Origin of the sequence: Prevotella ihumii, assembly GCF_900155655.1 — a bacterium.
Lineage (GTDB): Bacteria > Bacteroidota > Bacteroidia > Bacteroidales > Bacteroidaceae > Prevotella > Prevotella ihumii.
Genome location: NZ_LT706987.1, coordinates 1,460,236 through 1,517,906 on the forward strand (window position 1 = coordinate 1,460,236; position 57,671 = coordinate 1,517,906).

The window sequence follows — 57,671 nt, forward strand, 5'->3', positions numbered from 1 at the left end:
ACCCAAGTTTAACGGGCATAATTATTTTTCATAAATTTTCAGTGTGTTTTGAGGGTTTCAGGTTTGCTAAGTACTTAATAATCAGCCGTAGCGTTTTCTGAATACGGGCTAAATCTGATTTGTAGGACACCAGCATATCAATTTTTTTTTGTTACTTTGCACCTATGCACGCAAATGTACAGACACGTTTTAATCCGGCAACTGGTGAAAAGGATCTTTATTATAGACTAAAAGAGTCGTATCGTGACGTGGCTGGACACGTACATTCGCTCATCCTGCTCAATATTGGTTTTGAACCTTCTCTCACAGCCTTGCAGGTGAGAAGAATTGCTTTTGCACTTACAGAGCGTTTTAACCCAAATCGGTCGTTAGACTTCTTCGAGATTTGCGAGCTTATTTTGAGCTATTTTTGGTTGTTTTTGAAGACGTTTAGCGAGCTAAACAACTGAAAAAACAAACGAAAAGAGCCAAAATAAGGTGCAAAGACAAAGAAAAGCATAACAGCTAAACGCTTTAAAAAGCCTTTGCGGGCTAATAACCGATTTGGGTTTAAGAACAGAGGAACTAATTCTTTATTTGGCAAGCATTTGGAGGGGCTTACTGAACTGGAACAGGCTAAGGCGGATGAGTGGTGGCAACGGATGAAAGAGGAAGGTGGAATTGATAGATTCGATAAGAAGGAACAGAAGGCAAGAAAGGAGTCTGAACGTTATATCGATCTTGCTACGGCAGAACATACTGACGCAAGGAATGTTGGTGCAGAATGGCTCTGTAAGCAGACCATTGATAAGCTGGGGCTGGAAGAGTTCCTGCGTGACCAAGGATGGAGCAACCATTCTATCCACACCGCACTCTCTGCGCTCATCATCCGGACTGTGTATGCCGTATCTGAACGTTCCTCGTATTATTATCTCAGGGATAATTCGGCTGCCGCCGAACTTTACACTGGGTCGCAAGACTGGACTCCGGGTATCAATGCCCTGTACAAGGTAACGGACAAACTCTATGAACTCAAAGAGAAGATAGAACGTCACTTGTGCAATGTAACAGATAACCTTTTTAATATAGATAACAAGCTGATGCTCTTTGACTTGACAAACTTCTACTTTGAGGGTAGTAAGCGTGAAAGCAAGAAGGCACAGTTTGGTAGGTCAAAAGAGAAGCGATCAGATTGTAAACTTCTCGTCCTGGCCCTGTGTATCAATAAGGAGGGCTTCATACGCTATTCTTCTATCCTGGAAGGCAATACGGCTGACCCTAAATCACTGCCTGATATGATAGATACGCTGGCAGACAGGAATCCTGTACAAAAAGAAAAATCGCTTATTGTGATGGATGCAGGTATTGCAACCGAAGAGAATCTAAATCTTATTAAGGCAAAGGGTTACAACTATCTCTGCGTATCCCGCACCAAGCTGAAAGATTACACGCTCAGTGAGGACCATAAGAGTGTGATGGTAAAAGACGCCCGAAAGCAAACGATAACGCTCAACAAGGTACACACCGAAGGTGAGGACTACTATCTTGAGATAACCTCTCCATCTAAGGCTATGACCGAATCGTCAATGAACAAACTTTGGCGTGAAAGATTTGAGACAGAGCTGAAGAAGATAAATGATGGTATTGCAAAGAAAGGTGGAACGAAACTCTACGAGAAGGTTGTAGAGCGTACGGGACGAGCCATACAGAAATATCCTTCTATCGCAAGATACTATGCGATAGACTACATTAGAAACGAAGAAAAACCAAAGGAAATGCTACGCGTAGACTGGAAGCTCAAAGACCTCTCAGCCATCGAGTCCGGACACGGCGTATACTTCCTACGGACCAATGTAGAAACACTCGACGAGCGTACCACATGGGACTATTACAACCTCATACGAGAAATCGAATGTACCAACAGACAGTTGAAGACCGACCTGAACCTCCGTCCTATATATCATCAGACCGATGACCGGAGCGATGCACATCTTTTCTTCGGTCTGCTTGCCTACTGGGTGGTAAATACCATCCGCTGCCAGTTGAAGCGAGAAGGCGAATCCTGCTATTGGACCGAAATCGTGCGGAGGATGAGCACCCAGAAACTTGTAACCACGGAAGGTAGGAACCCGTTAGGAGACATCGTACAGATGCGACAATGCAGCAATCCCTCAAAGCAGGCAACTGCTATATACGATAAATTAAAACTGAAATATGCACCATTCAGAAAAATAAAAATTTGTAGGACACAGAGTCCATAGCCAAAACTGAAAAAGTATAATAATAGCAAGATTCTACGATGNAGACTCCGGGTATCAATGCCCTGTACAAGGTAACGGACAAACTCTATGAACTCAAAGAGAAGATAGAACGTCACTTGTGCAATGTAACAGATAACCTTTTTAATATAGATAACAAGCTGATGCTCTTTGACTTGACAAACTTCTACTTTGAGGGTAGTAAGCGTGAAAGCAAGAANGAAATTGTTGTCTCTCCAACAGGAATGATTCGAGAAATTTTTGTGCGCCCCAAACCCTCTTGGGTATAAAGACGAATTACTTCATCGTAATACTTGTTACGTTTCTCACAATTGTACTTCGTAAGCATCCAATATTAGCCGACTTTCACACCAACAAATAACCCTTATATGTCTGGCAGCATATAAGGGTTATTTGTTATTTGAAGTTTGAAGGTAGCATTTTCGTGAGTTCCTCCTCCGTCATATCTGGCAGGGGCCTTGAAAGAACTTCCTTCATCCATTTGTATGGCTCTATGCCTGCTTCCCTGCAACACGCCATGAAGGTATAGAAGATGGCGTTGTTCTCCGCTCCCTCATTGTTACCACAGAACAGGTAGTTCTTTCTTCCAAGCGTGATGGGTCTGATGGCCTGTTCCATGAGGTTGTTGTCTATGTTGAATCGTCCGTCCTGCACATACCTACCAATGCGTATCCATACGGCGAAGGCATAACGCAGTGCCTTCTCCATAGCTTCGCCTGGGGTGTACTGTTTGTGTACATCCAACATATAGGTCTCCAAATACTTAAGAATGGGGTAAGCTTTAGTCTTTCGTTCTGTCTCCACTTCCTCGGGTGGTGCTTTCTTGTGTTTGAGGTTTTCCTCCAACTCATAAAGCGTGGCTATCGTTTCGATGATATGGGCGGCGTTTTTATCGTCAGCCGCCAGATGTTCGAACTTACGTCTCACGTGTGCCATACATCCTAACAGCACGATGCCCTGAACGTTCTCAAACCTGCTGTAGACCTCATACCCATCAGACTGTATGGCACCCTGGTAGCCCTTGAAGAGTTCATCTGCCACAGCGCCCGACCGCGACCCGTCCTTCCAATGGAAGAACACACCCTGGGAGTGTATGGCGTCACGCACACCCCACAGGTATCCCTTGCGCGTCTTTCCCTTGCGGTCGGCAACCTGTACGCTGGTCTCGTCAACTTGAAGATAAGGACTTTGCAGGATCTGTCTTACTTGAAGTTTGTAAAGTGGATAAAGTGCATCGGCGGCATCGTGAACCCAACTGTTGACGGTTGAGGTGGGGATGTTCACGCCCAGTTCCTTCCATCTTTCACATTGCCTATACTCGGGCTGGTGATAGGCGAACTTGGCGGTGATGATTTCGGCGAGCAGGGAAGCGTCGGCAAAACAATCCACCGCTTGCTTTTTCAAGGGGGCTTCCAGGATGTCGACCTTCGCATCCGTTGACCGGGCTTCCTTCAGGCGGCAGATGACACGATCTTCTACCCTGACATAAAAGGATGAGGGACGCAGACACAGATGCTCACTTCTGTCATGTCCGATGATGACCATGCGCTCAGCGTCATAACCCTCTGGATATATCTCCGTCACCTGTCGCTCTATATTCTCGGGAACATAGGAGGCGTAGGTCCTACCCTTTCTGGAAGGACGGCTCACACGGCGTGATGACCTGCGTTGTCCGGCCTGCTGTTTTATCTCCTTGATGATGGGAAGGGCTTCCACCTGAGCCAGGGAGCCCTCTTTGGCCCACTGCTCGTCAAAAAGCGTACCCGCCCAGCCGCTTGCACTCTCAGGCAGGCGTTTCTCGCTGCGCCTGCCAAATACCATGCGCTCAAGTTCAAGAATGCGACGGGACTTTCGTTCCAGCTCAGCATCCTTAATCTTAAGCTCAGCATCCCTTTGCTCAAGAAGTTTAACAACAGCTTCCCGAGTGAGAGAATGGTAGTCAGATGTCATTGTACTATAAGGCATATCCATCACATTATCAGTTCTTTATACGATGTAAAGTTACGAAAAATATCTGACACTGGCAAGAAAATACTAAGATTTATTGTATCTTTTTCTTCGGTAGCAATTAGGATTTATACCTTCAATATAGAGTACCAATTCGTCCCAGCGAAGTTCATAAAATCCAACTCTCGCCCGTATGATTTTAGGACTCAGGCAACCCTGTGCCATCTGTTTATGATACACGACAAAACCACAGCGTTCCCAGTGCAGCAATTTAATTCGGTTACGGGATCGATTGTAGAAAACGTAGACAACACCATCAGAAGGATTGAAGTCATTGCTGCGTACCAATTGGGACAGGCGAAGAATACCCTGACGCATGTCCACAGGAGTGCAACAAACCCGAAAAACATTTGTTTCGTTGAGTACAAACATAAGTTTTTAGGGCAAAGGTAGTAAAGCAAGAATGTTACACAAAGGCGGCTAATATTGGATGCTTACTGTACTTCCACATAATTGTTGATTTTGCGAGTCAACTTTTTCTAGGGAAAGACACTAACGACCGATTTGGGTTAAAACGGAGAAATAACCTTATTTCCGCTTCATAAACATACGCACCAGAAGGAAGTTTACAGGTACGCAGACGCAGAAAACAGGTATCATTGCCACACGCTTCTCGAAGCCTAAATAAAGGAAAAGGGATAGCATTGCTGTTTGTAAAAGGAAATTTACAATGTGGGAAAGGGCAAATCCTGCACCTCGTTTGGCAGTAGATTTCACTTTAAATGTAAACTTTGTAGAGGCTACATAGTTGAAACAAAAGCTTAAAGCATAACCTATCGTATTAGAAATTCGGGGTTCAAGATAGTTTAATAGAAATACATAAATACAAAATTGCAGCGCTGTTGCAGCTACACCAACAATACCAAAACGGACGATTTCACCGAGTTTTTCGCGCTTTCCATTCCTAAACGGACGGTAATGTGCCTCGTCTGCTTCAGCCAACAAAGCTTTATCGCCATTACTATCACCAAAGACAATGAGCTGATAGGAAAAACGATTAGGGAACACCTTTTTAAGTCGGTCAACCTTTTCTTCGCCATAACAGTTCTTGCTGATAAATTTTCCTGTTACAACATCGTTTCTTACATCTATCTGTGTGCCTTCGATGGGAAGTAAATCGCCAAACTCTGCAAAGAACGGACGCACCCAATTCTCTATGCTCGCTGAAATTATCACAGCTTTATCGCCATCTTTGAAAGCTTTTCGAAGGGTTTCTATGCCGTCAGGACGCAGTATCCTACATCTTGCTTGTGCAAACTTTACGCATTTTTCATCGAACTCATCGATATTCATTCCCTTAAAAAACCAAGAGAATACGCGTTGTTTCGCCTTCCAATTGGGATACATTTTCAACTTCATCAATACCAATAATGGCGAGAATAACAGAAATCCCCAAAAGGCTTTTTTGTAGCCAAAGTTGAACTCAATGAACTCTACAAAGGTGTCTTTGGTTGTTAATGTGCCATCAAAATCGAATGCGTAAACTTTCATAGCTATACCTAAAGAAAATAAATAATAACTAAAAACGTGAGACCAAATCCAAGAACAATGGTTTGAATAAAGCGGTCGTGGAGAATAACCTTCGTAGGGTCGCCACTTTTCTTGTCAACCACAGCTATTTGAATGTAGCGCAAAAGCCCTAACAATACAAAAATAGAGGTGAGATAAAGATTATCTGTATTAAACTTTGCAATGATTTCTGGGCTTACCGTGTACATAATGTAGCACACCAGCGTTACTGCTGCTGTTATCGTAATGGCTTGATTGATGAACGTTAGGTTGTAACTACTGGTGTTCTTGCGTGGGGCTTCTCCTGTTTCATTCATACGCAACACATCGTCACGACGCTTAGCAAACGAAAGAAAAAGCATTAATAAGAAAGTCATTAGCACAATCCATTTACTGAGCAAGATAGATGTTGCCACGCCACCAGCTATAAGTCTCAACACAAAACCAAAAGCTACAATACATACATCAATGATAGCGTGTTGCTTTAACCACAAACAATAAGCAATATTCATTAGCCAATAGAGCGACAAGATACCTATCGTTTCTATTCGGTTATTCGACAAAAGATACAGTGTTGCAATAGCCAAGCCAAACATCAAGCCCATCAACACCATTCCTTGTGGAATACTTATAGCACCCGAAGCGAATGGGCGTTTGCATTTCTCTGGGTGTTTTCGGTCGTCTTCTACATCAATTATATCGTTCAAGCAGTAGATAGATGAAGCCACAAAGCAGAATGCAAGGGCTGTAACGCCTCCAGCATAAAGTGCCTCAAGGCGCAATAATGCTCCGCTAAAAAAGATGGGAAGCAATACCACAAGATTTTTTATCCACTGCTTGGGTCGAATTAATCGTATTAAATCTTTCATTTCAGTTTTCTCTCTATGGGTTTTACAACTGCGTTCATACACTTTTGGAACACCCACGCCAATGGCAACACAATAGAAATAGTTGTCAAGAAGGTGAACCAATAGTTCCACTCCAACCGCTCCACATATATCAAAACAAACTGATGATGTAGCAGATAGGTCTCTAAGCTCAATCCGCCGACCCACGCACACGTCTTGTTAAACCACACAGGTGTACAGCGGAACACACGATTGAGCAATAATATCGTTGTTATCGTGAGTGGAATGTAAAGCATACGTTCTAAAAACAAGGGGAATTGTCCGTGTTTCACTTGTTCAAGAAAGATGCTTGACGCCAATGCCATTACAAAGATAATAATAATCATCCAAATAGAAGCACCATCCATCGTATCTTTTCGCTTTACGGCTGCTCCAATGTTGATACCTATAAAATAAATGGGTACACGACTCCAAAATATCTCTAAATGTCCAACAAGATGATTGATAGGTGTTACCAATGCCACCAAAATGCACCACATCACCATTACGACAGGACTCCAACGATAGATGGGGTGCTTAATAATGAGCTGCATATAAGCAGGCGTAACCAAGTATAACATCATTGTAGCTGGAATGTACCAGAATGTGAGTTCATCGTGCAGCCAAAAATCCCAATTGATACTTATATCTCCGATTAAATCGATGATATTTGTACTATGCCCGTGGTGCATCACAAGGTCAGGACAAAGATAATCGGGTACATAAAACAGAAGAGCTATAACAAGCCACGTAGGATAAATTCTCACCATACGATGCAGATAAAAGGAACGTGTATCAGGGTTCTTTGTCCACGAAAACCACAACCCAATACCACTCAAGAAAAGAAACATGTCTACACCAATATTTCCCATTCTCCGCAATCCAAAGAAGAGGTCTTCGCGTGGCAAACCTACGTGAAACAGCACTACAAAGAGCATTGCCATTCCCATTAGTTCGCTACGATAGCGACTTATATTAGCGAGTTCTATATCCTTTATCTGCATTTCTGTATCTTCTTTTTTCTATATGATGTCTTCTTTTACTTCAACTTTGGCGATGGTACACGCTTAATAAGTTCGTTGAACAGCCAAGCTACACCAATAGCACAAATAACATAAAGCAACAAGCCTGTCCAATAGTTGCCCTCACGTGATATGGGGATAAGTATTTTGCGCACAATAGGGTGTGATACAAACATCGCTGCCGATATTGTACCAATCCAATTCAACGCCTTCATTATCCACTGATGTGGGATAAAATGCTTTTGCGTGCGTGAAATGAATACTACAAAACTGATGGATGCTGCACAAATAAACATTGGAACAAACAACCAAGTATAGAAATAAAAACTGCCCAAATAAACGCACACACACGAAGCAATAAACACTGACAAATAAGGTTGCCAATTCTTAATATTAAGGTATCGTGCTGAAAGCAATCCTAAACAGAAAGGCAACATTCCACCGATAAAATTATAGCGCACACGATTTAATGTTTCGCCCTCTGGTTCACACAATGCTTGAATAAGCGTACAAACAACTATCATTGCCACAGCATAACTCCAATGTTTACGAAACAGCAACAAGCGATACACAATATAACATTGGAACATCAAACCAAAGTACCAATAAGGTCCTGGCCATATCACCTTATCAGGGTGTTCCATAAGATTATTGAACAAGCCCATCTGTCCAAAAATGGCCATTACATCGTATTTATGTGCTCCTGCGGTAATGTTATCAATAAGCACGAAAGCCACAAAGCCCACAATCATCATACGAAAGAGCTTTAGCCAATGGTAGCGAACAAAACGAAAAGCTGAAGGTACAATCGCCTCCGCTTGTCCTTTTAAAGGCAATTCGTACTTTAAATAAAGTCCATAACCCGACAAAAATAGGAAGACGGGCACACCATAATGTCCAAAGAACGAAACAATATGGAAAAATTCTAAAGGTGTTTCGCCTATTGGTGCAGACATAACATCATCAAACCAATCTATGTGTTGCTGTATGAATTGATACTCATTTTCTTTAACGATGGGCGAAAGCCAATGACAAAAATTATGAAGCATAATGCCCATAATAGCCAATCCGCGCAAGGCATTACATTCCACACGCAATAATTTGGCATCTGCTGCGCCTTTTATATTTTGCTCTTTATCTTTTATCTCCATACTCATAGCTTTATCCTACAAAAATAAGCCTTTTCATCGCTTCTTTTCTTGTTTATGCTTCAGCACCAACTTATCATAGTCGGTTTTATTTTTCAATATTCTTGGGCGCATTTCGTTATATTTTGTGCTCAATATATCGTACTCTGACTTATATTGCTTTGTGCTGATACCTGCAAGGTTGAGCAGCAAATGAGGCAATGCATCTGTCATCAATCGTTTATCTTTCACCTTTTTTATTTGTTGGAATACATCGCTGTGTTTATCCACAAACTTTGGCGAACAATAAATCCAAAAAGGTACTTCAAACTCGTAATGTGCTAAATCGTAATCTATTTCTGCCGAATGATTGCGACACACAAATCCACGATTACCTTCATAACATTCTTCACCGTGGTCGGGCATATATATCACCACCGCTTCATCGTCCGAGAAACGCTTCACAATTTGGTCTACAATCGAATCGTTGTACAACACCGTATTGTCATAATGTGCCAACATTTCACGTTGTTCTTTCGACAAGTCTTTGCGTTTTTCTGCGTAATCATCGGCTTTGAAGTGGCGTTGATTGATAGGATAACGCATCTTGTACGACACGTGCGACCCGATGAGATGGAAGATTATAAGGTTATGCACCTTGTTTTCTTGTTTCAAATTCCTGTCATAATCTTGCAACAGTTCTTCATCAAAACGGTGCAAACGTGTGTTACGAGTATCAAACATTGAGGCTGAAAGTTCGGTATGATTTAAGAAGAACCCTCCGCTAAAATCATAAACAGCTTCTTTGGCTTGAGGTAAGAACTGATTGGTAACGAACGAAACGTGATAACCTGCCTTGCGGAAAAGTTGTGGGAATAACGGATAGTCGCACCACTCACCTTGCTGCCCTACAACGTGAAGCGAAAATACATTCTTAAATACAAAACTTGTCAAGTTCCAAGGTGCTACGACATCGGTGAAAGGCGTTAATAGTCCCGAACGTTCCAACGCTACTTGTCGGGGGGTGGTGTTCATAAAATAGCCATACTGCTGTGAATGGTGACGCCCCATACTTTCGCCAATGATAAGTACAATATTGGGCGATTTAAACGAGCAACTGTCTACTTGGGCATCATCTTTAGCCGCAATTAGGCGGTCTATCTGCTGTGCGGCAAGTTGGTTAGCAAAGACACTAAATATCAATCGGTAGCAAGGCAAATAGAATTGCGCACAATCTCTGTTGGTCAGTTCGTGCTCTACATCGCCTATCGAATGTTTAGAAAACATTTCTACCATTTCGCTTTTGTTATGTGCCGAACTTATCGTTGCCCACACCAACAATCCTGTAAGCAGAACACCAAATATGGGTTGCAATCGTTCTAAAATAGCGTTGAAACCGCCAATTATTGCTTTTACAGAAGGTGAAAACTTCTTATAGAAGAATGGCGTACAAGCTGTGAAAATATGGAAAAGCACAATAAGAAGCAGCAATCCCACACTTGAGGTGAGCAACTCCGCATTGAGATAATTGTTTAAGAACTCTCCTGCTTCTCTACCATCAGTTTCAGCTGCCAACAACAGCATAGATGGATTGAGCGTAGAACGAAACTTGATCCAACAAAACAAGTCTGCAATACTCGTAGCATACGCCACAACGTAGAAAAATCCACGTATCCATCGGCGAATTTTCAGTGGTATCACCGATAGGACAGCACAGATAATGTATAAATCCAAGAACAATTCAAGCCACAAGTTGGCATATACCTCCACTTCGGGCTTGTTGGCTGGTAGTTCCTCATACGATACCACAATCCCAATGAGATACATAAAGCAAAAGAAAGAAAAGTTGCTCCGAATGGGATAACACATCTTCTTAAACAATCGTTCTAAAAAACGTAGGCTTTTCATATTGTGAAATTTGGAGCAAAGGTACAGCAAAATTTATGATATATCAAGGTTTTAGGGGTATTTTTACAGAACAAGGGGGAACTCGGTGAATATCTTATTTCCAATGGGTTGAAAATTTGTTTTCCTTAATTTGTAGTTTGGTCTAAATTACAGCCTGCGAACTACTGCCTTTCCCGATCCCTTAGTTGGGAAGGGAGCGCATTTCTGCTGTGGTTTTGTCGGATAGGTCGGACAGGTCGGACGAGTCAGACAAGTCGGACAGGTCGGATCAAAGTACAGATAGCAATGTACAGCAAAATTGTACTCCCCTTCCAACGGAGGGGGTGGGAGAGGCTACTTATCCCTAAAAATAAAACTTTTACAAGTGGAGAGGTGAAGAAATCGTATTTTTTTGAGTACATTTGCAAAACAATAATAAGAAACAATGGGCAAAACAAAAAAGACGGTGGCAGTGGTGGTATGCACGTATAATGGAGAGAAATATCTGAAAGAACAGATAGACTCTATTATCAACCAAACCTACCCTGTCCAAGAAATCATTATACAGGACGATGGGTCGACCGACAACACGGTAATGATTGCGGAGGAATATGCTCAGAAATATGAAAATGTAAGCATATTTAAGAACGAAAGGAACGTAGGGTTTAATGCCAACTTTGAATCGGCTGCTATGCGTGCCACTGCCGACTTTGTAGCTATTGCCGACCAAGACGATGTGTGGTATCCTGAAAAGATAGCCAAACAGGTGGAAGCCATTGGCGAGAAAGACATTTGTTTTTGCTGTCACGACAGAGGACGAACAAGAGAACAGACGGTGTACGTTACCCCACAATACAGTTTGGAGGCATTGTTGTTCACAGGATTTGCAGGTCATACGATGTTGTTGCGCAGAGATTTTGTGCAAAATCACAACAATTGGATAAGTTATATCCATTACGATTGGTCGTTGGCTATCAATGCACAATTGCAAAGAGGAATAGTGCGCATAGACGAACCGCTAAACTGGCATCGCACACACGACGCATCGGCTATTGCACAAGAGAATAAAACGCACGGCATAGACCATAGCAAGAACTCGAAAACTGCTCCTTACACACAAGGGTATGCTAATTATAGCAGACTGCAAAAGAAGGAGAATTGGCAACGGCTCTACCAAATGATATACGAACGGAGCAAGGGGCATAACCCATTGGCGCATCGTATGGCAGGACTAATGCGCCGTCAAGGAGTGTTTGCCTTGCTGCAACTCTGCACTATTTGTGCTAAACACCGCAAAACAATATATTACAACGAGGGAGCAAAGGGCATTATGGGCATTGTGCGTGGCTTCTTTTATCCCTTTATCTTTACATACAATAACGTTCAATACGACCTTTAAAAAAGAATTATTATGAACATCGCATTACTTACCGCTGGAGGCGTAGGCAACAGAATGGGGCAAGATATTCCCAAGCAGTTTATGACCATTGATAACATTCCCGTTATCATTTATACGCTCAAAGCATTTCAAGAACATTCGCAAATAGATGCCATAGGTGTGGTTTGCCTACAAGGTTGGGAAGTGGTGCTGCAGGCATACGCTAACCAATTTAACATCACCAAGTTGAAATGGATTTTTGAAGGGGGCGACAGCAATCAAGCGTCTATCCGAAACGGATTGGAAGGACTAAGGGCAAAGGGTTGTAAAGGCGAAGATATAGTGCTGGTACACGATGGTGTACGACCATTGGTGTCGGAACGTATCATAGCCGAAAACATTGCAAAGTGTAAGGAGTTTGGCTATGCCGTAACAGGTCTTGTGTGCAAGGAAGCCATTATGGAAGTGAAAGGTGATTGTCTTTCTAACATAGAGATACCTCGTGAGCGACTTATTCGCACCCAAACACCGCATACCTACCGCCTTAAAACCTTGCTTGACGCACACGCCGAGGCAGAGCACCGAGGGGTAGAGAATACTGTGGCTTCGTGTACGCTTTTAGGAGCATTGGGCGTGAACGACCAGCACTTGGTATTAGGTTCGGAACGCAATGGGCTGAAACTAACACAAACAGAAGATGTGGAACTTTTCAAGGCATTGAAAAATACGGATAAAGATTACTGGTTGAAATGACAGAAGCATACCGAATAGCCTTACAACAGGCAGCGCATACCGACCTTCCGTGGCACTTGTTAGAGGGGAAAAACATTCTTATAACAGGGGCAACAGGACTGATAGGTGGTTGCTTAGTAGACGTATTGATGCAACGAAGCGAGGGTGCGTTTACCATTTATGCAGCTGGGCGAAACAAAGAAAGGGCAAGACGACGATTTGCAGCTTATTGGGAAGCAGACAACTTTTGTTTCTTACAGTTTGATGTAACCAAGGAACTGACAGCCGATATTGACTTTCATTACATCATAGATGCAGCAAGTGGGGCTTCGCCAAGTGCATACGCCACCGACCCTGTGGGTGTGATGAAAGCTAATATATATGGTGTGGACAATCTGTTGAGTTATGGCAAAAGTCATCAGCTGCAACGATTTGTTTATGTGTCATCGGGCGAAGCATACGGCGAAGGCAAAGGACAGGCCTTCACCGAAGACTTTAGTGGTTATGTAAATCCCGCTACCGTGCGTGCGTGCTACCCTTCGTCTAAACGTGCTGCCGAAACGATGTGTGTATGCTATGCGCAGCAGTATGGTCTTGATGTGTCGATAGCTCGCCCTTCGCACATTTATGGACCTTATTTTAGCGAGAGTGACAACCGTGTGTATGCACAATTCATTCGTAACGTAATGAGAAACGAGGATATTGTAATGAAAAGCACAGGCGAACAATTTCGGTCGTGGTGCTTTGTTGTAGATTGTGCTTCGGCTTTGCTCCATATCCTCTTGAAAGGCGAGAATATGACGCCTTATAACGTTGCCGACCCAGATTCGAACATCACTATTCGTGAATTGGCTGAGACCATTGCAGAAATTGGGGGAAGAAAAGTGGTGATAGATGTTCCGAGTAACGAGGAAAAAGCAGGTTTTTCGGTTATCAAAAAGGCCGTTTTTGATACCTCACGCATCGAAATATTAGGTTGGAAAAGCATAGGAAATATAAAAGAAAAACTAAAACTTACGATTGAGGAAGTAGCTTTAAATTGTCTCTAAGAAGTTATCCGACTTGTCCGACTTGTCCGACTTGTCCGACTCGTCTGACCAATTCTCCCAAATAGTGCCCACAACACATTTGGCTCTAACTCCTAAGCGAGGAACGAGCGGTAACTCCCTTTAACTCCTTGCAATTCCTAAAAATAACTCTCTTTAATCTTTAGAATTTCTTAAAACAAATGTTTAGTTTGCAGTTGTTTATAGAAAATCTTGTATCTTTGTGGGCAATTCTATTTTTTATAATGCGAGTACTCATTGTAAATACAAGCGAGAATACGGGGGGAGCAGCAGTTGCGACCAATCGACTAAAAGATGCGCTCAATGCTAATGGAGTGCAGGCTAAGATGTTGGTACGCGATAGGCTAAGTGCCGACCCTATGGTGGAAACAATTAAGAAAGGATGGCGCACCGAATGGAACAGACTATGGGAACGATGGTGCGTGTTTTGGCATTTGCGCTTCCAACGACCTAACCTGTTTGCGGTAGACCTTGCCAATGCTGGTATGGATATTACGAAGTTGGACGCCTTTCAGCAAGCAGACATAATCCATCTTTCGTGGATAAATCAAGGTATGCTTTCGCTGAATAGTATTCGCAAGATATTGCAATCGGGTAAGCCCATTGTGTGGTCGATGCACGATATGTGGCAACTCACAGGCATCTGTCATTATGCCTATACTTGCAATCGCTATACAGAGTCGTGTGGTAAATGCAGCTTCTTGGGTTCTGAAAATGCAGACGATGTATCGCACAGGGTGTTTATGAAAAAGTTGGAGGTCTACTCCCACGCTCCGATTCATTTTGTGGCAGTAAGCAATTGGTTGGCTGATATAGCACGTTCGAGTCGACTGATGAAGGGACACGCTGTAACTACCATTCCCAATGTGCTCTCCCTGCAAAAGTTTATTCCTTGCGATAAAGCCACTTCACGCACCGACTTGGGTATTCCCAATGTTAAGGTTATTGCCTTTGGAGCTGCTCGCATAGATGCCGAAATCAAGGGTTTGCGCTATCTTATAGCAGCTTTGCGCCACTTGGTAGATACGCAGCGAGTAAAGAAAGACGAGGTGTGTTTGGTGCTCTTTGGAGGGGCAAAGTCTACAGCTTTGCTTGATGATATTCCTGTGGGTTACAAGTGGTTGGGCAAGGTTTCGGGCGAAAACAATCTTTCTAAGATTTATAGTGCTGCCGATGTGGTGGTGTCGTCGTCAATGTACGAAACCTTTGGGCAGACCCTTATCGAGGCTTTAGCGTGTGGGTGTGTGCCTGTGTCGTTTAACAATAGCGGACAGAGAGACATTATTCTGCACAAGCAAAATGGCTATTTGGCACAATACGGTTCGGCAGAAGATTTGGCAGAAGGCATTGTTTGGGCAATGAACAACCCTATCTCGTGTGGCGAACTGCGCAATTCGGTAGTAACACGCTATTCGGAGAGTGTGGTGGCACAACAATATATAGAACTTTACAACAGCATTTTGGCTGACAAAACAACATAAAACAGATGATTACATTCTCGGTAGTGACCATAACTTACAACGCTGCGTCGGTAATGCAACCTACGTTAGACTCGGTTTCGAGGCAAACTTATCCGCACGTAGAGCATCTCATTGTAGATGGCGACTCGTCAGACCATACTGTGGAATTGGCGAAAGAGTACAAGCAGATGTCGGACAATGCTGAAAATGGGCACGTTATTCGTATCAAGAGCGAACCCGATAAGGGGCTGTATGATGCGATGAACAAGGGACTGAAACTTGCCACGGGCGACTATGTGGTGTTCTTGAATGCAGGCGACTGTCTCCCAGAGGCTGACACCTTGCAGAAGGTGGCACTAACGGCAGAAGCTGGCGATGGCGAGGAACGACCTGCTGTATTGTTTGGCAATACCGATATTGTGGACGAGCGGGGCAATTTCTTGTATCATCGTCGCTTGCAACCTCCCGAAGTGCTTTCGTGGCGTTCGTTCGAAAATGGTATGTTGGTGTGTCATCAAGCCTTTTATGCTCGATTAGACATTGCTAAGAAATTGCCTTACAACACGCATTATCGCTTTTCGGCAGATGTAGACTGGTGTATTCGTGTGATGAAAGAAGGCGAACGCCGAGGCTTATTGTTGCGCAATGTGCACGCTGTAGTGGCAAACTACTTAGAAGAAGGACAAACCACTCGCAATCACAGAGCTTCGCTTCGTGAGCGTTTCCGTGTAATGTGTGTGCATTATGGTTTCTTCAAGACGGTGTTTAAGCACGTAGGTTTCGTGTTTAGGAATATGAGAAAGTAAAAGGGGATCAGCGTTGTCCGACTCGTCCGACCTGTCCGACCTGTCCGACCCGTCCGACTTGTCTGACTTGTCCGACTTGTCTGACCCGTCCGACTTGTCCGACTAATCCCTACTATAGACTAATAATAAAACAACAATCACTTATGAAAAAATTAATGATGATGGCGGTATTTGCGCTCTTGGCAGTAGCATATACCACAGAGGTTTCGGCACAGACCAATGCTGTGCTTGAAGATGCAAAGTATCAGGCTTGGCGCAGAAAACCTGTAGATAAGCGCAAAGCAGACAATGCTAAAAAGGCAGAAAAAGCCAAAGAAGTGAAGCGAACAGTTAAGGTAACACACACCAAAGGGGAAGAAATCTACACGAAAGAAACAAAGATAAGCCGTAAACAAACTACTAAGAAGAAGGCAAAGACGACCGACTATGTGGGCGAGAATAAGCCTTCGACCGAACAAAAGAAAAAGAAGAACGGCAAAAACTTCTTCCAACGCTTAACAGATGCAGGCAACAAGTTGGGCGAAAAGATAGGCAAGGTACTCAATGATGCGAGTGATGCGGTATCAAGTAGACAAATAAAGAACAAAGAAAAAGCTGAGGAAGAACAGTAAAAAAGGCTGAGAATAATCAATAAAGTAGGCTTTTTGAAAGCTATAAAAACAAAGTAGCACACCCATTAGAGGCTTGCTACTTTGTAGTTTATGTACGTTTCAATAAATATATATATAACGTTTGTTCCTTTAAAGCGAAATGTTTTTAAGGTTAAAATAATTCTTTAAATAATTTATATTATAATTCTTGTCTTTAAAGTTTGGATTGAAATGAATTAACAATGTCTTTTTGTCCTTCACTGGTCTACCGTTCTTTTCGGCTGGTTTCCATTTAGGCATCTTGCTGACCAATCTTACCGCCTCAGCACGGAAGTGTTGGTCGGCATCGGTCATTATTTGCTGTTGCTTTTCGGTCTTGAGCTTGTTGAATTTAGGGTTTGTCGGTTTTAAATTCTTTATTTCCATAGCACGTGCCCCCGTAACGGCACCGTCCATCTCTACGGTGAACGAAACAAGAACATCTGCTTCAAACATCATCTTACGTGTAGAGGCGGTGTAGAGCTGGTTGGTCAACAGGTAAGCATTGATAGCCGAGTCGCCACCGATATATTGAGCTGTGATGTCCGCTTGCGACATTTTCATTTGAGGTTTGAGTGCCTCAAGGGTTTCACGGAGCTTCTCTATTTGTACCGTACCCAAAACTATTTTGCCGTTAGGGTCGATAAGATACATTGTTGGAATCCAATTTACCTTATATAAACGGTCGATAACGGTTTCCTTTTTCCACTTCTTCAGTTCGCTTACCTGTGTCCAGTTCATCTGATACTTCTCCCAATAGGTTTTCACCCACACATCTTTATTGGTATCGAACGATACGCCTATGATGCGCACGTTGTAATCCATAAATTCGCGCCATAGCTCTTTCATTGCAGGAATATCCTTTCGGCAGTCAGGACACCACGAAGCCCAGAAGTCTAACACTACATAGTTGCCGCGGTAGGTGTTCAGTTTTATGTCCTTGCCATCGGCTGTGCGAAGCGTAAAGTCGGGGGCTGAGGTGCCCGCTTTCAATAAATCTTTTGCATATTGTGCATCTAAATCTTGCGCTTGAATATTTACGATAGCTGCAAGAATGAGCAATGCAGATAAAATAATTCGTTTCATATTGTTTATAATTTTTGAATTGTCAATGTCTGGTCGCAGTAGTCTATCACCGCAGGGCGATGTGTGATGAAGATTACAGTCTTGTCGTTGGTTGCTAAAATGTTTTTTAGCAATTGTCGTTCTGTATCGGGGTCGAGTGCTGATGTGGCTTCATCGAAGAGCAAGATAGAGCGATTGCGTAATAAAGCACGAGCTATGGCAATGCGTTGTGCCTGTCCTTCGCTTAGTCCACCTCCTTGTTCGGTACACTCGGTATCAAGTCCGTTGGGCAATTCGAATACAAAATCGGCACAGCTACGTCGAAGTGCTTCTTCCATTTCTTCATCGGTTGCGGTGAGTTTTCCCATTCTCAGATTGTCACGAATAGTACCACTCATCAGCGTATTGCCTTGCGGAACATATACAAAGTTGTTGCGGAGGCGTGGCGAAAGTGGGTGTTGTTCCTTGTTGTTATAGATTTCTACCGTGCCACTCTTGGGTTGCAGCAAGGCAAGAATTATACGTACAAGGGTAGTTTTACCCGCTCCTGTTTCGCCTAAGATGGCTGTACACGAGCCTGGATAGAAGTCGAAGTTGAGATTTTCTATAACGTTCTCATCGCTATCCTCGTATGCAAACGCCACATTCTTGAACCGAATACCGCAAGGCGATGCAAGTTGGATAGGTGTGCCTTGCTCTTCCAAAGGGTCTTCCTCCAACTCCATTAGGCGTTCGGCTGCTGTAAAGACCATCACAAACGAAGGTATAAGGCGTGTGAGCTGTCGTGCAGGACTTTGTATCTTATTGACCAATTGCAAGAAAGCTGTCATTCCACCAAATGTGAGTGTACCTGCTGAGAGGCGAATGGCTGCCCAAGTAAAAGCGATAAGATAACCCACGGAGAAGCCTAAACTCAATGTGAGATTGGAAAAGACCGAGAATTTGGTACGGCGAACTACCTTATGGCGCAATACACTTTGCTGCTCTTCCAAGCGATCTACGGCAGCACTGTCGCCCTCCAATGTCTTTATCAACATTCGGTTTTGGATAGTTTCTTGCAATACGCTTTGCACTTTGGAGTCAGAACTTCGCACTTCGCTGGTTAAGTTTCTCATCTGTCGGATGTACAACTTGCTGAAAATAACGAAGACAGGTATCATAAACGTAATGATAAAAGCCAATCGCCAATCCATAGAGAGCAAGTAACCAAATGCGCCTAAGAAAAGTGCAAGGGTTGAAAGTGAGTTGGGAATAACCTCTGTTAGGAAGTTTACCACGTTAGACACATCAAACTCTAATCTGTTGAGTACATCTCCCGAATGGTGAGTTTCCTTTCCTTTCCATTGAGAGCGCAATATGCGGTCGAGCAATTGTTGTTGCATACGATTTTGCGCCTTGATGCCTAAGATGTTGCGTATCCATACCGAAGCCACATTGAGTGCAAAGTCGCACAATATCAATAAGCCCATTACGATGACAGCGACATAGATATTGCCTTCCAAATCGTGAGAAGCTACGTCTATGGCACGTTGCACAGCCCACACCGAAGCCAATGAAACACCTACACCGAGTAGTCCGATGGCAGCATTGAGGCAGGCTTGTAGGCGGTTGCCTTTCCAAGCTTTCCACAGCCAACGGAGTATCTCTTTGGTAGAGTATTTCGTTTTTGGAAGTTTTAAATAATCTATTAAACTCATCGTTATTTCAATTATAGTGTGCGTGTGATGCGCCTATTGTCCACTTTGTTTCTATTTTTTGCAAATTATGGATATAGCCTTTGCAAACAGTATATCTATCTGTTATTAATTGTTCATCTATCCTTTATTCATAAGGCATCTATCCTTTATAAAAATTGCCTCTGTCTTTTGCAAATGGTGCATCATTCTTTTTTAATCGAAACACCTCAACTTTTGTTATTCGTGTTCACGTATATCCGCTCCCCACATTAGTTTTGTGCGTAGTGTAGAGAAGTATCTGTGCGTCTTAGGCTTCACTATACGTATTTTATAAGGAGCTTTACGAATGGTTATGCTTGACCCTTCGGATAGCTTTTCCGAACGTCCGTCTACTGCAACAAGGAAGTTGTGGCTGCGACTTTCCACCTCTAAGCGTATTTCCACATCGTCTGTCAGTACTATCGGACGAATGTTGAGGCTGTGAGGAGCTACTGGTGTGAGACAAATGCTCCTACTTTGCGGCACAAGAATAGGCCCTCCATTCGACAAAGAGTAGGCTGTTGACCCCGTTGGAGTGCTGATAATGAGTCCGTCAGCAAGATAACTTACTAAGTATTCACCATTCACACTTGCGTGAATGGTAATCATCGAAGCGTGGTCGCGTTTAAGTATGGCTATATCATTCAAAGCGTATGGACGAATATGAAGCAATTGTGTTTTGGTTTCCATTATCAATACAGCCCGTTCGTCAATGCCATAATTGGCAGTGTAAATATCATCAAGTGTCTGGTGCAACTCCTCTGGCAACACCTCGGCAAGGAAACCTAAACGCCCAAGATTTACACCTATGATGGGTATATTCTTCGCACCCACTTTGCTTGCAGCTTTAAGTAACGTACCGTCACCACCCATCGAAATGGCGCAATCGGCTTTAAATCTGTCTCCTTTAAATATAGCTTTTACGGCTGTGTTGGGTATGTTTCGCTTGTCCAAAGCATTATAGAATGTTTCTTCCACATACACATCTGCATTGCGTTGCGACAAGTATTCAAGCACTTCGCACATACTTTGTGCGGCTAATGCTCGATAAGGGTTTCCAAAAATGGCGAAACTTAGTTTCTTTTCAGCCATACTTTTCTTTGTTTTTATATTCTTTTATTCTTTTCAAGCACCTGTTATAATGAATATTTTAGTATATTTGCAAGTGCTATGAATTGCTGTTAAGCCCACTGCGCAATCTATATAAGAAAGCGAAGTCTTCGGCTTAGTAGACACTTTAATATGCAAAAATAAGGAAATAAGTTGGATATATAAAATATAAAATCAAAAATATTATGGCTAAGGTATATGAATTTCTTGCTAATGGCTTTGAAGATATAGAGGCTTTAGCACCTGTTGACATTCTCCGTAGAGGTGGAGTTGAGGTGAAAACTGTGAGTATTATGGACACATTAGACGTAGAGTCGGCTAACGGTATTACGATAAAAGCCGATTTAATGTTCGATGAAATCGAGAATTTTGACGATGCTGATACGCTTCTAATGCCAGGTGGAATGCCAGGGGCAGCCAACTTAAACCTGCACGAAGGTGTACGCAAAGCCCTAACAGCTCATAACGAAAAAGGCAAACGATTGGCAGCTATCTGTGCCGCACCTATGGTTTTAGGCTCTGTTGGCGTATTGGAAGGCAAGAAAGCCACTTGTTACCCAGGGTTTGAAAAGCGACTTAAAGGAGCTGAATACACAGCAGAACTTTGCACCATAGATGGCAATATCACAACCGCAAAAGGACCTGCGGCAGCCTTTATGTTTGGTTTCTGTCTTTTGGCACAGCTCACTTCGACTGAACAAGCTGAAGAAGTGAAGTCGGCAATGCTCATTCCCGAACTTATAGCCTTGCATAAATAAGGTTTGCCCCATTATCTCATCGGTATAAACACATCAACTTAATAGGATGAAATACATTATTATTGTTGCAGGAGGGAAAGGACTTAGAATGGGCAACGACATACCCAAGCAGTTTCTTCCCATAGGTGGAAAACCTATTTTGATGCACACCATAGAACGTTTTTGCGCTTACGATAAAGACATAAAGGTGATACTCGTTCTTCCCAAAGCCCAACAAGACTATTGGAAAACGTTGTGCGAGCAGCATCAATTCACCGAACCGCACGAGATAGCCGATGGAGGTGAAACACGTTTCGAGTCGTCTAAAAACGGCTTGGCACTCATTCCTGAAGGCGAAGACGGCTTGGTTGGCATACACGACGGTGTGCGTCCTTTCGTATCGATTGATACCATTACACGCTGTTACGATGAGGCACAGCGCACGTGTGCAGCCCTTCCCGTAATGCCCGTGAACGAAACACTGCGCCAAGTAGCACAAAACGGAACTTCAAAAACCGTACAACGAAGCGAATTCCGTAGCGTTCAGACACCACAGGTATTCAATATAATGATGTTGAAGATGGCATACGCACAGCCTTTCAACGAAGGTTTTACCGACGATGCAAGTGTGATGGAAAGTTTTGGCTGTAAGATTTCGATGGTAGAAGGCAACGCCGAAAACATCAAGATAACATCACCTTTCGATCTCAAAATAGCAGAAATGCTTATCGGTTAATTAATAATGGATATACTCGACCAAGACATAATGTTCCTTACGGGTGTAGGTCCGAAGAAGAAAGAAATACTGAGCAAAGAACTTGGTATTCAGTCTTATCGTGACCTATTAGAGTATTATCCATACAAATACGTCGACCGTACAAAGCTGTACCTTATTTCCGAACTCGTTCAAGATATGCCCTTTGTGCAAATAAAGGGGCATATCCTTAGTTTTGAAGAGTATGATATGGGCAAACGAAAGAAACGTGTGGTGGCTCACTTTGCCGATGGACACGGTGTTTGCGATCTTGTTTGGTTCAACGGCATACAATATGTATATAAGAATTACCTCATCGGAAAAGAGTATATCGTCTTCGGTAAGCCCACGTTCTATGGTGGGAGGTTTCAGTTTACTCACCCCGATATAGACGATGCCAACGACTTGCAACTCAACGATATGGGTATGCAGCCTTTCTATTCTACAACCGAGAAGATGAAGAAAGTAGGCCTTACCTCACGAGCGATGGAACGCCTTACCAAAACACTTGTAGCTAAGATTTCCTCACCACTCAAAGAAACCTTACCCGACTTCATTATGCAGCGGCTTCACCTCATATCGAGAGACGAGGCGATGCGAAAGATACATTACCCCAAATCGGTTGACGACACCAAACGAGCCCAACTTCGCCTAAAGTTTGAAGAACTTTTCTACGTACAACTTAATATATTAAGGTATGCGAGCGACCACCGCCGCAAGTACAGAGGTTACAATTTCAAGACCGTAGGTGCACAATTCAATTGGTTCTACACCCACAATCTGCCCTTCCAGCTTACCAATGCACAGAAGCGAGTGATGAAGGAAATAAGGGCAGATGTGGCCAACGGGCAACAAATGAACCGCTTGTTGCAAGGCGACGTGGGGTCTGGCAAAACCCTTGTAGCCCTAATGTCGATGCTCATTGCTATCGATAACAACTTTCAAGCCTGCCTGATGGCACCAACAGAAATCCTTGCCGAGCAACATTTGCAGACCATTAAGGAGTTTCTCAAAGGTATGAACCTACGCATCGAACTCCTTACGGGCATCGTAAAGGGAAAGAAGCGCAAGGAGGTGTTAGACGGATTGATAGACGGCTCTATACATATCGTTGTAGGCACACACGCCATTATAGAAGACAAGGTACAATTCAACAACCTCGGACTTGCCGTAATAGACGAACAACACCGCTTTGGTGTGGCGCAACGTGCCAAACTTTGGAGCAAGAGCACCAATCCTCCGCACGTGTTGGTAATGACTGCTACCCCCATTCCGCGCACCCTTGCAATGACCATCTATGGCGACTTAGATGTGAGTGTTATAGACGAATTGCCCCCTGGACGCAAACCCATAGAAACGGTACACAAGTACGACAGCCAGACCACAAGTCTTTATAACGGAATTCGTCAACAAATCGATTTAGGCAGACAGGTCTACATCGTCTTTCCACTCATTAAGGAAAGCGAGAAGATGGACTTAAAGAACCTTGAGACAGGCTACGAAACCTTGCTCGAAGTATTCCCCCAATACAAGTTGAGCAAGATACACGGCAAGATGAAAGACAAGGAGAAAGAAGAAGAAATGCGCCGCTTTGCCGAAGGCGAAACCCATATTTTGGTGGCAACCACCGTGATAGAAGTGGGCGTAAACGTACCCAATGCCAGCGTAATGATTATTTTTGATGCCCAGCGTTTCGGACTTTCTCAGCTTCATCAGTTACGTGGACGAGTAGGGCGAGGAGCAGAACAAAGTTATTGCATACTTGTTACACCCTATCAGTTGTCTACCGAAACCCGAAAGCGCATAGACATAATGTGTAACACAAACGATGGTTTTGAGATAGCTGAAGCCGACTTAAAACTCCGTGGGCCTGGCGATTTGGAAGGTACACAACAGAGCGGAATAGCCTTCGACCTCAAAATAGCCGACATTGCGCACGATGGTCAAATAGTACAAATGGCACGCGATGAGGCTCAAAAAATTATTGATGCCGACCCTACTTGTACAAAAAGTGAATATAATTTATTGTGGGAACGCCTGAAAGAGTTAAGAAAAACTAATATCAATTGGGCTGCCATATCCTAATATAAGTACCCCTAAATATAGGCTTAACGCCTATGTTTAGGGGATTTTATATCTATAAATGAAAAGGAAAATCACGAAAAAGCAAGGTTTTAAAAGTAAATAAAAACTGTTAATAGACCAATCATTTCTCAATTATTTTGCTATCTTTGCAAAGCTTTGAATAAAAATAGTAGGGTTTTTGTATTGTTCTACTATATTTATAATAAGCATTTATCAGGAACAAGCGTTTGTTCTGATTTAGTTTATCACCAAATCAAAAAATATTGAGAATGACTTTCGAGAAGATAATAAAAACATTTGCGTTATCGGCTGTAATGACTTTTGCGTCAATACCAGTATGTGCGCAAGACCTTATCGCAAAGCAGGCACCAGTAGACAGGCGCGCTAACAGTTTGGATACAATCGTTATAAATCGTCTACATCACGAAGAAGAAATAGAAAATCCTGCTTCGATGCTTTACAACGATTGGAATACTTCAAGAACACATAGCAGCGGAACTCTACCTGATGTGTACAAAATAGACCTTCGTGGCTTTTGTATGCCAACGCCAAGCCGAGTGGTAACAAGTAATTTTGGTCGTCGTTGGGGCCGTGCTCACAAGGGCTTAGACATCAAAGTGTACATAGGTGACACCATTCGCTCTGCATTTGCAGGCAAAGTAAGAATAGTGGGATACGATGGCAGAGGATATGGAAAGTACGTAGTAATACGCCATAACAATGGTCTTGAAACCTATTACGGACACCTTTCTAAACAAATGGTAAGCAAAAACCAAAACGTTAAAGCAGGCGAGCCTATTGCGTTAGGCGGTAATACAGGTCGTTCTACAGGTTCGCATCTCCACTTCGAAACACGTCTTTGTGGTGTAGCTATCAACCCTGCATTGTTGTTCGACTTTGCCAATCAAGACGTAACAGGCGACTTCTACACCTATCGTCGCAATACAGTAGATGCAGAGTCGGCTCGTGCAAATGCACTTCGTGGCAAGGCGTCAAGTCCTGGCTACTCACGTGAGAATATACAGGGTGTAGGTCGTAGTCGATCGTTTGGACGTCCGAAGAACCCTACAACCGACTACTCGTCACGACAGCAAGCTAACGCAACTCCACAAAGCAGTGCTCAGATGCTTTACCATAAGGTGTCTAATGGCGATACGTTAGAGTCGATAGCCGAACAGCACGGCGTCACTATTGAGCAACTTTGTAAGCTCAACCATTTGGGTAGATACTCAAAGGTTGTAGTAGGCCAAATTATAAGATATAGTTAGTCGAGATGAATAACAATCCATAACGAACTTAAAGGTCGGATAAGAGCTATTCTTGTCCGACCTTTTTTTGTGCCTATTTGCATACTTCAGCAGCCTATAAAATATAGCTTGCAAGCAATTAAGAATATTCTTACTTGAGGAAAAATAGAACAATATGCTCTAAGCGTTTTGCTTAAAAATGTGAGCTTGTAACACATTGATTATTAATGATTTATTTGCTGTTTGTAAAACATATATGTTTGACCACCCAAAACATATATGTTTTAGCCTCCCAAAGTTTAACTTTGGCGATGCCAAACATATATGTTTTGCTTTCCAAAGATTGATGTATTATTTTTAGAAGATGAAATGAGGAAGAATAGGAGAGTGGCTTGTTTACTTTTCCTAAATAATTGTTGTACCTTTGCGAGCGATAAACCCACGAGGTGAAAAATGAACAAAACCGATATGAGCAAAGAAACATTAAAGGAAAAAACTGCAAAAGGACTGTTTTGGAGTGCACTCAACAATGGGTCGATGCAGGTGTTGAACATCGTGATAGGCATATTTTTAGCACGATTGTTGAGCACTGCCGATTATGGTTTGGTGGGAATGATAGCAGTTTTTACTGCTGTTGCTACTGCCTTGCAAGAGAGTGGTTTCACCTCGGCATTGGCAAATTTGGAACGCCCTACTGATAACGATTACAACTCGGTATTTTGGTTCAGCACCATTGTGAGCTGCATATCTTACACGGTACTTTTCTTCTGTGCGCCCTTGATAGCCAACTTCTACAACCACCCTGAACTGGTTGCACTCTCTCGTTTTATCTTTGTTTCGCTCCTTTTCTCTGCCATTGGTACAGCTCCTTTGGCATATATGTTTAAGAATATGATTATCAAGGAGACTACCATTTTGCGTTCTACCTCGCTCCTTATTTCGGGCATCGTGAGCATCACTTTGGCACTGAATGGTTATGGCTATTGGAGTTTGGCATGGCAACAGATTACTTACATTACATTAGTAAGTCTTGGGCGTTTCTTTATCATTCCTTGGCGCCCCTCGCTAAAGATAGATTTCACGCCTGTAAGGCAGATGTTCGGCTTCAGTTATAAAATTCTTATCACCTCGATAGTGAATACCGTGAGCCAAAATGTATTGACCCTTATTTTTGGACGCTTGTATTCTGCCAATGCTGTGGGCAATTTCACGCAGGCACTGAAGTGGGACAATATGGCGAGTATGTTGGTTTCGGGAACGATAGGGCAGGTGGCGCAACCTATCTTAGTGGAACTGAAAAGCGAACAAGACAGACAGGTACAGGCTTTCCGCAAAATGTTGCGTTTCACAGCCTTTTTGGCTTTTCCAGCTATGTTTGGTTTGGCGATGGTTTCGCACGAATTTATTGTCGTTACTATCTCCGAAAAGTGGAACGATAGTATCGAAATGTTGCGTGTATTGTGTATTAGTGGTGCGTTTTTACCCTTCTATACGCTGTATCAAAACTTGATTATCAGTCGTGGGAAATCTAATATTTATCTTTGGTGTACGGTGAGCCTCATCGTTGCACAAATATTGCTTGTGGTGGTTTGTCACACGCACGGAATGATATTTATGGTTTATGTTTACACCCTTATTACCATTCTTTGGCTTTTGGTGTGGCAGTACTTTGCGCATCGTGAGATTGGGGTGAAATTGCATCACGTTTTGATGGACATTTTGCCTTATATGGGTGCATCGGCAGCGGTAATGTTGGCGGTTTATTGCTCAACCCTCTTTATTCAAAACCTCTATGTATTGCTATTGGTGCGCATAGTTTTTGCTGCTGTGCTTTATTTTGTGTTGATGAAAGTTTTAGGGGCAAAGATGTTGGAAGAGTGTTTGCGATTTGTAAAGAAGAAAAGAGGGTAGGCTGTCAGGCTTTGTCGGACGGGTCGGACGGGTCGGACTTGTCAGACGGGTCGGACTGGTCGGACTGGTCGGACTGGTCTGACGGGTCGGACGAGTCGGACAGGTCTGATAAGGCAATAATACCTTACTCCCAAATCCTTGTTTCCACTTGATGGCGATTGCGCTTATCCTTTGGAGGCAGCCCCATAAAGTTGCCATAGATGATGCGACAGAACGCTTCGGGCTGTGCAGGACCGTTATATGCCTTGCCTTCAAACACAATAGGGCGATAAGGGCGTACCACATCTTCGGGGAAACGCTCGTAAAACCACGCACCATAGGTGTGCATAAACTCTCCTTTTTTGCCAAATAGATGTCCGCAAAGGCGGAATAAGGGGAAGATACAACCTTCTAAAACGTGATAGCCTAAGGAGGCAAGGCGAGGGTGTCGACCGCCAAGATTGAAGTTTACAACGCACGCCAACTTACCCGCTAAACGTTGTAGAGAGGGGAGTATATGGTCTTCGTATGGGAAAATATCAATGTGAAGTCCACGATATTTCATTGCTTCTAAGGCCATTCTGTCCTTTGCCCCTTCGGGCTCTATGCTCACGTGTTCGCTTTTAGTATCGCGCAAAGCCGCCCACGACTTGTAATATCCGTGGTCGGTGTCGTGGTCTTGCAGCACAAATTGAGGGTGGGGATGAGCTTTGAGATAATTGCAAAGTAGCTTATAATCTTTTCTACTTACAACGATGTCCACATCATCGTCCCACGGAATAAAACCTCCGTGTCGTAAAGCTCCCAACACATTACCACCGTCAAGTCGCCAGTTTACCCCTGCTTGTTGGGCAGCATCTACCAAGTAGTCGAGCATTTCTAACATTCGCAGTTGCGCACGGCGTAGGGTAGAGCCATCGGGATTGTATGCTTGTCGCAAACTCGCTTGTGTTTCGCCTGTGTTGAAAGTTTCTATCATCTTTGTAAGGTATGTATAAGCAAAACGGGAACTTAAAAAGCACCGTGTGTCTTTTTAAGCTCCCATTTTTTGAGGGTTGTATTATATAATGTGGAAGAAGCGCAATACGTCGTTCAGATTGGCAACTATCATCAACAAAATGAGGATGGTGATGCCTACATATTCTGCACGTATCATAAACTTCTCTGATGGTTTGCGGCGTGTTATCATCTCGTAAAGAAGGAACATAACGTGTCCGCCATCGAGTGCAGGGATAGGGAGAATGTTCATAAAAGCAAGGATAATGCTAAGGAAGGCTGTCATATTCCAGAACACATACCAATCCCAATAAGGAGGGAACATCTTGCCAATAGAACCAAAACCGCCTAAACTCTTTGCGCCATCTGCTGATGCAAGATACTTAAAGTTGCCTACATAGCCACGAAGTACGTTTACGCCATACTTCACACCTGCAGGGAAACTTGCTAAGAATGAATAGCTTTCCTGTGTTGGCTTGTAATAAGAGAGCAAAGAACTTTGAGCTACACCCATCTTGAGTTCAGGGTTGAGCTGCAATTTCAGTGTGTCTATCTGGTTTGTACCATTGCGCTGCACGGTAAGTACGATGTTGCGGAGTGCCAAAGAATCTTTGTGGGTGTTCTTCACTGCAGCAATGTCGCTCAAAACACCCATTTGGAAGTTGAAGTCTGCCCAAGTTTCTACCTTTTTACCATTGATAGACTTTAGCTCATCGCCTGCCTTTATGCCAGCCTTCATTGCAGGAGTATCGTTCATAACGCTGTCAATGCGAGCTGGGATATAAGGTTCGGCAAAGAGTGGACGGTCTTTTATCATCGAAAGCATATCCATATCGCCAGGCATAGAGATACGTATTTTCTTGCCATTGCGCAATACATCAACGTATTTAGACTGAGCTATCTGACGGAAGAAGTCGCCGTTTACATTGGCATATTCACGGAATGCGCCTTTGTCTGTACCAAGCATAACGTCCTTGTCTTGAAAGCCCATAGCCTTAGCTTGCTCGTTGAACTGCATACCCATCGACATATCAGACACCTTAAAGTAGCTTTCGCCCCACGTAAACATAATCATGGAATAGATAAAGAGGGCTAACACGAAGTTGACCATCACACCACCAACCATAATCAATAGTCTTTGCCACGCAGGCTTTACACGAAATTCCCACGGTTCTGGGTCTTTTGCCATCTGTTCGGTATCAAAACTTTCGTCTATCATACCCGAAATCTTGCAATAACCTCCTAACGGAAGCCACCCGATGCCGTATGTGGTGTCGTCATTCTTGGGTTTCCACTTGAACAACATACCATTCCATTTGCCGATAGCCATATCGAAGAATACAAAAAACTTCTCTACTCTTACACCAAAGAGCTTTGCGAAGAACATATGGCCTCCTTCGTGAAGAAGAACCAATAGGGAGATTGCTAAAATAAATTGGAGCAATCTGATTAAAAATGTTTCCATCTAATATTATCTAATCTTATTTATTGTAACTGTTTTTTCATCAATTCGCTTGCAACTCTTCGTGCTTCTGCGTCTGTTTGTAGATAGACGTCAAGGTTGGGATTGCCATCGAACGCCACAGATTGCATTGTTTTGTCTATGATTTCTCCCATTTCAAGGAACGAACATTGACCTTTGCGGAAGCCTTCGTTGACAATTTCGTTGGCTGCGTTGAGGATACAAGGCATATTTCCGCCTTTTTCAATTGCAGAATATGCCATTGCAAGACACTTGAATTTGTTTGTGTCGGGCTCAAAGAACTCTAATGGCTGACGAAACATATCCAATCGGTCGCCACCTAACGATAGTCGCTTAGGGAAAGAGAAAGCGTACTGAATTGGGAGACGCATATCGGGTACGCCTAACTGGGCTTTTACTCCGCCATCAACAAACTGTACTGCGCTATGGACAATGGATTGTGGGTGAATGAGTACTTGTATCTTTTCGGCAGGTACACCAAAGAGCCATTTAGCCTCAATCACTTCAAAGCCTTTGTTCATCAATGAAGCCGAATCGATGGTGATTTTGGCTCCCATATCCCAAGTTGGGTGTTTCAAAGCATCAGCTGCCGTTACTGTTTTCAGACGTTCTGCATCGTAAAGACGGAACGGACCGCCCGAACAGGTTAAGAGTATCTTCTCAATCTCGTTATCGTCTTCGCCTACAAGACTTTGGAATATGGCACTATGCTCGCTGTCAACGGGCAGAATAGGTACGTGGTATTCCATTGCGAGTTGGCATATTAGCTCGCCTGCCACGACCAATGTCTCCTTATTTGCCAAGCAAATCTTTTTACGAGCTTTGATGGCGTGGATTGTGGGTTCGAGTCCAGAGAAGCCAACCATAGCCGTAAGTACCATTGTGATGGGTTCGGCTTCTACAATCTGTTTGAGTGCATCAGCACCAGCATAAACTTTTATATCTGATAAGTCCTCTAACTCCTTTGTAAGGTCGGCATAATGCGCCTCATTGGCTATCACTACGGCTGCAGGACGATACTTTCGAGCCTGTGCAGCAAGTTCTTTCCATCGGTTATTAGCCGTGAGTGCGTATGCTTCGTATAGGTCGGAATGTTGCTCTATTACGTCTAAAGCCTGTGTTCCGATGCTTCCTGTAGAGCCGAGAATACATATTTGTTGTTTCATATTTGTATGTCTAAAGGTCTAAAAGCCCTGTCAACGATTTCTGTTTTATTACTTTTCGCAAACTAAACTTGTATCAATGATTTCTGTTTATTACTTTTTAGAGGTCTAAAAGTCCATCGGGAATTTCTATTTCAATGCTTCTTTGTTTGGCATCAAGCCTTTTTATAAGGTCTTCATTTGCAGGAATGAGCAGTTCAACATCGCTTTCTGTCTTTACTTCAAAGAGTAGATTGATGGTTGTTTCGTCTACGGAAGTAATCTCTCCCACCACTTTTCCCGATGTGCTATCTATCAATGAGAAACCTATGATTTGCGCCCAAGAAAGGTCATCGCTGCTCTCTTCTGCCATAGCACGTGGGAAATAAACCTCTGTACCTGTAAGTTCGCGAGCTCGCTCTTCGGTGTCTATGTCGCAAAACTTCATCAATGCCACTTCATCGCTGCGGAAACGATACTCTTCCATAAAGAATGGAACGAGAATACCTTCCATGTCGAGTACCAAATATTCAGCTTCACAGCGGTCGAACACATCGTCTGTAAAGCGAAACTGCAACTCTCCTCGCACGCCGTGGGGCTTTCCGATTACGCCTATTTTATATACGCTTTCTCTTTTTATCATCTTTTGGGAAGGAAGTTTGGGTGTTTTGCTTACCAAATATCTGTTTGATATTGAGTTTAAGATAGGCTCTTACTTGTCGAACCTCTACTTTTATTTAAACAAACCTCTACTTGTGTCTAACAAATCTCTACACGTTGTATCTTTGCACCCAAAGCATTCAGACGACCTTCTATGTTCTCATAGCCACGGTCTATCTGTGTGATGTTGTCAATACGACTTGTTCCTGTAGCTGTGAGGGCAGCAATGAGCAACGCAATACCAGCTCTGATGTCTGGACTCGACATCCGTCCGCCACGTAAGGTCTTGTTATTGTCGTGTCCGATTACAACGGCACGATGCGGATCACAAAGTATGATTTGCGCACCCATATCAATGAGTTTGTCAACGAAGAAGAGACGGCTCTCAAACATCTTTTGATGGAACAACACACTGCCTTGTGCTTGGGTTGCTACAACGAGCAATACCGAGATAAGGTCGGGAGTTACGCCCGGCCAAGGTGCATCGGCAATGGTCATTATCGTGCCATCGATGAACGAATCGATGACATAATGGTCTTGACGAGGGATAACTAAATCGTCTCCCTCTTCAAATATCTGAACGCCAAGACGGCGGAACGTGTCGGGAATGATGCCCAAATGCTTTATAGCTACGTCTTTTATACGAATACCATCACCAATCATTGCAGCCACACCGATGAACGATCCCACCTCAATCATATCAGGAAGAATTTTGTGCGTTGCGCCGTGAAGGGCTGTTACACCCTCTATGGTAAGCAAGTTGCTGCCAATTCCAGTGATGTTAGCTCCCATTTGGTTGAGCAAATGGCAAAGTTGCTGCACGTAAGGTTCACAAGCTGCATTATAGATGGTAGTCGTTCCCTCAGCAAGTGCTGCTGCCATAACGATGTTGGCTGTACCCGTTACTGATGCTTCGTCCAATAACATATAAGTTCCAACGAGCTTTTCAGCCTTGATTTCATATATATTGTTATCAATATTGCGAACGAACTGCGCCCCAAGGTTCTTAAAGCCAAGGAAATGGGTGTCCATTCGACGACGACCTATCTTGTCTCCACCAGGCTTAGAGATAGCTGCTTTGCCAAAGCGACCCAGCAATGGACCTAACAAGAGTACACTACCACGGAGCGAAGAACACTTCTTTACAAATTCGGCACTCTCTAAGAAGCCGAGATTTACCTTGTCTGCTTGAAAAGAATACTCATTGTCGGCAAGCTTTTTCACCTTTACGCCAATATCTTCCAACAACTTTATAAGGTTGTTGACGTCCAATATGTTAGGCACATTGCTTATTCTTACTTCCTCATCGGTTAGCAATGTGGCACTAATCACTTGCAAAGCCTCGTTCTTAGCTCCTTGTGGAGTGATTGTTCCGCTAAGGCGATGACCGCCTTCAATGATGAATGACTCCATATATCTATCTCTTCTTTTTATTGTTTTTTACAGGGGCGAAATCACGTTGATTTATTTTTTCAAACTTGAAGGTCGATAGATCTAATTGTATTACCCCATCTGTGAAGCGTGCAAGGTCTGAAGCCACCTTCTCATCGTCTGACGAACCGTGTCCCCACTGCATCAAACAACGTTTCATTTGGTTAGCCACCAAGCGCACCAACTCTTCCTTTTCCTCGCCATCTTCCATTGTTTTAAGTTGGTCGAACAGCTCGAACATCATTTTGCCATAGTGGCGCACAGGTATTCGCTCCATAGGATAACTCATAGGTTCGGGCTTTGCAGCTATCTTGAGTGCATCCGAAATATCGTAAGGATAGTCAATATCCAACTTAAAGTCTGCCATCAATGCCAGGTGATCCCATAGTTTCTGAATATGGTCAGCGTTTTCACGGTTTTGTGGGTTCATTCTGTCCATTATCGAAACGATGGTTTCAGCACACTTCTGTCGTTCTTCCTTTGTTGGGAGGTTCACACAGTAAGTTACCATATCTTGTATTTCGCGACCATATTCTGGCAATATCAGTTTTTCGCGTTGGGTGTTATAATCTAATCCTTCAATATCCATTCGGTTAAAATGTTTATGCTGTTATTCTCTACGTTCTTATTTCTTTCTCTCTCAACCACCTGCTTACAATAGCGGTTTGGCTTGTTTTGCTACAAAGTCCTTTAAGTACATAGGCACAAAGTATGCCACATCTTCAAACTGTTCGGTAACAAAACGCTTTTCTGCCAATGGCAACATATTCTTTGCCAATGGTTCTATGCCTTTTATGAGGTGTGCATTGGGGTGGTTGATAACCTCCATACACTTCTCTGCGCCATTGCCAAAGAAGTAGACAGGGTGTTCGTTCAAGTATGCTTTATAAGTGTTTTCGTCCACTACGTCGGCTTGAATGTCTCTCACCGTTTTCAATGCACGTGTGAAAACCTGCGAATACACCTCCATACGGCGAGCATCTATCATCGGAACGATAAGCGCATCGTCCTCTATCTCTTCGTGATGAAGCAGCACGGGTACACTCATTACCTCCAATGTTGGCACAGCAATGAGCTTAATGTCCGACCCATAGCAAATGCCCTTTGCCATAGATGTACCTATGCGCAAGCCCGTGTACGACCCTGGACCGCTACTTACTGCCACTGCGTCTACGGGTATAGCGTGACTATCGGCAAACGAGAGTGCTTCGTCTACGAATGTTCCGAGTTTTTCGGCGTGGTTTCCGCCATTTCTATCTGCCTGCTCAAAGATGCAAGCTCCGTTTTCTGAAACTGCTACCGAACAAACATTTGTACTTGTTTCTATATTTAATATGCAAGCCATATTCTATTTTTCTATTGTCCGAAATCCATCAGACCTTTTTATCCTATACTATTAATGTGCAAAGATAATGTTAATTTTTGAATTATCCCACCTTATATAAAACAATTAAAACTCGTTATGTTTATTTTTAGTACACAAACTATCTTATTTAGAACCATCTTATTTGCTTTGCAGAATGGTCTATAGGCAAAAGTTGAGGAGGTTGCAGAAGAGTAGGGGGAAAATAGAACAATATAAGAAAAGGGTTAAAACAGAATATGGGGGGATTATCCCGAGTTCAGGTATATATGTTTTGGAAACAATAGATGGGTTTCATATCTGTTGTTGATGGGTAAAGGAAAAACAGAACAAGTAGTGAACTATGGAAATACATAAAACGACAATCGCCGAAACTCAGTGAGAGCTTCGGCGATTGTTATGTTACTATATTTTGCCTATTGTGTTAGAACACCACCTTACGTGATATGGTTTGACCATTAACTTGTGCGGTAACAATGTACAACCCCTTGTTGAGCGTGCTTGCGTCAAGCATTTCGCCATTGGTTGCTGCCACTCTACTACCGTCAATATTATAAATGATGATGTGTGAAGCTCCTTTACAGCTTACTACGCCGTTGCTGTTGGTAAGTTCGGCATTGCTCTTTGCTACCTCATTGATAGTTGCAGGCACATTCATAATAAACTTGCCCGAAGTGAGTGTTAGCATTGGAGCAATGTTGTTTTTAACCTTGCACGTGTACACCTTTCCGTGTGCCGATGTGGTATTTGGGATAACGTATGTTTCACTTGTAGCTCCTGCTATCGGTGCATCGTTTACATACCATTGGTATTGGTTTGCAATAACCTGATTAGACGCAAATCGGCCGCCTACATTTTCAGGGCTTGGGCAGTTAGCGTTGAGTGTTATCGCCTCGCTACCTTCGGTCGTGATAACTGCATCTTCAGCATAAGGCTTCATAGCGTTGTAAACCATATAGCCTGCATCTTTGCCTTGTGTGATGCAATCGCAAAGATTTTCAAAGCTCTTGAAGTTGAATTGGTTGCCCGAAATATTCACTTCCCCCTTTTTAAAACCTATAAAAGCCGAGTTGCCCCTATTATAAACCTTCTTTGTAACATTGCCCGTAAAGTTGTTATTCTGCAAATGTGCCGACTTCAAGTAAGTGAGTGTAGTGCGATCGAGAATATCTCCTATCTCGCCTTCCAACTGGTTGTCGTTCAGCTTAAGGTTGCGAAGACCTGTCATCGTTTTTACTACATCTATATTACCTGTTAGTTTGTTTTCACCAAGGAGCAAGTCGGTCATGCTTCGCTTGGCTTTAAAGGTTTCAGGGATAGAACCCGTAAGTTGGTTGTGTGTGAAGTCGATGTAAGTCAACTCTTCGAGCTCGCTTCCCAATGCTGCAGGAATAGTACCACTAAGGTTCATATTAGCCATTGATATATTCATAAGTCTTGGCAATTCTGATAGCCACACAGGTATCTCTCCGCCAAGCTTATTGCCACTAAGTTCTAATATGGCAAGGTTCTTTAAGAGCGTCAAATCGGGTATTTCGCCTGTAAAGTTGTTATAGCTTAACTTTAATTCCTGCAACGATTTACACGTAGCTATTTCTGCTGGTATTGAGCCATTAAACTTGCACTGAGTGAGTTGTAAGTAGGTGAAATGTTCGAGCTTATCCCAACCTTCTGTTGGCAGTGTACCACTCAATCCTGTAGCTTGAAGATTTAAGAGTTGTAGCGCTGGACAGTTTTCTATACCTTTAGGGAATGTTCCTGTTAGGCCTGTATTGTTTTCAATAGAGAACTGAATGAGGGCTGGCAAGCCTGTAAAGTCGAGTGTAACGTTACCTGAGAACTTATTATTACCTAAGAGTAAGAACTGTGTTTTGGGCAGTGTGAGCCAATTACTTGGAATAGTTCCTGTCAGTTCGTTGTTTTGTAAATAGATGTGTGCACACTTGGGCAAGTTTACTACCTTGGGCAATTCACCGCTTAAAGCATTGTCTTGAAGGAGCAGATACTCCAAGTTTGACATACTTATTTCGTTAGGTAATGCCCCTATTAGCGACTTTGTACTGCTTCCACCTATGGCATAGTTCTTTTGCGATCTTACATCTAAGGATATAAGTTTGCTCATTTTGAAAAGTTCTGCAGGCAGACTTGTAATGCTATTTAATGAAAGATCGAGCATCTCTAATTCGGTGAGTTTAGCAATATCTGCAGGTAATGCACCTGATAGGTTGTTACCTTTAAGATTAAGAAGGGTAACGTGTCCGTTTTCAATAGTTACACCTTTCCATTTGTCAGGGGTTTGATTTACATCCCAAGAGTCATACCATTTGTCTCCATTAAGAGCCGTACGAATAGCAAGAAGAGCCTGATGTTCTGAGTCAGGAATTGAGGTTTGTGCGCTCGCAAAATGTGCGCTTAGCAATACTATTACGATAAGCAATAGTCTGTGCTTCAATAAGTTAAACTTGTCCATAATATGCTAATGTAGGTAATAAAATTTTTGTTATATTATTTCTTTCGTTGTGTCTTTTTGGCGTTACTCTTTGTAAATATAACGTCTTTTTGTTCTCTCTCTAACTTATTTTTAATAAGTTTGTTTCTTTTTCGATGAGTTTTTGCAAAAGTATATATTATTTTTATATTCAACAAATTAAGTTTGTAAAAATTCATCAGTTAGTGGTAAGATATTCACAATTTAGCATAAAAATAGGAAAATATACTTCGAGATGGACGGTAGATGACGGATACGATATTTGGTAGCCAATCGCTTTCAGTCTTAATAATGAGCAATCGTTTGCGCGGAATAGCAAATAAAAGGTTGATATATAGTTCTTAAGTTATAGAAAGATGTGCTATCTTTGTCATAAATTGATATAAAACAAGTTATTAATATTAATATGAAACGATTACTTACATTATTTTCAGGATTGTGTTTAGGTCTTTCAGTAATGGCACAAGGTTGGAAAGCCAACTATGATGGTGTTATGCTGCAAGGATTTTACTGGGATTCGTTCCAAGACACCAAGTGGACAAATCTTACACAACAAGCTAAAGAACTCTCAGAGTATTTCTCTTTGGTATGGCTACCTCAAAGCGCAAAGGCTCGTGCCGACAAGTCGATGGGCTATGACGATTACTATTGGTTTACCAATTACAACAGTTCGTTTGGTACAGAGACCGAACTCTTAAACCTTATTCAGACCTTTAAAGCCAACGGAATAGGTGCGATTGCCGATGTGGTGATCAACCATCGTGCTACAAACGTCAACTGGTTCGACTTCCCGACCGAGGTTTACAATGGCACAACATACGCTATGAGCTCAACAGATGTGGCAAGAAACGACGATAAAGGTAAAGCGTTGACCGCAGCTACTGCACAAGGCGTACAGTTGGCAGCTAATAATGACAGCGGTGAGGATTGGGACGGAATGCGCGACCTTGACCATAATAGCCTCAATGTGCAAACCACTGTGAAAGCATATCTCAAGATGTTGAAAGAAAAGTTTGGATATGCTGGCTTCCGTTACGATATGGTGAAGGGATACGCAGGCAAGTTTACAGCGATGTATAACACAGATGTGCAACCCGAATTTTCGGTTGGAGAGTATTTTGATGGCGATATAAATAAGGTGAGAGCGTGGATTGATGCTACCAAGACAAATGGTGTTCCTACTTCTGCTGCCTTCGATTTTCCTATCCGTTATAAGGTTCGTGATGCGGTGAACAATGGCAATTGGAATGCTTTAGACCAAGAAGGATTGGCTAAGGAAACTGACTATAAGCGTTATGCCGTAACCTTTGTGGAAAATCACGATACAGAGGACAGAGGCGGAAACTCGAAGCACGATCCTATAAGAAAAGACACCTTAGCTGCCAATGCTTACATTTTGGCGATGCCGGGTACACCAAGCATATTCTTGAAACACTGGATGGCGTGCAAAGCTGACATCAAAAATATGATTTTGGCTCGAAAAATGATGGGTATTACCAACACAAGTGCAGCTACAAAATATGGTTCGGGCGCCGATTATTACGCATTTACAACTACAGGAAACAATGGTAAAATGCTTACGGTAGTAGGTCCTGCAAAAACCTATAACTCAACTGCACGATGGGTAAAACTGATGGGTGGAAAGAATTGGGCTTATTATGTAGACAAGAATGAGAAAGAGTTGGTATGGGCAAGTTTGCCAAGTGGTACATATGAAGGTGAACAAAAAGCAGTGTTGACCCTCATTTCTAACAATGCCAATGCTAAGATGGTGTACACCACAGATGGCGCTGAACCTACTACAAATAGTCCTCAAGCTGCTAACGGACAAAGCGTTGCTATCCCCGTAGGCGAAACTGTTTTGAAAGTGGGAATGGTAGTTGATGGTGTTGTGAAGAACGTTGTAACCCGTCACTATCAAGTGAGCAATTTCCAACCTTATACTATTAAGGTGTATGTAAATGCCGATGAGGCTGATGCAACGTGGAGTACAGCACAGATGACAGCTACCAATCCTACCATAAACTTCTGGGTTTGGGGTGGTTCACACAAGACTGTCAAAGGCGAATGGCCAGGCGATGCTGTTACAACTACCGAGGAAGCGGAAGGCAAAAAATGGTTTGTACAAACCTATGATATACTTAATTCTAACGATGGTGTAAACTTTGTATTCAATGTGGGTGATAAAAAGTCGCAGACTGTCGATATAGAGAATGTGAAAGAAACATCGTTTATCAAAATTTCGAGCGATAAGGACGGTACAAAATATAGAGTAAACGTAGTTCCAGCAGGTATCGAAGCTGTGGTCTCAGTCCCAACTAAGGCTACCGACCCTTATTATTACACCCTCTCTGGGCAACGCCTTATGAAGCCTACACAGCGAGGCATTTACATTCATAATGGCAAGAAAATAATGATAAAGTAATCAAACAATAGGACAGCGAAAGTTGTCCTATTTTTCTTTATATACAAATAAGGAAGCGTATAGATAAGTGTTCTATATTCAATACATCAACTTTGACGTTGCGAAACATATATGTTTGGCATTGTCAGAGTTGAACTTTGAGGGGGTAAAACGTAAGCACCCAATATTAGCCGACTTTCACACCAACAAATAACCCTTATATGTCTGGCAGCATATAAGGGTTATTTGTTATTTGAAGTTTGAAGGTAGCATTTTCGTGAGTTCCTCCTCCGTCATATCTGGCAGGGGCCTTGAAAGAACTTCCTTCATCCATTTGTATGGCTCTATGCCTGCTTCCCTGCAACACGCCATGAAGGTATAGAAGATGGCGTTGTTCTCCGCTCCCTCATTGTTACCACAGAACAGGTAGTTCTTTCTTCCAAGCGTGATGGGTCTGATGGCCTGTTCCATGAGGTTGTTGTCTATGTTGAATCGTCCGTCCTGCACATACCTACCAATGCGTATCCATACGGCGAAGGCATAACGCAGTGCCTTCTCCATAGCTTCGCCTGGGGTGTACTGTTTGTGTACATCCAACATATAGGTCTCCAAATACTTAAGAATGGGGTAAGCTTTAGTCTTTCGTTCTGTCTCCACTTCCTCGGGTGGTGCTTTCTTGTGTTTGAGGTTTTCCTCCAACTCATAAAGCGTGGCTATCGTTTCGATGATATGGGCGGCGTTTTTATCGTCAGCCGCCAGATGTTCGAACTTACGTCTCACGTGTGCCATACATCCTAACAGCACGATGCCCTGAACGTTCTCAAACCTGCTGTAGACCTCATACCCATCAGACTGTATGGCACCCTGGTAGCCCTTGAAGAGTTCATCTGCCACAGCGCCCGACCGCGACCCGTCCTTCCAATGGAAGAACACACCCTGGGAGTGTATGGCGTCACGCACACCCCACAGGTATCCCTTGCGCGTCTTTCCCTTGCGGTCGGCAACCTGTACGCTGGTCTCGTCAACTTGAAGATAAGGACTTTGCAGGATCTGTCTTACTTGAAGTTTGTAAAGTGGATAAAGTGCATCGGCGGCATCGTGAACCCAACTGTTGACGGTTGAGGTGGGGATGTTCACGCCCAGTTCCTTCCATCTTTCACATTGCCTATACTCGGGCTGGTGATAGGCGAACTTGGCGGTGATGATTTCGGCGAGCAGGGAAGCGTCGGCAAAACAATCCACCGCTTGCTTTTTCAAGGGGGCTTCCAGGATGTCGACCTTCGCATCCGTTGACCGGGCTTCCTTCAGGCGGCAGATGACACGATCTTCTACCCTGACATAAAAGGATGAGGGACGCAGACACAGATGCTCACTTCTGTCATGTCCGATGATGACCATGCGCTCAGCGTCATAACCCTCTGGATATATCTCCGTCACCTGTCGCTCTATATTCTCGGGAACATAGGAGGCGTAGGCCCTACCCTTTCTGGAAGGACGGCTCACACGGCGTGATGACCTGCGTTGTCCGGCCTGCTGTTTTATCTCCTTGATGATGGGAAGGGCTTCCACCTGAGCCAGGGAACCCTCTTTGGCCCACTGCTCGTCAAAAAGCGTACCCGCCCAGCCGCTTGCACTCTCAGGCAGGTGTTTCTCGCTGCGCCTGCCAAATACCATGCGCTCAAGTTCAAGAATGCGACGGGACTTTCGCTCCAGCTCAGCATCCTTAATCTTAAGCTCAGCATCCTTGTTCTTAAGCTCTGCCTCCTTGTTCTTGAGTTGAGTATCCTTGTTCTTAAGCTCAGCATCCCTTTGCTCAAGAAGTTTAACAACAGCTTCCCGAGTGAGAGAATGGTAGTCAGATGTCATTGTGCAATAAGGCATATCCATCACATTATCAGTTCTTTATACGATGTAAAGTTACGAAAAATATCTGACANTAACGTAAGCACCCAATATTAGCCGACTTTCACACCAACAAATAACCCTTATATGTCTGGCAGCATATAAGGGTTATCTGTTATTTGAAGTTTGAAGGTAGCATTTTCGTGAGTTCCTCCTCCGTCATGTCGAGCAGGGGCCTTGAAAGAACTTCCTTCATCCATTTGTATGGCTCTATGTCTGCTTCCCTGCAACACGCCACGAAGGTATAGAAGATGGCGTTGTTCTCCGCTCCCTCATTGTTACCACAGAACAGGTAGTTCTTTCTTCCAAGCGTGATGGGTCTGATGGCCTGTTCCATAAGGTTGTTGTCTATGTTGAAGCGTCCGTCCTGCACATATCTGCCAATGCGTATCCATACGGCGAAGGCATAACGCAGTGCCTTCTCCATAGCTTCGCCTGGGGTGTACTGTTTGTGTACATCCAACATATAGGTCTCCAAATACTTAAGAATAGGGTAAGCTTTAGCCTTTCGTTCTGTCTCCACTTCCTCGGGTGGTGCTTTCTTGTGTTTGAGGTTTTCCTCCAACTCATAAAGCGTGGCTATCGTTTCGATGATATGGGCGGCGTTCTTATCGTCAGACGCCAGATGTTCGAACTTACGTCTCACGTGTGCCATACATCCTAACAGCACGATGCCCTGAACGTTCTCAAACCTGCTGTAGACCTCATACCCATCAGACTGTATGGCACCCTGGTAGCCCTTGAAGAGTTCATCTGCCACAGCGCCCGACCGCAACCCGTCCTTCCAATGGAAGAACACACCCTGGGAGTGCATGGCGTCACGCACGCCCCACAGGTATCCCTTGCGCGTCTTTCCCTTGCGGTCGGCAACCTGTACGCTGGTCTCGTCAACTTGAAGATAAGGACTTTGCAGGATCTGTCTTACTTGAAGTTTGTAAAGTGGATAAAGTGCATCGGCGACATCGTGAACCCAGCTGTTGACGGTTGAGGTGGGGAGGTTCACGCCCAGTTCCTTCCATCTTTCACATTGCCTATACTCGGGCTGGTGATAGGCGAATTTGGCGGTGATGATTTCGGCGAGCAGGGAAGCGTCGGCAAAACAATCCACCGCTTGCTTTTTCAAGGGGGCTTCCAGGATGTCGACCTTCGCATCCGTTGGCCGGGCTTCCTTCAGGCGGCAGATGACACGATCTTCTACCCTGACATAAAAGGATGAGGGACGCAGACACAGATGCTCACTTCTGTCATGTCCGATGATGACCATGCGCTCAGCGTCATAACCCTCTGGATATATCTCCGTCACCTGTCGCTCTATANTATATAGAGTACCAATTCGTCCCAGCGAAGTTCATAAAATCCAGTTCTCGCCCGTATGATTTTAGGACTCAGGCAACCCTGTGCCATCTGCTTGTGATACACGACAAAACCACAGCGTTCCCAGTGCAGCAATTTAATTCGGTTACGGGATCGATTGTAGAAAACGTAGACAACACCATCAGAAGGATTGAAGTCATTGCTGCGTACCAATTGGGACAGGCGAAGAATACCCTGACGCATATCCACAGGAGTGCAACAAACCCGAAAAACATTTGTTTCGTTGAGTACAAACATAAGTTTTTCGGGCAAAGGTAGTAAAGCAAGAATGTTACACAAAGTCGGCTAATATTGGATGCTTACGGTAAAACATATATGTATTGGGTGGTCAAAGTTGAACTTTGGGAAATGTAAACGATTAGGTTTTGTATCTCTTTGATAATCAGCGGCTAATTGTATTCGCAATTGTCGCTTGTTATTGTTCTATATGTAATATATAGAATAGTACTGCCTTAAAATGATAATTGGTCTATTTCGCACATCATTACACTATGATAAGGTGTTGCGAAATAGACCAATTCCTTGTTTTAGATATTAATTTACCCCAAATCGGTCATTAGCCCGCAAGGCTTTTTAAAGCGTTTAGCAGTTATGCTTTTCTTCGTCTTTGCACCTTATTTTGGATCTTTTCGTTTGTTTTTTCAGTTGTTTAGCTCGCTAAACGTCTTCAAAAACAACCAAAAATAGCTCAAAATAAGCTCGCAAATCTCGAAGAAGTCTAACGACCGATTTGGGTTAAAGACTATTAATCCAGCGCATAAAAGGCTTTTCTAACCATCTTCTACGCCAATAATCTATAAAACTACAAATGGTAAAGACAGCAATTGGAACTATCATAGCTTCGATAAGAAGGTGGCTAAAGTCTGCCTTGAATAGCTGAGGCACCTGACAAATGTCTTGCCATAACCATTTGCGCATAGTGTCGCTTGAAGCGTGAATAAGCAATACTCCAAATGTGCCTGCTGAAGCGGTATTGATAAATTTGCTTGCAAACGGACGAGCGTTTTTTGCCACTAAAAAGGCAGAAAGTCCGACAATAAGGGCGAGGAACTTATTAGAGTCGCTTACGAAATAGTAACGCACTTTTCCAACTTCTGCTGCTTCACGATAAAGTCCCCATTGAATGATGCAAAAGACACTGGCAATGGCAGTTATAACACTTAAAACAAAGACTCCTGCTGAAAGACTTAAGCTTTCTGTATATCGATTAGGATAAATACGGAGGTAAGCAGCCAAGAAATAAAGTGTCATGTACCAAACAGGCTCGTTCATCGTTGATGCCATAAAAAAGGTTTGCGCAATGCTCATTACAAATATCAAACCAATGATAAAGAAGCTGAATTGCCTTTTTGTAATATTATTGATAACAATATTATAAATAGGTACAAAAGCATAAAAAGCCATAAAACTTGAACTAAAGCCATTATTTATATAATAAAACATTCCAGAAAAGGTTCTATAAACCCCTTTAAGGGTAAGTGGGTCGTAATTGAATATGCCAAAAAGAATTTTAATAGTTAAACTGTAAAAAATAATTTCTGCAAGTAATTTTACATAGCGTTGCCAAGTAAGGGCTTGTTTGCATAGGAAGTAACCCGAAATAAGTATAAAACTATTGATAGCGGTTTTACCCCACATACCCCAAATTTCGAGGAAATAATGATTTAGTGTAGGATTAAGGTAATCGTATTGTTTATCAACTGTGGAGTTTACAACAAAGTGATGGGCTATAATTGCCATCATTGCAAATATTCTCAATAGCTCTAAATTGCTGTTTCTCTGCTTTTTAGCAATACCCCCCCCTAAGGGTTGTACTGTTTTTGTCGCACTTTCAGATAGTGATTCTTTCATTTTTTTCTTGTTGTTTTATTACTCGCTTTGTTGCTTATTTTTGTCTAATTTTCTACAAAGATACGCATTATTTCGGCAATAATGCGTATCTTTTCTTTTTAAAGTTTGCAATTCGAACAATTGTCTTATGGCAGTAAGGCTTTCAAATCGTCCAACCAATGCTTTATTTCGGTTTTGGTTCTTGCATCTTTCTCTGCATTATAAGCTGCCTCAACATCAGTGAGATAATGGAGATAGTCGGTCTCGGCAATGAATTTTGCGGCACGAATACGAACCAACGGACTATCATCGAAGAGCAAACCTTGCACCCAACGTTTAGCGTCCCACGAACGAACGGCTTGCAACCAGTCTAAAGCAGTTATCTTTTCTTCAGGTTTGCCATACAAGAGGGTGTCGTAATAGCCTCGTTCTTTCTTCAAATCGGCTTTTGTCATTAGTATTTCCTTGTTGTAAAGGTTGGGGCGTACTGCACGATCTTTGTAGCTTTTTATGGGCATACGTAGTGTCCAACGCACCATTCGTGGTATCATCCACATCATTCCTGGTGTAGCTTCGGGATGTGCAATGCTACTGAATACACGCCCTTTGCCCAACTCGTTGGCAATGAAGAAAGGCTTATTGTTGGTCATATTTTCAGGTGCATCGCCCTCTTCGTGTACATCGCTCTCCATCATCGCCAATGTTTGATAATCTATTTTCACGTTGTCGCTCTTCACAAACACAGGACCTTCATAGTATAAAACATACGACAATGAGCGGTTGGCAAGTTCGGGAAACCACTTTCTGCCTTCATCTGTAAGCGATATTTTGGCGATGCCGTGCCCACGGTTGTCGTGTTCTATGTCGATAGCCTTTGCACCATTGATACGCATACAAGCATAGTTTGGCGTGTCCGAAAACATATATGCGCCTGCACAAATACCAACTGCACCCTTGCCCGACTCAATGAAAGCACGCAAACGCTTAATGTTTGCTGTGCCTATGTTAAGATATTGGGTAGAGCCACCACCGCCTGGAATGATAATAGCGTCCAACTCGTTGAGTACACCATTGGCTATATCGCTTGTGGTGAATGTACGTACTGTCATATCAGGGTCGAGCTTGATGGCATCTACTGCTTCCCAAACACAGGTTTGAGCTCCACCGTGTCCGTCAAAAACACCTACTCTTGTTTTACCATTCTTGTCTGTTGCCATTGCTGCAACTGACCAAAGCAGACACACGGCTACAAGAATACTTTGTTGTAGAACATTATTCGTTTTCAAAATCTTCATACGTTTAAGGTTTTTATATTTGATTTACTGAGTTTACACTTCACACTTTGTTCTTGCAAATATCATCATTTTTAGTGGAATATGCAAGTCTTTTTCATTCATTAGTGTTATCAAAGCTATGAACAACGAAATGCAGACGAATCGCTTCGGCTGCATTTCTACACTTTTTAGACAAATCTATTACTGATTTGGATTGGGAATTATAATAATTTGGCAAGGGCTGAATACTTCATTATAGCCCTTGACTGACTGAGTAATTTATAAAATTCGCGAGCCGAATGTTTTACGTAGGCTTGCTTTATCTGGTGAATACAGCCCTCCATATCTGTATCCGAGGTTTCTAATGGTACACCTACTAAGCCTTCTTCGTCGTGGATACTGGCTTCGGCAAGCACAGTTATCATTTTGCTATGTCGTATCAGTTTCAGCAAGATGCTAACATCGTTTAGCTCAAGGCGTATTTTAAAGTTGTTGCTCGCTGATGTTACTTGGTCTTCAAACGAGTTGCGAGCTTGCAAACCACGAGCGGGCATAGCGAGGTCGTATTGCGCCAACTCGTCTATCGATACTGTTTTCTTTTTTGCCAATGGGTGTTCGCTACTCATTACTGCGCTCAAATGGTTGCTAAAGAGTACGTGACTATCAATGCGCTCATACTTTCGTGTAGGTTTGAAAGCCAACACAAAGTCTACTTCACGATTGAGCAACATCTCCATAAGCTCTTCCATCGTTTTGTAATAGATGTTGAGGCGCACGTTAGGATAGAGCTTTATAAACTCTAATACGGTTTCGGTGAGCAACGGACTGAATGTAAAGGTAACGCCAATGTTAAGTTCGCCTGTGAGAACGTCCTTCAAATCGTCCATCTTTTGTTGACACGCATCGGCATCAATTACTATCTTTTGTGCGTAGCTAATTAGTTTTTCACCTGCCTCGGTTAGTGATACTTCGTGGCTATTTCTTTCAAATAGTATGGTGTCAAACTCGTTTTCAAGCTGTCTTATCTGCTGCGAAAGAGTGCTTTGCGAGATGAATAACGCCTTTGAGGCTTCAGAGAAGTTGAGCAGCTCTGCTACTTTCAAGAAATATCTTATTTGTCTTAATTCCATAAATTATGCTAACTACGAGTTACTCGAAATGAGATTTTGTTTAAAATAAATATCGGAACAATCGTGCCCAAAACCATTCCAAGAATATCGAAAGCACACGTCAGCCCGTTAGAAGTACAAAGATACAAATAATGATTGAATAATTGTTCGTCTTCTGTGAATAAACACATCACAAGTCCTTCTACGGTGCGATACGCATACATACCTGGTATCATAGGCAGTAGCGATGGAAAGGAGAAGGTTTCGGGTGGACATTTGGCCTTAGAAGCCATACCCACTGAAACAAAACCTATAGCCAAAGCCGCAACAAAACTTGAAAATATGAGTCCAAACTCGTGGTAGTTGTTGTGCATAAACACGTAGCGTACAGCGTGTCCAACGGCAGAGATGAATGCGCAATACTTGTAAGCATTCTTAGGTGGATTGCTAATGCTTGCGAAACCAATGCCTGCCAAAGCCGCATAGAATGCGTCTTCCAAAACTAATAAAAGATATGTCATAAAAGTGTTTAAAATAACTGTAAGTTCATCAGGAGAATACCGCAAGCTAAGCCTACTGACAAGCAGAAGGTGAGCAAAAGCGCATTCATAAACCGACTGAAAGCTACAAGATATTCGCCTACGAGCAAGTCGCTGATGCTATTGATATAGGGAATACCAGGGATAAGGTAGAGTACGCACGTACCGAGGGCAACTTCGGGCTTGTCGCCAAGATGAAAGATGTACCCAGAAGTGGCGATTACTGATGAGAAGAAAGCACAAATGAGGAATACTAACTTGTGATCCATATGTTCTTCTATCAAGATTTGTTTTAGTCGGAACCCTGCTAAGGTGGCTATAAAGACAATGCCCATAGCGATGGCATCACCCCCGAAGATGCGGCAGAAGCCTAAGTTTGCCAATGATGCCAATACCAATACCACCCATTTGTTGGTAAAGGGGGCAGTGATAATTTTCCGAAAAGCCTCCTTGGCATCGTTCAAACTCATCTTCCCATCGGCAATTCCCCAACTCAACTTGCTCAACTGTGTATTCTTATAGAAGCTAATACCCGTTGCGGGAGTCTTTTTGATAAACACTTGCGAGCAGTCGTCCACTTCGGTAGTGAACTGAATACTGCCAGGAAGAATATTCATCTCAAACTTCAATCCCCACACTTGGGCTATGCGGTCTACATTTTTGGTGATACGCGAGCAAGTAGCTCCACAGCCGTAGAGCCACGCTGCGTAGTCAACAAGAAAAACTGCTGCCTCTTTTGGATTGATAGACATTGGTTTAGAGTTCATCTTCTCCGAGGTCATACATACTGAACTCGTCGCCCATTTCGAAAAGTTTATGGTTGCCGTGTCCACGTCGTGCGTTTACAGCAGAACGGATAATGAACATTGCTACCATCACCATCATTACTAAACTCCACATTGCAACTTGATTGTCCATAATTCTTATATTTTATATGTTATACGTTTATGTCTTGTTTTGTTTTACGCTTGCAAAGTTAGGGCTATTCGTACGCCAAAACTAAGATTGTTATAGGGTTGTTTCGATACCCACTATTGGGATAAATTAATTGAAACAAGGGTTTCGGTTTATGGTTTCCGATAGCCCTAACATTTTGTACTACGAATTCAAAAATGGAAAATGGATAGTTGTCTAAATGTAAAAACGGATAGACAGAATGGACTAAAAACAAGATATTCGCTTATAACTTTTGCTGAGTTTAGTCCACTTTTCTACCCTCATAACGCATAAAGAATAATGCAAATCAATCAAAATGACACATATCAAGCCTTGGTATTCGGTTTTATAGATACCTGTAATTGCAAAAGGTAAACTAAACCATTACTTTTTATAAAAAAGTTTAGAATTGACAGATAGCACCTATAGATAAAACCGATATGCGATGAATTAAATTTAGAAAAATAAGGGTTAAACCTCATTGGCTATTGATAAGAAAGATAGCAACCTGATTTCTCCGTTTCAGAAAAATAGAACATTCGTAAGTCAATTATAATGTTTTAAAAGGTGGTTTATAACCTGTTGATTATAAGGATTATATATCGTGGTTTTAAAACATATATGTTTGGCACTCCCAAACATATATGTTTTACCCTCCCAAAGTTGAACTTTGACAATCCAAACATATATGTTTTGCAGCTTAATAGTATATGTATTATTCTCAGAATATGGAAAGAGGAAGAATAGAACAATGTACAGCGGTGAGCACAAAAAAGGCGAGTAGCCCACCCAAGAGTGAACACTCGCCTTTAAAATAGCCTATGAAAATATCTTTTATTTTGAACGCCACAATCCGTGGAGGTTGCAATATTCACGTGCATAAACTTCCTTTGCGTCGGTCTTGAACTCAGCAACAGGCTTGTCTGTTGGGTCAAGATACTTGCGAAGTACTTCGTTGTTGTCAGTAATGAGTTCAATCCATTGGATAGAGTGAGCCTCGGTCATAGGGTGTTCTACTTCACCTACAGTAACACGATAACCGCCTTCTATTTTTTCTACTACTGGTACGTGCTTTTCTGTAGCTGCATCAGTTGTATTTTCAACTACCTTCTCAAAGCCACAAAGCTCTTTATCTGATGGAAGAATAATCTCTACTATATTGTTACACTCTGAACACTTATAAACGTCGTTTCTTTTTGCCATAATTATTTCTTATTTCAATGTTTTTGTGCCGCAAAGATAACGAATATTATTTTATCCACCAAATATTTCTTGTAATATTTACAAATTATTTGCTTTCTTGCAATTGAGCTATGCTTCCTTATAGTTGTACAAGGAGTGGGGAATACCAAAGTGGAGATAGGGTATTCGGTATAGATAAAATGTATGGGTATGATACATCACGTTCCTCAAAAGCAATCTTTGCATTATGCGGAACTTGATAAATCAAGCTCCTACGTCTTAGCGAGTAATTGGTATATAACCAAAAAACGAGGTGCTCACCTTGTCTATATAGGGAGCACCTCGTTGAGGTAATCTAATGGTTTGATAGGGAAACCAAAGTAGTTAACTTTTACTTATTGCAGAGCGTAAAGGTTTTAACACCATTGCCACACACCACTTTGAGGATAATTACACCCTTTGTAAGGTTGGCTGTGCTTATGGTGCTTTCGTTTCCGCCTTGCTTTAACAGCTGTCCTGTAGCCGAGTAAATGCTATAGCTCTTGTATGTTCCGCCCATTTCAATGCCATTAGCTGTGATGCGTGGAGCTACTACAGCCTCAGCACTTTCTACATCGTTGATACCTGTAACGATGGTTGCAAGTACCTTAACGATAGCAGGTTCGGCACCAGGGGTTTGAACCAAGAACATTGCTGCACGTTGGGTCTTTTCGTCACTCTTGTAGTTAAAGATAGCATCTCCGCCGTTCTTTGGCAATACATTTGGAGCAAAGGTGAAGTAACGGTTCATAACCTTAGGAACAAGGGTGATGGTTACAGGGTCGATAGCATTCTTGGTAGTAACCTTAAAGGTCTGGTCTGCACTCTTCAATCCTGCTTGGAAAGCAAAGTGAATGAACTTCTTGTCTACTTCCAATTCAGGTAAATCGGTGCGTCCAAATGTGAGGTTGTCTATCATAAAGTTGAGTGATGTTGCGCTGCCACCTTGTGGACTATAGAACGAGAATGCGATGTGGAAGTTGTCGTCTATCTGCACACTGTCTATCTTAGCGAGGTCTAAGCGGTAGTTGTACCAGTTTTCGTCTTCCACCTTTACACCTGCTGGTGCATAGTCGTTAAGATTGATAAACTGATCTACAGCCTTTCCGTCTTTTTCGGTAATGATATAGAAGCCGAATTGCTCTTTTCCATCAGATGTAGCATTAGCATAACGCAAGCTAAAGGTAAGTATTTTGCTTGCAGCCTTTTGGTATGAGATAGTTGGCGAAATGAGCCAAGACTCGTGTTCGCGAGGGTCTGTTGTGCCATAGTTGAGGAAACAGATTTGTGCTACCTCATTTTCCACCTTCTCTTGCTTCTTGTCTTTCTGTTCCCACGCATAGAATGGGCGTTCACCACGCAAGGTTAGGTTCTGCCAGTTGGTCAATCCCAATGCACGGGTGTGGCGCAAGTTGCTGAAAGTTTCGTTGAGAAGAGTCAAAGGCTGTGCGTCTGCATTCATTAGCATAGCCGACTGAATGTCGTTGAATGTTTCACGAGTTTCTATCTTGTTAGGTGTTATCTCTATTGTGTTCACCTCAAGGTCGGTCTCACCATTGTTTACAAAGCGAACAAATGTAGGACGATGGGTGTTAATGCTCATTTCTCCGTTAGCATTAGCCTTGCCCAACGACTTCCAGTGTCCACCACCATCGATAGAGTATTCCACGTCACACGCTGCTGCGCTTGTTGCAGGAGTCATCTTGATGGTATTCACACCATTAGGGAGTATCTCGTCGAAATACAATACACCCTTCTTGTTTAGCGTTACGTTGCTCTTGCTGTTCCATTTACCATCAAGTTTCCAATAGCCAAGGTCGTACTTGTTGTAGTTGTTCCAAGATGCCTTGCCTTTAAAACGCTTGTCCATAGGTTGGATTTCGGTAAACTTCTCTGCTATCACATCACCATTATTGGCTTTGCAAACACCCTTTAATTGTATTTTTAAAGTATCAGCCAAAGCTGTTTCTACCCAAAGTGTTGCTGTGTATTCGCCTGCTTCTTTTGGAGCAAAGGTAATGGTTAGCGGCTTTGAGTATAGAGATTCTTTTGATTGAGCATAGTAGTATAAGTTAGGATTGATGCGGAAAGCACCATTCACCTGTTGATACAATCCCAATGTAACACTTGTGATAACATCGTTTATCTCAAAGTTGAGCACCTGTGCGTCGGTCTTCTTAGGTTCAGCTGTCATTTCACGAACGGCCTCACCTTCCTTTATCTTGATAGTAGGCTTCTTGCCTTGTGCCATAACGTATGCCATCAATGAGAGCGAACCTGTGTTTTCTAATTCTGCACCTTCAAACTTAACGCTATAGCCCTTTGCATCTACGTATGCGCCTTTCTTGGTAGGCTTAACATTGAGATTTGTAACGATAGACTCGTTTTTACCTATCTCAGGAACGTCAAGGCTCAATACTTGATCTGAATTTGTTCCATTAAATTTAGGCTTAGTTGGGGCTGCAAGGTGTGCGGTTTGTATCGCTACGGGGATCTTTTGTTCTACACCTACTTCGCCAGTGATGGTGCGATATTGTGGAAGAATAGCAATAAGTTTGGTCTGATCCTTCTTTGCAAGACGGGTAACACTCATATCGTCTAAGCGCACCTGACTATTTGGAGCAACCTCAATCTTAAATTCTAACTTAGTTGCACCTTTAGGACAAGTGGTACGGAACTTCAGTCGTCCATAGGCTTTCATACGACCGAAGAATACCTTATCATTGTTGATAAAATCTTTTTCCTTTGATATTACTTCTTCGTTAGCATCGTTTAACCAACGCAAAGCTAAATGGAAAGGGCCTTCAGGCTTTGCGCTCTTAGCGGTAGAATAGAATACAAGACACTCCAATTCATTGCCTGCAACCACTTCTTTTTCAGGTGCTTTAAGGTCGATAACTTGCTTTACGTATCCCATTTCGTTATCGGTTGTAAGGCCTAAAGCAAAACCTGCGTCGTTGCTGTATCGGTCTGCACCTTCCAATTTCTTGGTTACGCCCTTCGTTTCCCAAGTCTTAGGCTTGTTGCCATCAAACTCGTAGAAGAGACCATCATGAAGTAGTTCCACAGTAGGTTTATCTACTACCACGGGAGCATCGTCTTCTGCCACACCAAAAAGTTCTACTTTAGCAGTAGCACCATCAGCATTAAAGACGATTGTAGCGTGCTTTTCGCCAGCAGAGGTAGGCTTGAAGTTTACCTTAAATTCGCTTCCTGTAGCTGGAATTGCAGTTGTTGGGATTTCAAAGTCTGCCGCATCGCCTTCTACGATTGGAGTGATAGCATCGCCACTATAGTTTTCGAATTGCACAGAAACGTCTTGTGGAATACCCATATCGCCCACTTTGACAGTGCCAAAGTTGAGTTCAGAAGGCAAAGCCTTGATGGTAGTATTTGCAACCTGTGCTCCTATCTCAATGTTTTGCAAAGAGAATGAGGCACGATTTTCGTAGTTTCCTTTTGCAATAAATGCAAGGAAGCCGACACCTAAGAGGTCTGAAGGAATGGTAAAAGTTTTAGCCTCATACTGAGATTGTCTGGGCACTGCAAGTACATCGCCAATCTCTTTAGCAATACTACCATCTTTGTTGATAATTGCTACTTGTAACTTTCCTTCTCCGTTTGCTGAAGTTGCTTTCCACATAAAGTTGAGCGATTGACCTGCAACCTTCGAAAGATTGAGCGCAGGAGATACAAGGTAAGCCGCATAATCCTCGGAAAGTTTCTTTACCTGAGTTACCAAAAGAGACATATTGAAATTATCGTTTTGCCAGCTATTGCTTTGCCATTTGGCTACACGAGGGTAATTGCAAACATTTACCCACTCGTTGTTTTTCAAAGCTTCAAAATACTTCTCTCTCATTGAAAGTCCATCTTGCGGACTGTCATCTTTTAGCCTACTAAAGTCTAATGCTTGAGCAAATGTCGGCACACAACCGAATATTGCAAATAGCATAAGTAGCCAAAAATGTCTTTGATTAATTGGTTTAAATTGGTTCATAGTTAATGATATTAATTTAAGTAGATGAATATAACTCGGTCAAAGGTAGTAATTTTCTTTCACATTAGACATATTTTATCCAAATAAATGCAAAATAGTCCTTATTTTCTACTTCTAACTATTGTTTTTATTCATTTTGTTTTGTTTCACCTTAATATAATAGCTTTTTGTCTATACCTGTTTGCGAAATTAATTTAGTGTGTATTAACTTCTCCCAATAGGTTTTATTGTTATGCTGATTTAACATTTGAATTTCATAAATAAAACTATTCTATAATTCTTTTTATATGTTCTAAATGTCTTTTATTAATATTGTAGAAAGTCAAAGTTCAACTTTGACAATGCCAAACATATATGTTTTACCACCTCAACCTTGATGTTTGGCGTCCTCAAACATCAACTTTTGCCTTCCGAAATACCACTTAATCGTACTTTTCTTGTTCATACTCTCCTTTTATTCGTTCCATATTACCACAATTTAAATACTATATTCTTGCACACTTTTTCCTTTTTGCTTATTACTCATTATCTATCAGTAGTTTACAGTTGCACACGCATTTATACCACTTTTGTGTATCACGCTTCTTTTCAACGCATATACGAGAATTATGACCAGTGTATTTAACACTTACCCGAAGTAAAACGGAAAAACAGAAAAAGATAAGCGATAAATACGTTACCCATCGAATAAGGTAATAATTGGTATAGTGGTTAAAAAATAAATCTACCAATGGGTTATCTGTAGTAATAATTATATAAGGAGAAAGATGTGAATGAAGTAAAAATCAAGTATAAAAACATTATATTCTTTCATTTTATACTTTTTCCCCTTATTTCTTATGGATATTTAAAATATAAATGTTACATTTGCTTACCTTTAGAACAACTCATCTAATAATAACGTTCTTAAAAGTAAACTGAAAAAGTATAATTTTAAACTATTAAATATGAAAAAAGTAACTTTACTTTTATTTGCTTTAGTGCAATTCTGTCTTGTCGCACAAGCGCAAGACCCTGTGATTGTAGATGGCGTGTTGCAAAAGTGGGAAGGTGCAGCTGATGCTATTACCATTCCTGACGAAGTGGTAGAAATTGCTCCCAACTGTTTCTTCACTGAAGGAGACCCTGACGAGTGGGGACAATCGGAAAGCGAAAGCAATACGCGCATTACAAGTATCAATCTTAACAATGTAAAAAAGATTGGTAAGAATGCTTTCCGCGGGTGTGTAGGCATCAATACCATTCAAGCTCCAAACCTTGAAGAGGTAGGAGAAAATGCGTTTAAAAGCTGTTCAGGACTTACAGCTTTAAATCTTCCTGTTATCAAAACCATTGGTACAGAAGCGTTTGCCGACTGTGTGGGACTTAGCAAAGTGACACTTGGAAACACACTTACCGCTATTACAGGTGAAGCTTTTAAGAGATGTACAGCGTTGACCAGCATCAAAATGCAAGGCGCAGGTAAATATTCAGTGAAGAACAATGCTATTCTCAGTGCAGAAAAGACTTTGGTTTACCTTGCTGGTGCTGCTACAGAGATAACACTTGGAGCTGGTGAGTGTACAGCCATAGGGCCTAATGCAATGCAGTCGAACGCTGAATTGAAGAAGATTACACTCCCTGGAGTTACTGTGATTGAGGACAAAGCCTTTATGATGTGTAGAGGATTGGCAGAAATATACGTTCCTAAGTTGCAAAAGGTGAATGGCGATTTATTCACTTGGATGGGTGTAGGTCAGTTGAGTATACTTGATATTCACGAAAGTACAGAAATACAAAGTCTTGGATCGTCGTTCAACGATAAGTCTGCTACAACTATTTATGTGGCTAACGAAGCTGTTAAAACTCGCCTGAAAAAACTATACCCTAAAAGTAATTATGTAATAGGTTCGCCTACTGGGTTGAACACATATAAGGTGATTTTCGATACCAACAACCACGATGCGGGTACAATCGAAGCTTGGCGTACTGGTGGCACAGCTATTAATAGTGGTGAAGAAGTGGCAGCAGGTCAGATGGTTAAAGTTAAGGCCTTGGCTTATCATGGTTTCCAAATCAAGAATTGGATTGTAAATGGTGTAGAACATAAGAGTTTCCCTAATGAAATGACCCCAGGTCAGATTTACACAAACAATGCTATTGATGGTCCGTTGACCATTATGGTAAACTTCGAAAAGAAGCCAGAGTTGTACACCATCTTCTTTAAGAGCAAGGCAAATGCTGCTTATGGTAAGATAGAGTGTAAGACTACAACAGGTAAAACTGTAAATACCACTGACGAGGTTGAACCTGGAACTAAGCTTATCTTTACCGCTACTCCTGCCGAAGGTTATCACGTAACAGAGTGGTACAAGTTGGTTATGGTTGATGGCGTTGAGAAAGAAGAAGTAATCCCAGGTCAGACCAATAAGACAACATACGAATGTGAAGCTGTAGATATGCTCGACATCCGTGTCGATTTTGAACGTGCGGCAGGTAGCCACATCGTGAAATTCGAATCATTGAACAAAGAGGGTGGTTCTATTAAGGCCGCTGTAGACGGAAAAGATATTCAGTCTAACGCTGTTGTTGCTGATGGTTCTAAAGTTGTATTTACTGCGCTTCCAAAAGAAGGCTATGTAGTAGATGCTTGGTTGCTCGACAATAAGGTACAAGAAGATCAGAAGGAGAATACCTTCGTTATCGAAAGTCTCAAAGCAGACGTTACTGTTTCGCTTGTTCTCACACGGCCTACACCGCCTGTAGAAAATCTTCCAGAGATAGAAAATGGTCATTTGAAGCACTGGACACCAAAGGGCGACGCTGTTACTCCTAATGGTGTTACCCATATAGACACCCGTGCATTTGAAGGTGCAAACAAAATGACATCGTTTATGATTACTAAGGATGTACAGTCAATTGGCGAACTTGCTTTCTTGTATTGTACAAAGCTCAATAAGATTACAGTAGACCCTGCTAACCCATACTTCAAAGAAGTGAATGGCGTAGTTTATACAAAGGACTTGAAGAAACTCGTGGCTTATCCTCTTGGCAATAGTGCTGAGTCTTACGAAATATTGAAGTCGACTCAAAGCATTATGCCAGGTGCGTTTGCATCAGCTATGTATCTTACAGGCGTTACTGTAGCTCAAGGCAACACAGCATTGAAGGCTGAAAAGGGTGCACTTTACGCTATGGACGGTACAACCTTATTCTATTACCCTGTAAGCTATCCAAATGAAAAGATTACATTGAAGGAAGGTATCACACGCATTGCACGTTATGGTTTAGCTTTCAACTTTATTCTTGATAAGTTGCAATTGCCTTCTACATTGAAGACTATCGACAATTTGGGTATGTGCTACAACTATAAGATGTCGCAAATGAAGTGGGCTAAAGACGTAGCACCTCAACTTGAAGAGGTTGGCGACTCTGCTTTCTATCAGAATCGTGCTATGATATTCTTCTCATACTCTGGTCCATTGAAGAAGATGGGTAAAAGTGCATTCGAAACTTGTACAGGTCTTACAGAAGTGGTAATTCCTGAAAACTGTGTCATTGGCGAATGTTGTTTCAAGGGCTGTTGGGCATTACAGAATGTGTATGTTTACCAAAAGACCCCACAAACTATTGCAGACGATATGTTCCACGACATTCAAGAAATAGCTACTGCTACCCTCCACGTGCCTGAAGGTACAGCTGCTGCATACAAGGCTGCACTCGGCTGGAAGCACTTCAAGAAGATTGCAGACGATATTCAACTTGCTGCTGGCATCAATGGTGTTACTGTAAATGGCAATGTTAAGGTTGTTGCTCAAGACAATGGTTATGTTATAGAAGGTTTGACAGCTGGTCAGCGTTATGCGGTTTACAATGTTTCAGGTGTAATGGTTGCAAGCGGTGTTGCTGATGGCAACAACGTATTTGTAGCTGTTAAGCGTGGTCAAATACACGTGCTCCATATTGCAGGCGTAAAGGCTATTAAGCTCTATTAAGAAAAAGACTGAGGATTCAACAGTCTGAAGTCGTTCTATAAATTAAAAGAGATTGCAATTACAAGGGATTGCAATCTCTTTTTTGTGTTTGATTTATTCAGTTGTTACAGAACTGCGTTCCATTAGATAGGCATACAATGTTGAGCTTCTTTTCTTATTTTACTCATCGCTTA

Annotated in this window: 44 protein-coding genes and 2 pseudogenes; 17 read left to right on the forward strand and 29 right to left on the reverse strand. The window is 42.5% G+C overall.

Translation table 11 applies throughout. The features are described 5' to 3' along the window. Positions 1 to 164: 164 nt before the first annotated feature. A pseudogene (locus CZ367_RS06770) lies at positions 165 to 350 on the forward strand (IS1634 family transposase); the annotation flags it as partial. 198 nt (positions 351 to 548) lie between these two features. Further along, a pseudogene (locus tag CZ367_RS06775) lies at positions 549 to 2,240 on the forward strand (IS1634 family transposase); the annotation flags it as partial. A 414-nt stretch (positions 2,241 to 2,654) separates the two neighbouring features. On the opposite strand, the gene tnpC (CZ367_RS06785) reads toward CZ367_RS06775, so the two are convergent. The 7 genes from tnpC (CZ367_RS06785) to CZ367_RS06815 all read right to left on the reverse strand — a co-directional run bounded on the left by tnpC (CZ367_RS06785) (position 2,655) and on the right by CZ367_RS06815 (position 10,718). Next, complete coding sequence (tnpC, locus tag CZ367_RS06785) at positions 2,655 to 4,208, reverse strand: IS66 family transposase (protein ID WP_237581572.1); 1,554 nt, start codon at positions 4,206 to 4,208, stop codon at positions 2,655 to 2,657. A gap of 84 nt (positions 4,209 to 4,292) precedes the next feature. Next, positions 4,293 to 4,637 carry an IS66 family insertion sequence element accessory protein TnpB gene (tnpB, locus tag CZ367_RS06790; protein ID WP_077195310.1) on the reverse strand — a complete coding sequence of 115 codons (345 nt, stop codon included), beginning with the start codon at positions 4,635 to 4,637 and terminating at the stop codon, positions 4,293 to 4,295. A gap of 156 nt (positions 4,638 to 4,793) precedes the next feature. After that, on the reverse strand, positions 4,794 to 5,756 hold the full coding sequence (locus tag CZ367_RS06795; RefSeq protein WP_077196171.1) for an HAD-IB family phosphatase: 963 nt from the start codon (positions 5,754 to 5,756) through the stop codon (positions 4,794 to 4,796). Positions 5,757 to 5,764: 8 nt separating this feature from the next. Then, a complete protein-coding gene (locus CZ367_RS06800; protein WP_077196172.1) occupies positions 5,765 to 6,643 on the reverse strand; it encodes a decaprenyl-phosphate phosphoribosyltransferase in 879 nt (292 codons plus the stop codon). After that, complete coding sequence (locus CZ367_RS06805) at positions 6,640 to 7,665, reverse strand: acyltransferase family protein (RefSeq protein WP_077196173.1); 1,026 nt, start codon at positions 7,663 to 7,665, stop codon at positions 6,640 to 6,642. Before CZ367_RS06805 ends, CZ367_RS06800 begins: the two co-directional genes overlap by 4 nt. Before the next feature lie 35 nt (positions 7,666 to 7,700). Continuing rightward, on the reverse strand, positions 7,701 to 8,840 hold the full coding sequence (locus tag CZ367_RS06810; protein WP_237581574.1) for an acyltransferase family protein: 1,140 nt from the start codon (positions 8,838 to 8,840) through the stop codon (positions 7,701 to 7,703). A 27-nt stretch (positions 8,841 to 8,867) separates the two neighbouring features. Further along, positions 8,868 to 10,718, reverse strand: coding sequence for a phosphoethanolamine transferase (locus CZ367_RS06815; RefSeq protein WP_077196174.1), 1,851 nt, complete (start codon positions 10,716 to 10,718; stop codon positions 8,868 to 8,870). A gap of 215 nt (positions 10,719 to 10,933) precedes the next feature. On the opposite strand from CZ367_RS06815, the gene CZ367_RS16440 reads away from it, so the two are divergent. The 7 genes from CZ367_RS16440 (at position 10,934) to CZ367_RS06845 (ending at position 16,751) form a co-directional block, all read left to right on the forward strand. Next, positions 10,934 to 11,065, forward strand: a complete 132-nt coding sequence (locus CZ367_RS16440) for a hypothetical protein (protein WP_262500725.1) — start codon at positions 10,934 to 10,936, stop codon at positions 11,063 to 11,065. A gap of 77 nt (positions 11,066 to 11,142) precedes the next feature. Continuing rightward, positions 11,143 to 12,096 (forward strand): glycosyltransferase, encoded by a 954-nt coding sequence (locus tag CZ367_RS06820; protein ID WP_077196175.1) that lies wholly within the window; start codon positions 11,143 to 11,145, stop codon positions 12,094 to 12,096. A 12-nt stretch (positions 12,097 to 12,108) separates the two neighbouring features. After that, entirely contained in the window at positions 12,109 to 12,828 is a 720-nt protein-coding gene (locus CZ367_RS06825) for an IspD/TarI family cytidylyltransferase (protein WP_077196176.1), read from the forward strand. Continuing rightward, entirely contained in the window at positions 12,825 to 13,856 is a 1,032-nt protein-coding gene (locus CZ367_RS06830) for an NAD-dependent epimerase/dehydratase family protein (protein WP_077196177.1), read from the forward strand. The genes CZ367_RS06825 and CZ367_RS06830 overlap by 4 nt, the downstream gene beginning before the upstream one ends. Positions 13,857 to 14,098: 242 nt before the next feature. Beyond that, positions 14,099 to 15,355: a glycosyltransferase gene (locus CZ367_RS06835; RefSeq protein ID WP_077196178.1), complete on the forward strand. Its 1,257-nt coding sequence runs from the start codon at positions 14,099 to 14,101 to the stop codon at positions 15,353 to 15,355. 5 nt (positions 15,356 to 15,360) lie between these two features. Then, complete coding sequence (locus CZ367_RS06840) at positions 15,361 to 16,140, forward strand: glycosyltransferase family 2 protein (RefSeq protein ID WP_077196179.1); 780 nt, start codon at positions 15,361 to 15,363, stop codon at positions 16,138 to 16,140. 143 nt (positions 16,141 to 16,283) lie between these two features. Beyond that, the gene (locus CZ367_RS06845) at positions 16,284 to 16,751 is read left to right on the forward strand and encodes a hypothetical protein (protein WP_077196180.1); all 468 of its coding nucleotides are present in this window, start codon (positions 16,284 to 16,286) and stop codon (positions 16,749 to 16,751) included. Between the two features lie 129 nt (positions 16,752 to 16,880). Here CZ367_RS06845 and CZ367_RS06850 read toward each other — a convergent pair whose 3' ends face one another. The 3 genes from CZ367_RS06850 to CZ367_RS06860 form a co-directional block, all read right to left on the reverse strand. Beyond that, a complete protein-coding gene (locus CZ367_RS06850; RefSeq protein WP_077196181.1) occupies positions 16,881 to 17,855 on the reverse strand; it encodes a redoxin domain-containing protein in 975 nt (324 codons plus the stop codon). Between the two features lie 5 nt (positions 17,856 to 17,860). Further along, a complete protein-coding gene (locus CZ367_RS06855; protein ID WP_077196182.1) occupies positions 17,861 to 19,531 on the reverse strand; it encodes an ABC transporter ATP-binding protein in 1,671 nt (556 codons plus the stop codon). A gap of 216 nt (positions 19,532 to 19,747) precedes the next feature. Then, on the reverse strand, positions 19,748 to 20,641 hold the full coding sequence (locus tag CZ367_RS06860; RefSeq protein ID WP_077196183.1) for an NAD kinase: 894 nt from the start codon (positions 20,639 to 20,641) through the stop codon (positions 19,748 to 19,750). 203 nt (positions 20,642 to 20,844) lie between these two features. On the opposite strand from CZ367_RS06860, the gene CZ367_RS06865 reads away from it, so the two are divergent. The 6 genes from CZ367_RS06865 to CZ367_RS06890 all read left to right on the forward strand — a co-directional run bounded on the left by CZ367_RS06865 (position 20,845) and on the right by CZ367_RS06890 (position 27,545). After that, a complete protein-coding gene (locus CZ367_RS06865; RefSeq protein WP_077196184.1) occupies positions 20,845 to 21,417 on the forward strand; it encodes a DJ-1 family glyoxalase III in 573 nt (190 codons plus the stop codon). A 46-nt stretch (positions 21,418 to 21,463) separates the two neighbouring features. Next, entirely contained in the window at positions 21,464 to 22,132 is a 669-nt protein-coding gene (locus CZ367_RS06870; protein WP_077196185.1) for a 2-C-methyl-D-erythritol 4-phosphate cytidylyltransferase, read from the forward strand. Positions 22,133 to 22,138: 6 nt separating this feature from the next. Continuing rightward, positions 22,139 to 24,235 carry an ATP-dependent DNA helicase RecG gene (gene recG, locus CZ367_RS06875; RefSeq protein WP_077196186.1) on the forward strand — a complete coding sequence of 699 codons (2,097 nt, stop codon included), beginning with the start codon at positions 22,139 to 22,141 and terminating at the stop codon, positions 24,233 to 24,235. A gap of 269 nt (positions 24,236 to 24,504) precedes the next feature. Next, on the forward strand, positions 24,505 to 25,503 hold the full coding sequence (locus tag CZ367_RS06880) for a peptidoglycan DD-metalloendopeptidase family protein (protein WP_077196187.1): 999 nt from the start codon (positions 24,505 to 24,507) through the stop codon (positions 25,501 to 25,503). 447 nt (positions 25,504 to 25,950) lie between these two features. Beyond that, positions 25,951 to 27,393, forward strand: coding sequence for a lipopolysaccharide biosynthesis protein (locus CZ367_RS06885; RefSeq protein WP_077197388.1), 1,443 nt, complete (start codon positions 25,951 to 25,953; stop codon positions 27,391 to 27,393). Then, positions 27,360 to 27,545, forward strand: coding sequence for a hypothetical protein (locus CZ367_RS06890; RefSeq protein ID WP_077196188.1), 186 nt, complete (start codon positions 27,360 to 27,362; stop codon positions 27,543 to 27,545). The genes CZ367_RS06885 and CZ367_RS06890 overlap by 34 nt, the downstream gene beginning before the upstream one ends. Here the strand turns inward: CZ367_RS06890 and CZ367_RS06895 are convergent. The 8 genes from CZ367_RS06895 to CZ367_RS06930 form a co-directional block, all read right to left on the reverse strand. Continuing rightward, positions 27,518 to 28,351, reverse strand: coding sequence for a LicD family protein (locus CZ367_RS06895; RefSeq protein WP_077196189.1), 834 nt, complete (start codon positions 28,349 to 28,351; stop codon positions 27,518 to 27,520). The two genes, CZ367_RS06890 and CZ367_RS06895, sit on opposite strands and share 28 nt — an antisense overlap. 81 nt (positions 28,352 to 28,432) lie before the next feature. Further along, positions 28,433 to 29,833 (reverse strand): RIP metalloprotease RseP, encoded by a 1,401-nt coding sequence (gene rseP / locus CZ367_RS06900; RefSeq protein WP_077196190.1) that lies wholly within the window; start codon positions 29,831 to 29,833, stop codon positions 28,433 to 28,435. 20 nt (positions 29,834 to 29,853) lie between these two features. Next, a complete protein-coding gene (locus CZ367_RS06905) occupies positions 29,854 to 31,017 on the reverse strand; it encodes a 1-deoxy-D-xylulose-5-phosphate reductoisomerase (RefSeq protein WP_077196191.1) in 1,164 nt (387 codons plus the stop codon). A 97-nt stretch (positions 31,018 to 31,114) separates the two neighbouring features. Beyond that, positions 31,115 to 31,636 (reverse strand): ribosome maturation factor RimM, encoded by a 522-nt coding sequence (gene rimM / locus CZ367_RS06910; RefSeq protein ID WP_077196192.1) that lies wholly within the window; start codon positions 31,634 to 31,636, stop codon positions 31,115 to 31,117. 116 nt (positions 31,637 to 31,752) lie between these two features. Then, the gene (murA, locus tag CZ367_RS06915; protein ID WP_077196193.1) at positions 31,753 to 33,066 is read right to left on the reverse strand and encodes a UDP-N-acetylglucosamine 1-carboxyvinyltransferase; all 1,314 of its coding nucleotides are present in this window, start codon (positions 33,064 to 33,066) and stop codon (positions 31,753 to 31,755) included. Between the two features lie 4 nt (positions 33,067 to 33,070). Further along, the gene (locus tag CZ367_RS06920) at positions 33,071 to 33,673 is read right to left on the reverse strand and encodes a DUF4290 domain-containing protein (protein ID WP_077196194.1); all 603 of its coding nucleotides are present in this window, start codon (positions 33,671 to 33,673) and stop codon (positions 33,071 to 33,073) included. 63 nt (positions 33,674 to 33,736) lie between these two features. Continuing rightward, positions 33,737 to 34,429 carry a tRNA (adenosine(37)-N6)-threonylcarbamoyltransferase complex dimerization subunit type 1 TsaB gene (gene tsaB, locus CZ367_RS06925; RefSeq protein WP_077196195.1) on the reverse strand — a complete coding sequence of 231 codons (693 nt, stop codon included), beginning with the start codon at positions 34,427 to 34,429 and terminating at the stop codon, positions 33,737 to 33,739. 442 nt (positions 34,430 to 34,871) lie between these two features. Then, entirely contained in the window at positions 34,872 to 36,917 is a 2,046-nt protein-coding gene (locus CZ367_RS06930; protein WP_077196196.1) for a T9SS type A sorting domain-containing protein, read from the reverse strand. Positions 36,918 to 37,341: 424 nt separating this feature from the next. Between CZ367_RS06930 and CZ367_RS06935 the strand changes: the two genes are divergently transcribed. Then, on the forward strand, positions 37,342 to 39,360 hold the full coding sequence (locus CZ367_RS06935) for an alpha-amylase family glycosyl hydrolase (protein ID WP_077196197.1): 2,019 nt from the start codon (positions 37,342 to 37,344) through the stop codon (positions 39,358 to 39,360). A 228-nt stretch (positions 39,361 to 39,588) separates the two neighbouring features. On the opposite strand, the gene tnpC (CZ367_RS06940) is transcribed toward CZ367_RS06935, so the two are convergent. From tnpC (CZ367_RS06940) to CZ367_RS06985, 11 genes are all read right to left on the reverse strand, one after another. Then, positions 39,589 to 41,205, reverse strand: coding sequence for an IS66 family transposase (gene tnpC / locus CZ367_RS06940; RefSeq protein ID WP_237581577.1), 1,617 nt, complete (start codon positions 41,203 to 41,205; stop codon positions 39,589 to 39,591). A 151-nt stretch (positions 41,206 to 41,356) separates the two neighbouring features. Further along, a complete protein-coding gene (tnpC, locus tag CZ367_RS06945; protein ID WP_077196199.1) occupies positions 41,357 to 42,544 on the reverse strand; it encodes an IS66 family transposase in 1,188 nt (395 codons plus the stop codon). Between the two features lie 8 nt (positions 42,545 to 42,552). Continuing rightward, positions 42,553 to 42,852, reverse strand: coding sequence for an IS66 family insertion sequence element accessory protein TnpB (gene tnpB / locus CZ367_RS06950; protein WP_077196200.1), 300 nt, complete (start codon positions 42,850 to 42,852; stop codon positions 42,553 to 42,555). A gap of 498 nt (positions 42,853 to 43,350) precedes the next feature. Then, positions 43,351 to 44,466 (reverse strand): acyltransferase family protein, encoded by a 1,116-nt coding sequence (locus CZ367_RS06955; protein WP_084793490.1) that lies wholly within the window; start codon positions 44,464 to 44,466, stop codon positions 43,351 to 43,353. A 125-nt stretch (positions 44,467 to 44,591) separates the two neighbouring features. Further along, entirely contained in the window at positions 44,592 to 45,731 is a 1,140-nt protein-coding gene (locus CZ367_RS06960) for a BPL-N domain-containing protein (RefSeq protein ID WP_237581779.1), read from the reverse strand. A 209-nt stretch (positions 45,732 to 45,940) separates the two neighbouring features. Beyond that, a complete protein-coding gene (locus CZ367_RS06965) occupies positions 45,941 to 46,849 on the reverse strand; it encodes a LysR substrate-binding domain-containing protein (protein WP_077196203.1) in 909 nt (302 codons plus the stop codon). A gap of 8 nt (positions 46,850 to 46,857) precedes the next feature. Then, positions 46,858 to 47,349, reverse strand: coding sequence for a threonine/serine exporter family protein (locus CZ367_RS06970; RefSeq protein ID WP_077196204.1), 492 nt, complete (start codon positions 47,347 to 47,349; stop codon positions 46,858 to 46,860). Between the two features lie 8 nt (positions 47,350 to 47,357). After that, positions 47,358 to 48,134: a threonine/serine exporter family protein gene (locus CZ367_RS06975; protein WP_237581579.1), complete on the reverse strand. Its 777-nt coding sequence runs from the start codon at positions 48,132 to 48,134 to the stop codon at positions 47,358 to 47,360. Next, on the reverse strand, positions 48,124 to 48,285 hold the full coding sequence (locus CZ367_RS15855; RefSeq protein ID WP_202613117.1) for a hypothetical protein: 162 nt from the start codon (positions 48,283 to 48,285) through the stop codon (positions 48,124 to 48,126). The genes CZ367_RS06975 and CZ367_RS15855 overlap by 11 nt, the downstream gene beginning before the upstream one ends. Positions 48,286 to 49,137: 852 nt before the next feature. Then, positions 49,138 to 49,506, reverse strand: coding sequence for a desulfoferrodoxin family protein (locus CZ367_RS06980; protein WP_077196206.1), 369 nt, complete (start codon positions 49,504 to 49,506; stop codon positions 49,138 to 49,140). A 370-nt stretch (positions 49,507 to 49,876) separates the two neighbouring features. Continuing rightward, positions 49,877 to 53,479 carry a choice-of-anchor J domain-containing protein gene (locus CZ367_RS06985; protein ID WP_237581581.1) on the reverse strand — a complete coding sequence of 1,201 codons (3,603 nt, stop codon included), beginning with the start codon at positions 53,477 to 53,479 and terminating at the stop codon, positions 49,877 to 49,879. A gap of 992 nt (positions 53,480 to 54,471) precedes the next feature. On the opposite strand from CZ367_RS06985, the gene CZ367_RS06990 reads away from it, so the two are divergent. Then, positions 54,472 to 57,498 carry a leucine-rich repeat domain-containing protein gene (locus tag CZ367_RS06990; protein WP_077196208.1) on the forward strand — a complete coding sequence of 1,009 codons (3,027 nt, stop codon included), beginning with the start codon at positions 54,472 to 54,474 and terminating at the stop codon, positions 57,496 to 57,498. Positions 57,499 to 57,671: the final 173 nt, after the last annotated feature.

Excerpts from the sequence above, each read along its gene's own strand:
- tnpC (WP_237581572.1), bottom strand. The coding sequence starts at position 4,208 with ATGACATCTGACTACCATTCTCTCACTCGGGAAGCTGTTGTTAAACTT.
- tnpB (WP_077195310.1), bottom strand. The coding sequence starts at position 4,637 with ATGTTTGTACTCAACGAAACAAATGTTTTTCGGGTTTGTTGCACTCCT.
- CZ367_RS06795 (WP_077196171.1), bottom strand. The coding sequence starts at position 5,756 with ATGAAAGTTTACGCATTCGATTTTGATGGCACATTAACAACCAAAGAC.
- CZ367_RS06800 (WP_077196172.1), bottom strand. The coding sequence starts at position 6,643 with ATGAAAGATTTAATACGATTAATTCGACCCAAGCAGTGGATAAAAAAT.
- CZ367_RS06805 (WP_077196173.1), bottom strand. The coding sequence starts at position 7,665 with ATGCAGATAAAGGATATAGAACTCGCTAATATAAGTCGCTATCGTAGC.
- CZ367_RS06810 (WP_237581574.1), bottom strand. The coding sequence starts at position 8,840 with ATGAGTATGGAGATAAAAGATAAAGAGCAAAATATAAAAGGCGCAGCA.
- CZ367_RS06815 (WP_077196174.1), bottom strand. The coding sequence starts at position 10,718 with ATGAAAAGCCTACGTTTTTTAGAACGATTGTTTAAGAAGATGTGTTAT.
- CZ367_RS06820 (WP_077196175.1), top strand. The coding sequence starts at position 11,143 with ATGGGCAAAACAAAAAAGACGGTGGCAGTGGTGGTATGCACGTATAAT.
- CZ367_RS06825 (WP_077196176.1), top strand. The coding sequence starts at position 12,109 with ATGAACATCGCATTACTTACCGCTGGAGGCGTAGGCAACAGAATGGGG.
- CZ367_RS06830 (WP_077196177.1), top strand. The coding sequence starts at position 12,825 with ATGACAGAAGCATACCGAATAGCCTTACAACAGGCAGCGCATACCGAC.
- CZ367_RS06835 (WP_077196178.1), top strand. The coding sequence starts at position 14,099 with ATGCGAGTACTCATTGTAAATACAAGCGAGAATACGGGGGGAGCAGCA.
- CZ367_RS06840 (WP_077196179.1), top strand. The coding sequence starts at position 15,361 with ATGATTACATTCTCGGTAGTGACCATAACTTACAACGCTGCGTCGGTA.
- CZ367_RS06845 (WP_077196180.1), top strand. The coding sequence starts at position 16,284 with ATGAAAAAATTAATGATGATGGCGGTATTTGCGCTCTTGGCAGTAGCA.
- CZ367_RS06850 (WP_077196181.1), bottom strand. The coding sequence starts at position 17,855 with ATGAAACGAATTATTTTATCTGCATTGCTCATTCTTGCAGCTATCGTA.
- CZ367_RS06855 (WP_077196182.1), bottom strand. The coding sequence starts at position 19,531 with ATGAGTTTAATAGATTATTTAAAACTTCCAAAAACGAAATACTCTACC.
- CZ367_RS06860 (WP_077196183.1), bottom strand. The coding sequence starts at position 20,641 with ATGGCTGAAAAGAAACTAAGTTTCGCCATTTTTGGAAACCCTTATCGA.
- CZ367_RS06865 (WP_077196184.1), top strand. The coding sequence starts at position 20,845 with ATGGCTAAGGTATATGAATTTCTTGCTAATGGCTTTGAAGATATAGAG.
- CZ367_RS06870 (WP_077196185.1), top strand. The coding sequence starts at position 21,464 with ATGAAATACATTATTATTGTTGCAGGAGGGAAAGGACTTAGAATGGGC.
- recG (WP_077196186.1), top strand. The coding sequence starts at position 22,139 with ATGGATATACTCGACCAAGACATAATGTTCCTTACGGGTGTAGGTCCG.
- CZ367_RS06880 (WP_077196187.1), top strand. The coding sequence starts at position 24,505 with ATGACTTTCGAGAAGATAATAAAAACATTTGCGTTATCGGCTGTAATG.
- CZ367_RS06885 (WP_077197388.1), top strand. The coding sequence starts at position 25,951 with ATGAGCAAAGAAACATTAAAGGAAAAAACTGCAAAAGGACTGTTTTGG.
- CZ367_RS06895 (WP_077196189.1), bottom strand. The coding sequence starts at position 28,351 with ATGATAGAAACTTTCAACACAGGCGAAACACAAGCGAGTTTGCGACAA.
- rseP (WP_077196190.1), bottom strand. The coding sequence starts at position 29,833 with ATGGAAACATTTTTAATCAGATTGCTCCAATTTATTTTAGCAATCTCC.
- CZ367_RS06905 (WP_077196191.1), bottom strand. The coding sequence starts at position 31,017 with ATGAAACAACAAATATGTATTCTCGGCTCTACAGGAAGCATCGGAACA.
- rimM (WP_077196192.1), bottom strand. The coding sequence starts at position 31,636 with ATGATAAAAAGAGAAAGCGTATATAAAATAGGCGTAATCGGAAAGCCC.
- murA (WP_077196193.1), bottom strand. The coding sequence starts at position 33,066 with ATGGAGTCATTCATCATTGAAGGCGGTCATCGCCTTAGCGGAACAATC.
- CZ367_RS06920 (WP_077196194.1), bottom strand. The coding sequence starts at position 33,673 with ATGGATATTGAAGGATTAGATTATAACACCCAACGCGAAAAACTGATA.
- tsaB (WP_077196195.1), bottom strand. The coding sequence starts at position 34,429 with ATGGCTTGCATATTAAATATAGAAACAAGTACAAATGTTTGTTCGGTA.
- CZ367_RS06930 (WP_077196196.1), bottom strand. The coding sequence starts at position 36,917 with ATGGACAAGTTTAACTTATTGAAGCACAGACTATTGCTTATCGTAATA.
- CZ367_RS06935 (WP_077196197.1), top strand. The coding sequence starts at position 37,342 with ATGAAACGATTACTTACATTATTTTCAGGATTGTGTTTAGGTCTTTCA.
- tnpC (WP_237581577.1), bottom strand. The coding sequence starts at position 41,205 with ATGACATCTGACTACCATTCTCTCACTCGGGAAGCTGTTGTTAAACTT.
- CZ367_RS06955 (WP_084793490.1), bottom strand. The coding sequence starts at position 44,466 with ATGAAAGAATCACTATCTGAAAGTGCGACAAAAACAGTACAACCCTTA.
- CZ367_RS06965 (WP_077196203.1), bottom strand. The coding sequence starts at position 46,849 with ATGGAATTAAGACAAATAAGATATTTCTTGAAAGTAGCAGAGCTGCTC.
- CZ367_RS06970 (WP_077196204.1), bottom strand. The coding sequence starts at position 47,349 with ATGACATATCTTTTATTAGTTTTGGAAGACGCATTCTATGCGGCTTTG.
- CZ367_RS06975 (WP_237581579.1), bottom strand. The coding sequence starts at position 48,134 with ATGAACTCTAAACCAATGTCTATCAATCCAAAAGAGGCAGCAGTTTTT.
- CZ367_RS15855 (WP_202613117.1), bottom strand. The coding sequence starts at position 48,285 with ATGGACAATCAAGTTGCAATGTGGAGTTTAGTAATGATGGTGATGGTA.
- CZ367_RS06980 (WP_077196206.1), bottom strand. The coding sequence starts at position 49,506 with ATGGCAAAAAGAAACGACGTTTATAAGTGTTCAGAGTGTAACAATATA.
- CZ367_RS06985 (WP_237581581.1), bottom strand. The coding sequence starts at position 53,479 with ATGCTATTTGCAATATTCGGTTGTGTGCCGACATTTGCTCAAGCATTA.
- CZ367_RS06990 (WP_077196208.1), top strand. The coding sequence starts at position 54,472 with ATGAAAAAAGTAACTTTACTTTTATTTGCTTTAGTGCAATTCTGTCTT.